56 protein-coding genes and 1 tRNA gene (1 of these 57 running past the window's edge) are annotated in these 57671 nt (G+C 55.9%); 7 read left to right on the forward strand and 50 right to left on the reverse strand.

Annotation, left to right across the window (positions count from 1 at the left end; genetic code table 11):
* The 8 genes from VMN77_08750 to VMN77_08785 form a co-directional block, all read right to left on the reverse strand.
* Positions 1-609: 3-hydroxyacyl-CoA dehydrogenase family protein (locus tag VMN77_08750; protein ID HTN43867.1), on the reverse strand; the 609-nt coding region annotated here is incomplete at its 3' end.
* Positions 610-651: 42 nt separating this feature from the next.
* Complete coding sequence (locus VMN77_08755; GenBank protein ID HTN43868.1) at positions 652-1857, reverse strand: thiolase family protein; 1206 nt, start codon at positions 1855-1857, stop codon at positions 652-654.
* A 124-nt stretch (positions 1858-1981) separates the two neighbouring features.
* On the reverse strand, positions 1982-3652 hold the full coding sequence (locus tag VMN77_08760) for a long-chain fatty acid--CoA ligase (protein ID HTN43869.1): 1671 nt from the start codon (positions 3650-3652) through the stop codon (positions 1982-1984).
* Between the two features lie 218 nt (positions 3653-3870).
* Positions 3871-4464 (reverse strand): hypothetical protein, encoded by a 594-nt coding sequence (locus VMN77_08765; protein HTN43870.1) that lies wholly within the window; start codon positions 4462-4464, stop codon positions 3871-3873.
* 881 nt (positions 4465-5345) lie between these two features.
* The gene (locus VMN77_08770; GenBank protein ID HTN43871.1) at positions 5346-6056 is read right to left on the reverse strand and encodes an N-glycosylase/DNA lyase; all 711 of its coding nucleotides are present in this window, start codon (positions 6054-6056) and stop codon (positions 5346-5348) included.
* Positions 6026-6769, reverse strand: coding sequence for an SUMF1/EgtB/PvdO family nonheme iron enzyme (locus tag VMN77_08775; GenBank protein ID HTN43872.1), 744 nt, complete (start codon positions 6767-6769; stop codon positions 6026-6028). The genes VMN77_08770 and VMN77_08775 overlap by 31 nt, the downstream gene beginning before the upstream one ends.
* A 189-nt stretch (positions 6770-6958) precedes the next feature.
* Positions 6959-7405: a cytochrome c gene (locus tag VMN77_08780; GenBank protein ID HTN43873.1), complete on the reverse strand. Its 447-nt coding sequence runs from the start codon at positions 7403-7405 to the stop codon at positions 6959-6961.
* A 290-nt stretch (positions 7406-7695) separates the two neighbouring features.
* Positions 7696-9045 (reverse strand): delta-60 repeat domain-containing protein, encoded by a 1350-nt coding sequence (locus VMN77_08785; protein ID HTN43874.1) that lies wholly within the window; start codon positions 9043-9045, stop codon positions 7696-7698.
* A gap of 288 nt (positions 9046-9333) precedes the next feature.
* On the opposite strand from VMN77_08785, the gene VMN77_08790 reads away from it, so the two are divergent.
* The 4 genes from VMN77_08790 to VMN77_08805 are packed head-to-tail and all read left to right on the forward strand — an operon-like array spanning position 9334 to position 12795.
* Entirely contained in the window at positions 9334-9951 is a 618-nt protein-coding gene (locus VMN77_08790) for a chorismate pyruvate-lyase family protein (GenBank protein HTN43875.1), read from the forward strand.
* 17 nt (positions 9952-9968) lie between these two features.
* Positions 9969-10826, forward strand: a complete 858-nt coding sequence (ubiA, locus tag VMN77_08795) for a 4-hydroxybenzoate octaprenyltransferase (protein ID HTN43876.1) — start codon at positions 9969-9971, stop codon at positions 10824-10826.
* Positions 10827-10846: 20 nt separating this feature from the next.
* Positions 10847-11953 (forward strand): formylglycine-generating enzyme family protein, encoded by a 1107-nt coding sequence (locus tag VMN77_08800; GenBank protein HTN43877.1) that lies wholly within the window; start codon positions 10847-10849, stop codon positions 11951-11953.
* On the forward strand, positions 11950-12795 hold the full coding sequence (locus VMN77_08805; protein HTN43878.1) for a formylglycine-generating enzyme family protein: 846 nt from the start codon (positions 11950-11952) through the stop codon (positions 12793-12795). Before VMN77_08800 ends, VMN77_08805 begins: the two co-directional genes overlap by 4 nt.
* Positions 12796-12837: 42 nt before the next feature.
* Here VMN77_08805 and VMN77_08810 read toward each other — a convergent pair whose 3' ends face one another.
* From VMN77_08810 to VMN77_08890, 17 genes are all read right to left on the reverse strand, one after another.
* Positions 12838-14541 carry a DUF255 domain-containing protein gene (locus tag VMN77_08810; GenBank protein ID HTN43879.1) on the reverse strand — a complete coding sequence of 568 codons (1704 nt, stop codon included), beginning with the start codon at positions 14539-14541 and terminating at the stop codon, positions 12838-12840.
* A 166-nt stretch (positions 14542-14707) separates the two neighbouring features.
* A complete protein-coding gene (locus VMN77_08815) occupies positions 14708-16201 on the reverse strand; it encodes an MBL fold metallo-hydrolase (GenBank protein ID HTN43880.1) in 1494 nt (497 codons plus the stop codon).
* Positions 16202-16481: 280 nt separating this feature from the next.
* Positions 16482-16745 (reverse strand): YajD family HNH nuclease, encoded by a 264-nt coding sequence (locus tag VMN77_08820; GenBank protein HTN43881.1) that lies wholly within the window; start codon positions 16743-16745, stop codon positions 16482-16484.
* Positions 16746-16830: 85 nt separating this feature from the next.
* Positions 16831-17106 carry a GIY-YIG nuclease family protein gene (locus VMN77_08825; GenBank protein HTN43882.1) on the reverse strand — a complete coding sequence of 92 codons (276 nt, stop codon included), beginning with the start codon at positions 17104-17106 and terminating at the stop codon, positions 16831-16833.
* Positions 17107-17278: 172 nt separating this feature from the next.
* On the reverse strand, positions 17279-18121 hold the full coding sequence (locus VMN77_08830; protein ID HTN43883.1) for a cytochrome c: 843 nt from the start codon (positions 18119-18121) through the stop codon (positions 17279-17281).
* Positions 18118-18939 carry an ethylbenzene dehydrogenase-related protein gene (locus VMN77_08835; protein HTN43884.1) on the reverse strand — a complete coding sequence of 274 codons (822 nt, stop codon included), beginning with the start codon at positions 18937-18939 and terminating at the stop codon, positions 18118-18120. The genes VMN77_08830 and VMN77_08835 overlap by 4 nt, the downstream gene beginning before the upstream one ends.
* A gap of 112 nt (positions 18940-19051) precedes the next feature.
* Complete coding sequence (locus VMN77_08840) at positions 19052-19777, reverse strand: cytochrome c (protein ID HTN43885.1); 726 nt, start codon at positions 19775-19777, stop codon at positions 19052-19054.
* A 36-nt stretch (positions 19778-19813) separates the two neighbouring features.
* The gene (locus VMN77_08845) at positions 19814-20569 is read right to left on the reverse strand and encodes a c-type cytochrome (GenBank protein HTN43886.1); all 756 of its coding nucleotides are present in this window, start codon (positions 20567-20569) and stop codon (positions 19814-19816) included.
* Positions 20570-20598: 29 nt separating this feature from the next.
* Positions 20599-22353, reverse strand: coding sequence for a cytochrome ubiquinol oxidase subunit I (locus VMN77_08850; protein ID HTN43887.1), 1755 nt, complete (start codon positions 22351-22353; stop codon positions 20599-20601).
* 7 nt (positions 22354-22360) lie between these two features.
* Complete coding sequence (locus tag VMN77_08855) at positions 22361-22729, reverse strand: hypothetical protein (GenBank protein ID HTN43888.1); 369 nt, start codon at positions 22727-22729, stop codon at positions 22361-22363.
* A gap of 16 nt (positions 22730-22745) precedes the next feature.
* Positions 22746-23822 carry a cytochrome b N-terminal domain-containing protein gene (locus tag VMN77_08860; GenBank protein HTN43889.1) on the reverse strand — a complete coding sequence of 359 codons (1077 nt, stop codon included), beginning with the start codon at positions 23820-23822 and terminating at the stop codon, positions 22746-22748.
* Positions 23823-23839: 17 nt separating this feature from the next.
* Positions 23840-24769, reverse strand: coding sequence for a ubiquinol-cytochrome c reductase iron-sulfur subunit (locus VMN77_08865; GenBank protein HTN43890.1), 930 nt, complete (start codon positions 24767-24769; stop codon positions 23840-23842).
* Between the two features lie 16 nt (positions 24770-24785).
* Positions 24786-25670, reverse strand: coding sequence for a cytochrome c (locus VMN77_08870; GenBank protein HTN43891.1), 885 nt, complete (start codon positions 25668-25670; stop codon positions 24786-24788).
* A 12-nt stretch (positions 25671-25682) separates the two neighbouring features.
* Positions 25683-27191, reverse strand: a complete 1509-nt coding sequence (locus VMN77_08875; protein ID HTN43892.1) for a cytochrome ubiquinol oxidase subunit I — start codon at positions 27189-27191, stop codon at positions 25683-25685.
* Positions 27188-27658: a cytochrome c gene (locus VMN77_08880; GenBank protein HTN43893.1), complete on the reverse strand. Its 471-nt coding sequence runs from the start codon at positions 27656-27658 to the stop codon at positions 27188-27190. Before VMN77_08880 ends, VMN77_08875 begins: the two co-directional genes overlap by 4 nt.
* 343 nt (positions 27659-28001) lie before the next feature.
* Positions 28002-28505, reverse strand: a complete 504-nt coding sequence (locus VMN77_08885) for a hypothetical protein (GenBank protein HTN43894.1) — start codon at positions 28503-28505, stop codon at positions 28002-28004.
* 3 nt (positions 28506-28508) lie between these two features.
* On the reverse strand, positions 28509-28886 hold the full coding sequence (locus tag VMN77_08890; GenBank protein HTN43895.1) for a CBS domain-containing protein: 378 nt from the start codon (positions 28884-28886) through the stop codon (positions 28509-28511).
* A 251-nt stretch (positions 28887-29137) separates the two neighbouring features.
* Here VMN77_08890 and VMN77_08895 point away from each other — a divergent pair, with 251 nt between their 5' ends.
* On the forward strand, positions 29138-29995 hold the full coding sequence (locus tag VMN77_08895) for an NAD(+)/NADH kinase (protein HTN43896.1): 858 nt from the start codon (positions 29138-29140) through the stop codon (positions 29993-29995).
* A 17-nt stretch (positions 29996-30012) separates the two neighbouring features.
* Here VMN77_08895 and VMN77_08900 read toward each other — a convergent pair whose 3' ends face one another.
* The 22 genes from VMN77_08900 to VMN77_09005 all read right to left on the reverse strand — a co-directional run bounded on the left by VMN77_08900 (position 30013) and on the right by VMN77_09005 (position 51011).
* The gene (locus VMN77_08900; protein ID HTN43897.1) at positions 30013-31380 is read right to left on the reverse strand and encodes an FAD-dependent oxidoreductase; all 1368 of its coding nucleotides are present in this window, start codon (positions 31378-31380) and stop codon (positions 30013-30015) included.
* 262 nt (positions 31381-31642) lie between these two features.
* Positions 31643-31718 (reverse strand) — tRNA-Ala (locus VMN77_08905).
* 24 nt (positions 31719-31742) lie between these two features.
* Positions 31743-31994, reverse strand: coding sequence for a hypothetical protein (locus VMN77_08910; GenBank protein ID HTN43898.1), 252 nt, complete (start codon positions 31992-31994; stop codon positions 31743-31745).
* Positions 31991-32479 (reverse strand): hypothetical protein, encoded by a 489-nt coding sequence (locus VMN77_08915; GenBank protein ID HTN43899.1) that lies wholly within the window; start codon positions 32477-32479, stop codon positions 31991-31993. The genes VMN77_08910 and VMN77_08915 overlap by 4 nt, the downstream gene beginning before the upstream one ends.
* A 45-nt stretch (positions 32480-32524) precedes the next feature.
* Complete coding sequence (gene purN / locus VMN77_08920) at positions 32525-33196, reverse strand: phosphoribosylglycinamide formyltransferase (protein HTN43900.1); 672 nt, start codon at positions 33194-33196, stop codon at positions 32525-32527.
* On the reverse strand, positions 33189-34220 hold the full coding sequence (gene purM, locus VMN77_08925; protein ID HTN43901.1) for a phosphoribosylformylglycinamidine cyclo-ligase: 1032 nt from the start codon (positions 34218-34220) through the stop codon (positions 33189-33191). The genes purN and purM overlap by 8 nt, the downstream gene beginning before the upstream one ends.
* Positions 34221-34508: 288 nt before the next feature.
* Complete coding sequence (locus VMN77_08930; GenBank protein ID HTN43902.1) at positions 34509-34805, reverse strand: hypothetical protein; 297 nt, start codon at positions 34803-34805, stop codon at positions 34509-34511.
* A gap of 129 nt (positions 34806-34934) precedes the next feature.
* A complete protein-coding gene (locus VMN77_08935; protein ID HTN43903.1) occupies positions 34935-35237 on the reverse strand; it encodes a hypothetical protein in 303 nt (100 codons plus the stop codon).
* 215 nt (positions 35238-35452) lie between these two features.
* A complete protein-coding gene (locus VMN77_08940; protein HTN43904.1) occupies positions 35453-36865 on the reverse strand; it encodes a sigma-54 dependent transcriptional regulator in 1413 nt (470 codons plus the stop codon).
* A complete protein-coding gene (locus tag VMN77_08945; protein HTN43905.1) occupies positions 36862-38334 on the reverse strand; it encodes an ATP-binding protein in 1473 nt (490 codons plus the stop codon). The genes VMN77_08940 and VMN77_08945 overlap by 4 nt, the downstream gene beginning before the upstream one ends.
* Positions 38328-39023 (reverse strand): L-threonylcarbamoyladenylate synthase, encoded by a 696-nt coding sequence (locus VMN77_08950; GenBank protein ID HTN43906.1) that lies wholly within the window; start codon positions 39021-39023, stop codon positions 38328-38330. The genes VMN77_08945 and VMN77_08950 overlap by 7 nt, the downstream gene beginning before the upstream one ends.
* On the reverse strand, positions 38977-39486 hold the full coding sequence (purE, locus tag VMN77_08955) for a 5-(carboxyamino)imidazole ribonucleotide mutase (protein HTN43907.1): 510 nt from the start codon (positions 39484-39486) through the stop codon (positions 38977-38979). Before purE ends, VMN77_08950 begins: the two co-directional genes overlap by 47 nt.
* Before the next feature lie 81 nt (positions 39487-39567).
* The gene (locus VMN77_08960) at positions 39568-40521 is read right to left on the reverse strand and encodes a lysylphosphatidylglycerol synthase transmembrane domain-containing protein (protein ID HTN43908.1); all 954 of its coding nucleotides are present in this window, start codon (positions 40519-40521) and stop codon (positions 39568-39570) included.
* Entirely contained in the window at positions 40499-42160 is a 1662-nt protein-coding gene (locus VMN77_08965; protein ID HTN43909.1) for a glycosyltransferase family 39 protein, read from the reverse strand. The genes VMN77_08960 and VMN77_08965 overlap by 23 nt, the downstream gene beginning before the upstream one ends.
* Positions 42157-42786 carry a phosphatase PAP2 family protein gene (locus VMN77_08970; GenBank protein ID HTN43910.1) on the reverse strand — a complete coding sequence of 210 codons (630 nt, stop codon included), beginning with the start codon at positions 42784-42786 and terminating at the stop codon, positions 42157-42159. Before VMN77_08970 ends, VMN77_08965 begins: the two co-directional genes overlap by 4 nt.
* Positions 42779-43750, reverse strand: a complete 972-nt coding sequence (locus VMN77_08975) for a glycosyltransferase family 2 protein (GenBank protein HTN43911.1) — start codon at positions 43748-43750, stop codon at positions 42779-42781. The genes VMN77_08970 and VMN77_08975 overlap by 8 nt, the downstream gene beginning before the upstream one ends.
* The gene (purD, locus tag VMN77_08980) at positions 43734-45113 is read right to left on the reverse strand and encodes a phosphoribosylamine--glycine ligase (GenBank protein ID HTN43912.1); all 1380 of its coding nucleotides are present in this window, start codon (positions 45111-45113) and stop codon (positions 43734-43736) included. Before purD ends, VMN77_08975 begins: the two co-directional genes overlap by 17 nt.
* A gap of 55 nt (positions 45114-45168) precedes the next feature.
* Positions 45169-46737, reverse strand: a complete 1569-nt coding sequence (gene purH / locus VMN77_08985) for a bifunctional phosphoribosylaminoimidazolecarboxamide formyltransferase/IMP cyclohydrolase (GenBank protein HTN43913.1) — start codon at positions 46735-46737, stop codon at positions 45169-45171.
* Between the two features lie 22 nt (positions 46738-46759).
* Positions 46760-47323 (reverse strand): isoprenylcysteine carboxylmethyltransferase family protein, encoded by a 564-nt coding sequence (locus VMN77_08990; protein HTN43914.1) that lies wholly within the window; start codon positions 47321-47323, stop codon positions 46760-46762.
* A gap of 296 nt (positions 47324-47619) precedes the next feature.
* Positions 47620-48456, reverse strand: coding sequence for an ABC transporter permease (locus tag VMN77_08995; GenBank protein HTN43915.1), 837 nt, complete (start codon positions 48454-48456; stop codon positions 47620-47622).
* Positions 48457-48507: 51 nt separating this feature from the next.
* Complete coding sequence (locus VMN77_09000) at positions 48508-49431, reverse strand: ABC transporter permease (GenBank protein ID HTN43916.1); 924 nt, start codon at positions 49429-49431, stop codon at positions 48508-48510.
* Positions 49428-51011 (reverse strand): peptide ABC transporter substrate-binding protein, encoded by a 1584-nt coding sequence (locus VMN77_09005; GenBank protein HTN43917.1) that lies wholly within the window; start codon positions 51009-51011, stop codon positions 49428-49430. Before VMN77_09005 ends, VMN77_09000 begins: the two co-directional genes overlap by 4 nt.
* A 250-nt stretch (positions 51012-51261) precedes the next feature.
* Here VMN77_09005 and VMN77_09010 point away from each other — a divergent pair, with 250 nt between their 5' ends.
* Entirely contained in the window at positions 51262-52224 is a 963-nt protein-coding gene (locus VMN77_09010; protein ID HTN43918.1) for a D-glycerate dehydrogenase, read from the forward strand.
* Between the two features lie 21 nt (positions 52225-52245).
* On the opposite strand, the gene VMN77_09015 is transcribed toward VMN77_09010, so the two are convergent.
* The 3 genes from VMN77_09015 to VMN77_09025 all read right to left on the reverse strand — a co-directional run bounded on the left by VMN77_09015 (position 52246) and on the right by VMN77_09025 (position 56570).
* The gene (locus tag VMN77_09015) at positions 52246-53064 is read right to left on the reverse strand and encodes an AAA family ATPase (GenBank protein HTN43919.1); all 819 of its coding nucleotides are present in this window, start codon (positions 53062-53064) and stop codon (positions 52246-52248) included.
* A 98-nt stretch (positions 53065-53162) separates the two neighbouring features.
* Positions 53163-56135: a tetratricopeptide repeat protein gene (locus tag VMN77_09020; protein ID HTN43920.1), complete on the reverse strand. Its 2973-nt coding sequence runs from the start codon at positions 56133-56135 to the stop codon at positions 53163-53165.
* A 225-nt stretch (positions 56136-56360) separates the two neighbouring features.
* Positions 56361-56570 carry a cold-shock protein gene (locus tag VMN77_09025; GenBank protein ID HTN43921.1) on the reverse strand — a complete coding sequence of 70 codons (210 nt, stop codon included), beginning with the start codon at positions 56568-56570 and terminating at the stop codon, positions 56361-56363.
* Between the two features lie 281 nt (positions 56571-56851).
* Between VMN77_09025 and VMN77_09030 the strand changes: the two genes are divergently transcribed.
* Positions 56852-57671: the 5' portion of an LptF/LptG family permease gene (locus VMN77_09030; GenBank protein HTN43922.1), read on the forward strand. Its footprint extends 308 nt past the window's final position; only the first 820 of its 1128 coding nucleotides appear in the window; its start codon is at positions 56852-56854; its stop codon lies off the right edge, out of view.

Genomic DNA, 57671 nt, shown 5'->3' on the forward strand with positions numbered 1-57671 from the left:
GGCGAGCGCGGCCTCGTTCAAGTAGGGCATGAGCAGCCGGTTCACGACAAAGCCGGGGCATTCCCGGACGCGGATCGGCGTCTTCCCAAGCCGCTCGGAAAGCCCGACAACGGCCTGGACGATCTCCGGGGAGGTATCCAGCCCCGGAATCACCTCGACCAGCTTCATGGCGTACACCGGATTAAAAAAATGCATGCCGACGACCTGGTTGGGCCTCCGGGTCACCGTCGCGATCGCCGAGATCGACAAAGAGGATGTGTTCGAGGCCAGGACCGTTCGCGGCGGGCAGGCGGCGTCCAGCGCCGTGAACACTTTTCGCTTCACGTCCGCTTCTTCAAAAACCGCCTCGATGACGATGTCCGCATCGCGGAGTCCGTCGTAATTGGAGGCCCCGACGACCAGGGCTTTTTTCTGCTCCGCCTCGGCGGCCTTCATCCGGCCCTTGTCCACGCGGGCCTGATAAATCTTCCGGATCGTCTCCAGGCCCCGGTTGACGCTGTCCTCCTGAACATCGACGAGGGTCACCGGAATCCCGGCGTGACTGATCACCTGAGCGATCTGCGCGCCCATGGTTCCCGCACCGATCACCGCCGCTTTTTTAATGTTCATGAGAGGCTCCCAACCTGTCGTGGGCACGGCCAGCCGCGCCCATCATTTTCGCTCCAACACCATCGCCGCTCCCATTCCGCCGCCCACGCACATGCTGGCGACGCCCAGCGAGAGTTCGCGCCGTTTCATTTCGCGCAACACCGTCAGGATCAGGCGCGCCCCGGTCATTCCGACCGGATGGCCCAGGGCGATCGCCCCCCCGTTGACGTTGACGATCTCGCGGTTGAGCTTCAAGACCCTTTCGACCGCAAGGTATTGCGCCGCAAACGCCTCGTTGATCTCAAAGAGCTGAATATCCCGAAGGTGCAATCTGGATCTTTTTGCGCCGGCCCTTTCAACCGCCTTGGGGATCGCCATGGCCGGCCCGATGCCCATCCGCTGGGGTTCCACGCCGACGAAGGCGTAGGATCGCACATACCCCAACGGTTCATAGCCCAGTTCACGGGCCTTTTCGGCCGACATGACGAGCAAGGCCGCCGCGCCGTCGTTCAAGGGACAGGCATTGCCGGCCGTGACCGTCCCCCCCTCTTTGAAAATCGGAGGATGCTGAGCCAACTGCGTCTTGTCCAATTCCGGGTCGGGGGCCTCATCGTGGGCGAACACCGGCGGCGCCGTCCGGTTCCGTGAACCGGCACGGGCCGCGGTCACGGGCAGGATCTCGTCCTTGAATCTATCGTCTTGAACGGCCTGAACCGCCCGGCGGTGGCTTTCGAGCGCGTAGGCGTCCTGTTCTTCACGCGTGATCTTAAATTCCTCGGCCAGATTTTCGGCCGTCTGACCCATCACCTGTCCGCAGAAGCCGTCCGTCAGGCCCTCCCAGACGCTGTCGATGAACTCGCCGTGACGGAGCCGCTTTCCCCAGCGCATATTCCGGCTGATATAGGGCGCAAGGCTCATGTTCTCGATTCCGCCCGCGATCTGGACATCGGCATCCCCGCATTGAATATTCTGGAAGGCGTTGACGACGGATTGGAGACCGGAGGAGCAGTTTCGCTGAACGGTATAGGCCGGAATGGGGATGGGAAGGCCCGCCATCAGGCTTACGACCCGGGCCAGATTGGTCGCGTCGCTGTTTTGAAGGACGCAGCCGAAGATCACTTCCTCGATCAAATCGGGGGCGAGCCGTGTCCGATGGAGAAGCCCCTGGACGACCTGGCGTCCGAGCTCCTGGTTCGTCACATCCTTTATTTTTCCGCCGAAATTCCCGATGGGAGTTCGGACTCCGTCCACGATCACGACGTCTTTCACGGGGGGACCTTTTATCCTTTCTTGCAGGGGCTCGCGTCGCCCCCTCCACCGGTCAAGCCGGATGGAGCCTTCCCCTCCCGCTCGCCATGCTCGCTGAGAGGATTCCCGAGGGCAGCGCCCATTTCTATCCGGCCTTTTTCAGCTCTTCTTCAAGGAGAATTCGTCTCAGGACTTTACCCACCATCGTCTTGGGGAGTTCCTTGCGGAATTCGATCCATCTGGGAACCTTGAACTTGGCCAGTTCCTTCCGGCAGTAGTCCAGGATCTCCGGTTCCGTCGCGTGTTCGTGTTCCTTCAGCACGATGTAGGCCTTGATGGCCTCGACGCTGAAGGTGTCCGGGATCCCGACGACCACGGCCTCCTTGACCTTCGGATGGCGGAACAGAACCTCTTCCACCTCCCGGGGATAGACATTCTCGCCCCGGGTCTTGATCATGTCTTTTTTCCGGTCCACGATGTAGAAGTAGCCGTCCTCATCCATTCGGACCATGTCGCCGGTAAAAAGCCATTCGTCGCGCAAGACCTGTTTCGTCTCATCGTCCTTGTTCCAGTACCCTTGCATCACCTGGGGCCCTCGGACGACGAGCTCCCCGATCTCCCCCATCGCCATTTCCCGAAGGCCGGTTTCCTTATCCAGGATCTTGCAATCCGTGTCCGGAAAAGGCAGGCCGATGGAGCCTTTCTTACGGCGGCCGTTGATCGGGGTGCAGTGGGTCACGGGCGAGGCCTCGCTTAATCCGTATCCCTCCACCAGCTTCCCGCCGGTCAATTCCTCGAAGCGTTCCTGGACCTCTACATGAAGGGGTCCCGCGCCGCTGATGCAGATCCGGATCGAGGAAAGGTCGAACTTGTTGATACGAGAGTAATTGTTGATGGCCACGTACATCGCCTGAACGCCCATGAAAATGGTCACCTGGTGCCGGACAATCGTATTGAGGACGTCTTCCGTCTTGAAGCGGGGCAGAAGGACGATGCAGGAGCCGGTCAACAGCCCGAGGTTCATGCAGGTGCTCAGACCGTAAACATGAAAGAAGGGAACCACTCCGAGAAACACTTCCTCCCCGTCCCGGAGCGTGGGCATCCAGTGTCGGCACTGGACCGTGTTGGCGACCAGATTATTGTGGCTGAGCATGACGCCCTTCGGAACGCCCGTGGTTCCTCCGGTGTATTGAAGAAGCGCGGTGTCTTCGGGTTTGACCGGAACGATCGGTTGCACCGCTTCCGACCGTTTAAGAATTTTCCGGAAGTTGTATACCGGGGGTTTCGAGGGGACCCGGACCCGCTGCCCCTCTTTCATCGCCTTGATGGGATAGAACAGCCTGAGCAGCGGCGGAAGAAAATCTCCTGGGCCGGTGAGAATGATCCGTTTAAGAGGGACCCGGTGCTGGATCCGGGATATCCTTTCATAAAACAGATCCAGCGCAATGATCGTCTCGGCCCCGGAATCGTTGAGCTGATGTTCCAGTTCCCGTTCCACATAGAGCGGATTTGTCTGGACCACGACCGCTCCGGCCTTCAAGGCTCCGAAATATGCGATCACGCACTGGGGAACGTTGGGGAGCATGATCGACACCCGGTCCCCCTTCTGCACCCCCAGTTCGATCAGGCCATTCGCGAGCTGGTTGCTTAAGAGGTCGAGTTGTTCGTAGGTGATGGTCCTGCCGTAATAAGACAGCGCGGGACGTTTTGGAAATCGTCGGACGGTTTCGAAGAGAAGCTGCTGAAGCGGAATATTCGGATAATTGATGCTGGCCGGAACACCTTGCTCGTATGACTTGAGCCAGAGTTTCTGCATCCGCTTTCTCCTGGGAAGAACGACGCTTCTGAAATAATCGGATCGATCGTGCCCGATATCAAACATTATACCAAAGTGAGTGATTTGTCAAGAAAACCGGACGGTTTGAGTATTGGTGAAATGAGCACGACGGAAAAGGATTATTGGCGATTGTGATCTTTACCGAAATCGGTTGCAGCTATTTTATTTGATGATGTTAGGCGGGCCAGGCAATGATTTTATCGGTACTTGTCCAGCACTTTTTTATACTCTTCTTCATTAAATGGCATAAATTGAAGGGTAATCAATTGTAGGTTGTTGTTGGGCTTATCAAGTGTCCGTGCCTCTTTAATATCAGAGGGTTTAGATATATATCGAATGAGAATCATCGCAAGTCTGCTTCTGGATTGATCAATATAAGTTCTCCCAAATCGATGGATCACTACCGTCTCATTTTCTGTACGTCCTTCTAAATATCGCGACCAATCAACATCATCTAATACAAATTCTAAAGCATAATAGTGCTTCCAGCCACACCCGGCTAATTGATCATATAGTTGAGAGAAAGCTTTCTTAGAGGGAAATTTATCTTTATATTTGTAATTTATTGTATAACCTATTCTCTCATTATTGATTGTCTCTTCAGGCTTTATTCCAAATAAGTTAATTGCTTTTTCACATGGGCCAACTAATAAGGGTGGCGTTTTAACATTACCTGCCCATACCATACTGGAAATGGGAATTATCATGACGATGCAAAAGACAGGGCCCAAAAGATAGGGTCGAAAGACAGGTTCAGGTATTGAATTATCAATTCCCATGCGGCCAGGCAACACGCGATATAATTAAGAATACAAATAAAGCAATGAAGCACCAAATCGACAACAAATAAAAGAGGCTAATTCTTGTGAACTTCGGATCATTAAGTTTCTTATAATCTCCTTTATGGAGGAACTTCAAGACAGCAATTTGATTTGCAAGGGAATTATTTAGAATAAAACTTGGGCGCCCCAGGGATATCCAGACTTTCTCATGATTATGCTTCAAGTACCAGAGAAATCTCAGAGCGGCATATAACACGACAAATGCGGCAACAAGTACTATTCTGGTAGCGTAAGCGGGACTTAAGAACACGCGGATTTACTCACATTCATAACGGCTAATAAACTACCAATTTGTTTAGCTGATATTTTTATTCAGAACACAAACCACGACAGGTAGATTGTTTCTTGTTTTTACTGTAAGAACTCAAGACATATCCCCAGGTGGCCATATGATTATAGTGATAACATAAAATGCAAAAATCGAAATCATACTCCAAAGGGCGAACAAGAGAGAAAAGCTTATTCTTCTGAACTTTGGATCATCGATATTCTTATACTCTCTTTTATGCAAATAAATTAATATCGCAAATTGGTTTCTCAAGGAAAAATTAAATGGATAACTGGGGCATCCAAGAGATGTCCAGATGTTTTCATGATTTTGTTTGACATACCAAAGAAATCTGAGCAGGAAATAATATACGACTATCGCAGAAGTTCCTAATAGAATTGCGGCGGGAATCGGAAAGAATAACCTATTGAACTCGCGCACGGATAAAGCCTCATTGACATCGATAAAGAATTTTTATCTAAGTATTTAATCCTAATTGTATCATCCACATCTCATACTGCCCAGATTTTCGTGTTTCATTATTGGGTCGTGACATTAAATTCTATTTCAATATCTTCCCCGTTTTCCGGCTCCAGAGGAGCAGATCCAGCTCGTCCATGTCGATGCCGATCCGGTCGGCGAAGGCCCGCATCTTTCGTTCGATCCGGCGATACCGCCTCGGGTTGAGCGGCTTGCGGTTTCGTCGTATTACGCCGAGCTCCGCCAGGCAGTTGAGGATGTGCTTGTCCAGTATGGCATAGCCGCGGTATCCGATGTTTCGCAGGAAATGGCTGGCCTCCTTGAACCCGATTCCTTTGATATCCCGGTTGAAGACGAGAAAATCGCGACGGGCGTCAGGATCCGAAAACGATTGAAGTAGCCGGCCGAGCTTGAAGTCGTGTTCCTTTTTTAAATAGTCGCGGGTATGGACGATGTAAGACGGCCGCTTCCGCTTGTATCGAAAACCATGGCGGAGACGATCCTGAAGCGTCGCCAGATCGGCCTCCAGGACAATGTCCTGGATCGCATCGACCGTCTTCATCCCCATCTCGGCGCTGGAGTTGGCCGCCGCGATGCAGAAGCAGAGCTCTTTGAAGATCGCCGCGTCCCCTTTTTTAAAAATCTGTTGGAATTCGTTTAAACGAGATTGGACCTCCCCCCGTTTCCATCGGTAATCGTCCTTCAATGCTTCAAGAGTCGCGGCCGGAGAAGGTCGCGCAACGGTTTTTTTACGGGTGGGATTCAGTTTGCCTTTGCGGCGTCTTTTGCGCATCGGAAACCAAGATCTTCCAGGGCGATCTTTGGGGGGAAATACAAACGGTAGGTTGCGCGGGCTTCAACGGCCTCGACCTGTTCCAGAACTTTTCCCGAAAAATGTCCAAGACCCGCCCAGGAATTTCCCCGGGCCACGCGATATTTTTCGCCGAAATCATCCGAGACGTAGGTATTGTCCGGATAGGGTTTGTACCAGTCCGCAGTCCATTCCCAGACATTCCCGATCATGTCGTATGCCCCGAAAGGACTTTGCCCCCGCGGATAACTCCCGACGGGGGTCGGCCCGGACTGAAGACCGCCCACGTTTGCCCGTCGGGGGTCAAAAAAATAACCCCAGGGATAAATCCAGCCCTCCGGTCCACGAGCGGCCGCCTCCCATTCCGCCTCGGTCGGAAGGCGCTTGCCGAGCCACCGGCAGTATGCTCCGGCCTCATCCCAATCGACATAGGTCACCGGAAGGCGCTCCTGATCCGGACGGGGCCGTCCGCCCGGCCATTGCGGGAGAACGGGGAAACTCTCGGCCGTCACGAAACGGAAATACTCGCCGTTCGTGACCTCGTAGCGATCGATCAGGAAGGACGAAAGGTGAACGCGATGGGCCGGCGTCGCATCCAGGACCCAGGGCTTGGTAATGCCGGCTTCTTCGGCCTCGGTCTCCAGTTGGACCTCGTCGGTTCCGATCAAATAGAGGCCGTCCGGAACGCGTACCATTTCTTCGGAAGACCGGGACCCGCAAGCGGAAACGAGCATCAAAAAAAAACCGGCAAAGACAAAAGAAACGGTCCCCCGGCGAGATAAACGCATGGGGTGGATGATGCACGAAGCCGAACGAACAAGTCAACAGAAATAAAAAGGCCCCGCGAGCGGGGCCTTTTTGATTACCGGGAATCCATCGACCGGTTATTTTCCGTTAAACGTCCTCTCGTAGGCCTGGACTTTCTTGGCTTCGTCATCGGTCAGAATTCCTGTCTGTACGGCGGGAATCATGGCCGTGCCGGGACTGCCGTTCCGGATGATATAGAGCATTTCTCCATCCGTTACACAGGCATTAAATTTGGGATTGGTGAAATTCCGGGGGGACGGTTCAAGGGCCTTCCCGGCATCGCCGTCGCCCTTTCCGCTAACTCCGTGGCAGGTAAAGCAGGTTCCTTTTCCTTCGAAGATCGTTTTACCCTCGGCAACGGCATCCGCCTTGCCGATATAAGGGTTCTTTTCGGCCTTGACCGCGGCCTCTTGATCCGCAGGCACCCGGTTCTTGCAGGGATCCGCTTCGGTTCCCGCATAGACGACATAAGAACCCGTAATCAAAAGACCCAACAACACCAAACTTGCCAACCCGTACTTCATATTTCCTCCTTGCGTGTAGAGTTTCGTTTGCGAGGTCGCCACCTAACCATTTAGGGGGATGCGCCGCCACCGTGACCGATGGGACGTCTACAGAAACGGCCCGTACTATATAATTTGAGGCGCAATTTGTCAAGATTTTTTTTATCGGTTGGCGCGTCAGAGAGGAAACGTCCTGGATTACGGTTTTCCCGGAACAGGGCGGATAGATCGGGCGAATCCGACGCTTGAAGATGATAGGAGACACAGGTTCCGATAGGCCTTTTTGTTGGAAGCCAAAACGACTTGAGACATTATGGCCGGTACCGGACCAGGGCCATGTCATAATCACTGCCGTTAAAGATATCTCCGGCCGCAACGATCCTTCCGTCCGACTGGATCGCGACGGCAACGGCGTAATCGTCGTCTCCGGAGGCCACATCGGTTGTCACGATCCCGCCGGCCCCGAAGCTCGTGTCCTGGCTTCCGTCGGGATTGTAACGCACCAGTGCAAAGTTCGCCATATTCGTGTTTAAATTATTGGAATACCCTCCCGCAACGATCTTTCCGTCCGACTGGATCGCCAGGGCGTACGCATCATCGTTCTGGCCGGCGGTTACGTCGGTTTTTACGATTCCACCGCTGCCGAAGCTCGTGTCAAGGCTGCCGTTTGCATTATAACGTACCAATGCAAAGTCATCGTTCGCGCCGTTGAAGGTCGGCCCTCCAACCACGATCTTGCCATCCGGCTGAATCGAGAGGGCCAAGGCGAAATCTCCCTCACCGATCGTCACATCGGTGGTAACGACTCCTCCGGCCCCAAAGCTCGTATCCAGGGTGCCGTCGGAATTGTATCGAACCAGCGCAAAGTCAAATAGCGAGACATTAGCGGTGGGACCCGCTACAACGATTTTTCCGTCCGCCTGGATTCCTACTGCAAAGGCCGAATCGTCCTGGCCGGTCGGCACATCCGTGGTAACGATGCCGTTTGTCCCGAAACCCGCATCCGGGCTGCCGTCGGTATTATACCGCACCAGTGCAAAATCATTATCCGCGCCGTTAAATGCAGATCCGGCCGCAAGGATCTTTCCATCCGACTGGATCGCGACGGCGTAGGCGAAATCATCCTTCCCCGTCATTGTTACATCCGTGGTAACGATGCCGTTGGTCCCGAAACCCGCATCCGGGCTGCCGTCGGTATTATACCGCACCAGTGCAAAATCATTATCCGCGCCGTTCGATGCAGGTCCGGCCGCAATGATCTTTCCATCCGACTGGATCGCGACGGCGTAGGCGAAATCATCCTTCCCCGTTGTCGTTACATCCGTGGTAACGATTCCGCCGTTTCCGAAGCCCGTATCCAGGCTGCCGTCGGGTTTATACCGCGTCAGTGCAAAGTCGTAATCACCATTGCCGTTCAATGTATCCCCGGCCGCAAGGATCTTTCCGTCGGACTGGACCGCAACGGCATTGGCGTCGTCGTCCTGGTTGGCGGTAATACCGGTTTTAACGATTCCGCCCGTGCCGAAACTCGTGTCGAGGCTGCCGCTCCGCGGAGGGCCCGAAGAGCTTCCACCGCCACCGCCTCCACCCCCGCACCCGGATTGGGAAGTCGTCAATAAAATCAACAAGGCAATAAAACTGAAGAACCTGAGACGTAGCATCACGGTCTCTCCATCGGTCGAATTGATTGAACCGGATTTCCTTGCCTGAATATTACCGTTTGAACTTCTCAGGATATGAATGAAGCGGAATTGAATAACTATTCCCTGTTTAACAAACCTCGGCGGTATTGTCAAGGGAAAAGATCGCATGGGTCGGCAACAAGCGATACATCCTGTTTGTATCAAAAATATTGGGATGATTTCCCGGGGAACCCCCGGCGGGCCGTGGACCCTTCCGGCCGTCGCCTTTCTTGACAGAGGATGACCATTTCAGTAGAATGAGTTACCGTGTCTGCTAATTTTTCAACCGGTTTGGTCCGCCCGGGCCGTTCGACGCCCGACTCCCCGTCCCAGCCGATTTCATGGATCACGGCCGACGAGTTTTTCAAAAGCGATGCCCTGCTCCGGATGGATCCCGTACTGCGAATGCTGTTGATGTCGGACGGGAGCACCACGGCGCTGCTTCAGGCCCTGTGGCTGAGCCCGATCCGGGTCGAGGTCATCCTCCAGAAGGAGCTCCCCCTGAATCCGCCTACCGCCGCTTTCCTCGGGGCCGTTCCAGGGGCGGATGCGCTGACCCGCGAAGCGTGGCTGACGGCGGACGGCCGGCGGCTGGTTTATGCTTCCTCGGTGATACTGATTGAAGCCCTTCCCCGTCCGCTGCTCCGGGCCGTGTCCGGTCGTCAAAAACCGCTCGGCCTGCTCTTCCAGGAAACGGGACAAGCGGTGCTTCGGGATAGACTTCAGATCGCCCCCGTACCGGACGCCGCCGCGATAGGGACGCGGGGCCGGACGGGCGGGCCGTTTTGGATGCGCCGGTATCGAATGAGCCTGGGAACCCGACCGGGCCCGAGGCCCGTCGCCTCAATTCAAGAACAGTTCATCGGCGCTCCGTTTCTCCCGTGAAAACAATGCCCGCCGTCTTGAAAAATAAATTTTGGGCCATGCTGGACCTGATCCGTTTCAAGAAACCCTACGGGACCCTTCTCCTCCTTGCGCCGACCCTCTGGTCCCTCGTCGTCGCGGCCGGAGGTGCTCCCCCGTGGAAGCTCCTGGCGATTTTTGTGATCGGCACTTTCCTGATGCGAAGCGCCGGCTGCGTCATCAACGACATCGCCGACCGGGAATTCGATGCCCATGTGGAGAGGACCCGCAACCGTCCCCTTCCCTCCGGACGATTGACGGTCCCCGAGGCGGCCCTGATCTTCGGCCTGCTGCTGGCGGGTTCCCTCGTCTTGGTTTTCCAACTCAACCGGTCGGCACGGATCTTAAGTCTGGTCGGGGCCGGGCTGGCGGTTCTTTACCCCTTTTCGAAACGATTTACCTCGGTGCCCCAGCTGGTCATGGCCGTCGCATTCGGCTGGGGATCGGTCATGGCCTGGGCCGCCGTCCGGAATTCCCTTGAAACCCCGCTGATCATGATTTTCCTGGCCAACCTCTGCTGGGCCACGGCGTACGATACGATCTACGCCCTCATGGACCGGGAGGATGACCTGCGAATCGGCGTGAAGTCTTCCGCCATCTTTTTTGACCGGTATACCTGGGTCGCCGTGGGGTTTTTGTTCGGGCTCTCCTCCTTCTTTTTCGTCCTCCTGGGGTTGACCGCGCACCTCGGAATCGTCTATTACCTGTCGATCGCCGCGGCCACGGGATGGTTTTTCGTCCAGGTCTGGACGATCCGGCACCCGTTGAACCGGCAGATCGCCTTTTCCATGTTCAAGTCCAACGTCGGCGTCGGGCTTCTCGTCCTTCTCGGCCTCGTGCTCGATTACCGTTTTTAAATGGACCCCGGATGCGACCCATGAACAAGCGTTTGATGAAATGGACGATCGGAATGACGATCGTCGCGACCGGCGTCGTCCTCCTCCAATTGAACGGCCACGGCCGGACCCTGCCCGCCCGACAGGAATCCGTGGGGATCTACCCAGCGAGCACGGCGAGCGAGAGGGGGAGGCTCCATCCGGCTATGCCGGTGGAGGGGGCGACGCAAGCCCCTACAATAAACCCCTCCCTCTTTCCAAACGATACCTGCAGGAAGTGTCACAGCTCGGCCGGGCCGCCCAAGGCCGACTACTCCAAACCCGAATGCGCCGAATGCCATTCCGTTCCGGATGAAGGCCGGCCGCTGCCCGTGGCCGACCGGACCGCGCCGGCCGTTAAACCGATCCTGAACAGGATGGTCGCCGTTCCGGCCGGAGAGTTCATCATCGGAAACAACGGGCGGCCGACCTCCGAGGGCGCCGGCGATCCGGATGAAATGCCGGAGCACAAGGCCTATCTCCCCACGTTTCTCATCGACCAGTTCGAGGTGACCAACGCCCAGTACAAAACCTTTGTGGATGCGACGAGCCACCGGCCGCCCAATCATTGGAAAATCCCCGGGGCCGCGGGGGCGGTCTCGGGCGTGACCTACCCTCCCGAAAAGGCCAATCATCCCGTCGTCTATGTGGACTGGTATGACGCCAATGAATACTGCCACTGGGCCGGAAAGCGTCTGCCGACGGAAGAGGAATGGGAAAAGGCCGCGCGCGGCCCGGACGGACGGAACTTTCCTTGGGGAAGCGCCTTCGATGCCAAAAGGGCCAACACGCCCCAGTACTGGCTGTCCTTGAACAAAGACGGCGACACGATGCCCGTCGGAAGCTTTGAGAACGGGAAGAGTCCTTATGGATTATACGACATGGCCGGCAACGTCTATGAATGGACGGCCAACTGGTACAAAGCCTACCCCCACAATCCGGAACCGAACCCTCACTACGGGGAAAAGAACAAAATCGTTCGCGGCGGGTCCTGGTATGACTGCCTTTCCTACGGCTGCGGGCTGAGCGCGCCCAGCTATAACCGGTCCCGCTTCGCCCCCGAAATCCGGAACAAGGGGTTCGGATTCCGATGTGCAAAAAATCCATGAAATACCCCAAGACGGTTTTTTACGGCGGCCTTTTACGATACGCCCCGCCTTTTTGGATAAGCCTGTGTCTGTTCATGTCCGCATGCAGCCGCGTACCGCAGGGAATGGTGGCGGTGCCCGCGGGGGAGTTCACGATGGGCACGGACGAGCGGGACACGCAGGGTAAAGCGGCCGAATACGGGATCATGAAACCCTTCTTTAACGACGAACACCCCGCCCGCCGGATCAATCTGCCGTTTTTTTTCATCGACAAATACGAGGTGACGAATGCGGACTTTCTCGACTTCGTCCAGAAAACGGGCCACAGACCTCCGCCGGACTGGAACGGCGGACGGTATCCCGCGGCCAAGGCGCGCCATCCCGTCGTATACGTCACATGGGAGGACGCCAACGCCTATTGCATCTGGGTCGGGAAACGGCTTCCGACGGAGGCGGAATGGGAAAAGGCCGCGCGCGGTCCGGACGGTTTCAGGTATCCCTGGGGGAATGATTTTGATGAGTCGCGGGCCAACATCAACGGCGCGGTCGGCGGCACGACCGAAGTCGGTCATTACGAGAACGGCCGGAGCCCTTACGGAGCGTACGATATGACCGGAAACGTCTGGGAATGGACGGCCGACTGGTACCAACCCTATCCCGGCAATACCGATCCCTCGGACAAATACGGAGTGAAGGTCAAGGTCCTTCGCGGAAACTCCTGGGCCGGGCTGGGCCATTTCCCGCCGAACATCTACAACGAGATCAAGGCCCACTATTCACGGGCCGGATACCGCCTGTTCATGTCCCCGACCGGTGCGGTCAACGACGTGGGCTTCCGCTGTGTGAAATCCACCCGTCAATAAACCGGGCCGGACTTCAATCCCGCTCCCTCCGTCTGCCCCGCATCAAACCTTTTGCAGATCCTCCGGCCGAAATACGGGGGGCAGGCATTTTGTCCCGATGCAGACATAGGCCGCGGGCCCGGATGCGATCGCATAACCGAGCGAGGCGATGCGGTCCTTATCCCCTTCCGAATCCAAGGGGAGTATGATTTTCCAGGGCGACTTGATCCGGTGCGCCGATGAAAGCATCGCATTCCATTGGGGATCGGTCCGTCGCCCGACGACGGTAATCTGATGGGGCGGATTCAGGAAGCGCTCGAGCGCCAGGCCGAAGGGCGCGGCGTGGTGCTTGTAGGGTCGATACACGGTCGACAGGTAATCCAGAACCGCCCCGGCCCGACGCCGGTACTCCCCGTTTCCGCCCAGGTGGAACAGGCGGACCAGACCGATCGCGGCGACGGCGTTGTCCAACAAGGGCTTGATCCGGATTTTCAGAATCCCCTCGTGATCGGGATGCTCCGGCAGATCCCAATAGGCGCCCGCTTTTTCATCCCACAAATAGCGGTGGATGATCCCCGCGAGCTCCTCGGCATGATCCAGGTACCGTCGATCGCCGGTGGCCTCGAAGGCGTCCGCCAGGGCCACGATCATATGGACCTGGTCCGACAGATATCCGGGCAGCGAGGGCCGTTCGTCGATATAATGAACCATTCCGTGCTCGAAATGCCGGCACCGGGTCAACAGGACGTTGAGGAGTCGCAGGGCCGACGCGGGATAGGCCGGATCCTCGAGAAGATGACCGGCCAGAAGCAGCGCCGAAACGGCTGCGGCGTTTTGATCGGTGTACAGGGTCCGATCCCGCCGGGGCGATTCGATCCCGGCCCGGTCTTCCTCCGGCAACGCGTAATACTCCTCGTCGGCCGATTGACTGCCGCAGAACCAGGCCTCGCCCTCGACCGACAACGAGGTGTACAAATAATCCAGTACCCCGTAGGCCGTGTAACGGTAGGAGGCGTCCCCGGTCAAGCGGTAGGACCGGAGGTAAAGCGCCAGCATCCGGGCGTTCACATCGAGGAGCTTTTCATAATGCGGCCGGTCCCAGTCGCCGCGCGTGGCGTAGCGGAAGAACCCTCCATCGACGGGATCGTGGAGTGCGCCGTCGCGCATCTGATCCAGCGTCAGCTTCGCCATCTCGAGGGGGTTCGGATGCCCCGTGCGGTAATGGAGATGCATCAGCAGCTCGATCGCCCAGGTCTGCGGAAATTTAGGCGGCCCGCCGAAGCCCCCGTGTTCGGGATCAAAGGCGCGGGAAAGAAAACCGGTCACGGTGTCGAGCGCGAGCGCCGGGGGTTCGGCCGCTTTGGGTTCCCGGGGGCCGGCCGATTCGGTCGGCTGAGACGGCGCCGGCCCCGCCCCGTCTTCCCTCCGGGCCTGGGACAGCATCTCCAGCAGCCTCCCGGTCGGAAGATAGGTCTCTCCGATCATCACCCGTCCCTCCGCGTCCAGCACCGCCACCGTAGGCCATCCGCCCATGTTGTAGCGACCGTTGATGTCGGGCCGTTTGTCGCTGTCGACGCGGACCGGAATGAAGTCGTGATTGAGGCGGCGGATCACTTCGGGATGGTCGAAGCTTTCGTCGTCCATGACATGGCACCAGTGACACCATGCTGCCGATATCGAAAGAAAGATCGGCCTGGAGGATGCCCGGGCTTCCTGAAAGGCCTCCGCGCCCCAGGCGCGCCAATGGATTTGATCGTTCTCTTTCATTTTTCACTGTCCGATCCGTTAATTGCAAAGATAACGAGCGCAAGCTGCTCATAAAGCTCCAGATGCAAGGCCGCAGGGACCGAGGAGACCGGAGCGTACATAGGACGGTACGTGAGGATCTCTGAGGGACCGAGAACGATGCAGATGGACTTTTTCAGCAGCCTGCTTAAAACGGACGGGGGCCGCCGGCCTTAAAGCGCTCGGGAACCCGAAGCATCTCCTCATCGCTCATCATGGCCATTCGCGGCGGGGCATAGGAGGGATCCAGCTCGAGCGCCCTGTTGAAACAGGCCACTGCCATATCTTCGCGTTCCATGGCGCGGTAGCAGATCCCGAGGAAGAAGCGGGCCTTGGCCTCCTCGGCCGGCTCCATCGGAAGCGCCAGCGCCCGTTCAAGGAGCATCATGGCCTCGGTCGGATCGTCGCCGTTCCGGAAGGCTCCCATGGCATGGTAGGAACCGAAGAGGACCAACGCGGGGGCATGGCGCGGATCGATCGAAAGCGCCCTCTCGGCCGACCGGCAGACCTCCTGGAAAAAGTCGGCCCGTTCCAGCACCGAGCCCGCGGCACGGGAGCATTTCAACAGCAGGCGCCCCCGCGCCACCCAGATTCCGGGATCCATCGAATGACGCTCGCATCCTTCCTCCATGATCCCGATCGCCAGATCCAGTTTGTTTTCCTTCTCGAAGAACTCGGCCGCGCGAATGTAGGATTGAGGAAAGTCCTCCAGCTCTTTCAACGGGATTTTTAAAATTTCCGGATCGACCTTCGGAATGGCGGAGGGTTTCATTTGCTGCCAGCCCGTAAGGCTGCATAGAATTCTCAAGATCGCGTAACGGGGCGTCCCCCAGACCTGGGGGAGGTTCGCATACCGTTCGGGGAGACCGTTCTCGACGGTTTGGATGATTTCCTCCGTGGTCTTCCCCTGTTCGTACATAGGGATCACCTCGTCGAGAAAATAGGTTTGAAGCCCGATGAAGAAATCGATATCCTCGACACCGCCCAGGGGTCCGTGACCCGGAATGATCTTCTCCGGCGAGAGGGCCTTCATCTTTTGAAGAGTCCTGATCCAGGCCCGATCATCGGACAGGCCCTCGGACATCACGGGCTGTCCCAGGATCGGGAAACTGCCGGTCATCAGCGTATCGCCGCTCATGATGCAACGCTCGGTCGGAAGATGAACTGCCATCGCATCGTCGGTCTCGGCCAGGCCGAGAAACAGGATATGGATCGGAACGGAGCCCAGGGTCAGCGTCGATTGCTCCTCAACGGTCCGGTCCGGGAGCGCGGGGTCTTTTTCCGGGATCGCAAATCCCCTCGAGCGGAGAAAGGCCCGCTGTCGAAAACTCCGCCGGTGCATGAATTCCCTGGTCAGCTCGCCCGAGATCAGCGTCGCCCCGGCCTCCCGAAAGACGTCGTTTCCGGCCCAGTGGTCCCAATGGTAATGGGTATTGATGACGTACTTGATCGGCGCGTCCGTCACCTTACGGATCGCGGCCAGCATCCGGCGGGCCATGGGGGCGTTGATCTGCGTGTCCACAACCACCACGCCTTCCGGAGTGACGACGATCCCGGAATTGACGACGTTCCGGAACAGGTAGCAGCGGTCGGTGACCTTTTTCAGGCTGCCGTACTGAAGTTTTCCAAACGGATTTTGCATGGTCTTATAGAATAAGCGATTTGACCAATGGGGTCAAGAGACGATTTGGCAAAACCTCTGCCGTGCGGGTCCCGTCCTGCGGCAGCCCCATCCGTCCTCACTCAGCATCCTCTTAAGGGTTACAGTGGATCAACACGAAAAAACTCCTTGGCCTTTTCGTTGCGGGCGGATGGGGCGCCCCGCCTCCGGCCACCCGCACCAATTGAAAACTCGGCGTGGAAGAGGCTTGAAGGCAAGGGCCTCTGCCACGCGGGGGTTCGGGTGCCAGCCGACTCAAGGCTTATCCGTCGGAATCGCTAAGATAATCCCCCAACTGTCCCCGGCTGTGCTCATCTTCGTGGCAGTAGGCGCAGAGGTTTTCCCAGTTGGAACCGTCGGGCGGGTTGTTTTGATGATTTCCATCCTTGTGATGGACCGTCAAGAGGTGTTTGTTCGTCTCGTCGAACTCCCGCGCGCATTTGGCGCAGATCAGCCCGTGAATCTCGAGCGAGCGCTTGCGGTAATCGCCCTCCGGGCGGCCGAGCTTCTTGAGTTCCGCCACCATCTCATCCACCGTCTGCCGCCGCCCCGATTTTCCGGGCTTGTTTTTCTTTCCGGCGCCCAACCGTTTCTTTCTCATCCTCAGCTCCTTAGGACCGACCTCTTTTAATCAGCTTTTGTTTTTCCTTTCGTGGTAAAGCCTTCACCGCGCATTCTCGCTTCAATGCATCGGAGCGGCTTGAACACGATTCGCGATATACGATTCTCAACGGCCTCCGGCTTCGTGTATAACGGGACGCGCGACCGTCCCGGTGTTGAATCAGGCGCCGCTTGAGATCACTCGTAATGCCGGCATAAAAAGACCCGTCCCGGCATCGTAAAATATAAAGAACCCAAGATCCTTTTTTTTCAACATCCCGTCTCATAATACTAGATGAAAAACCCAACAAATATTATCCGTTCCTAAACTGGACGACGGGTGCGATCGATCCCCTATTTGACGATACATTATAATGAAACAGAACGACTACGATGTTCTATTGGGGATTTATTGCCGTAGGGACACCCTTGATCGGGTGCCCGTGTTCGATAGGAAAATCAGGTTGGTCCCTTGCCGAACGGCGGGCCGAGGGATTCGGCGCTGGTCGCATGAAGCGTCTTGAGGTACATCGTGATTGCCTTGGCCTCGGCTTCGGGCATATTGAAGGCCGGCATCTTGGTGTTGCTTCGGAAGGATTGAGGATACTGGATCCATTGATAGATCCAATTCGCATTCAAGCGGAACCCGGCCCGTGAGAGATCCGGTCCGACCTGCCCTCCCTTACCGTTGACCCGATGACAGCCCGAGCAGGAATATTTGGTCTCGTACAGATGTTTCCCATCTTCCGCGAGCTTGGCGCCCTCCGGCGAGTTCGGGTCCGGAAACGCGGGGGCCTGGGCCTTGATCAACGCGGGTTTCTTCGACGCATCGCCCCCTTCTTCCTTGAAGGTGATCTTCTCGGCCGTGTTCTTGTGAAGGGTACGGACATAAGCGACAAGATCCCAGATCTCTTCCTGGGAGAAGGTGTATCCCCAGTACGGCATCAACGGCGATCCGCCCTCTTCATCCTCCGCATTCTTTTTGGCCTCGCCAGCCGGAGCTTTCTTGGCTTCCGGAAAAGCCCCGGCGACCCCCTCACGGATCGACTTGAAAATATCTTCGTTCGACATTTCCGCCATGTACGATTCGCGGCTGTCCGTCAGGTCCCTCGGCCGCGGATCCAGATTGGCGGCATTGTACCCGTTTCCCTTCCCGCTGGGGCCATGACAGTGCGAACAATAATAGGTAAACAGCTCATGGCCGCGGGCCACGTGTTTATCCTCGAACAACGAGCACGCCGCCACGACGATCATCATCATGACCCCGGCCGCGACGGGCAGAATGATCTTGGGGTAATTCATGCCGCTCGATCCTTTCTCCGCAACTTCCGGACGACCACCAGCTCGATGACGCCGACCAGGAGCACAACCGCTCCGGTATACAGATACACGGTGGGGTCGGCCTTGGGCTCGGGGCGAAAGTACCACCAGGATGTGACCGCTTTCTGCGCGCCTTTCTCGTTATTGGCGCCGTCCCAGACGGCAAAGGCGATGTTCTGGAACTTCCCGGCCGGAAATTGGGCGTCCTCCGGGTCTCCATCGGTCAACGGCCGGGAGAAAACGACCCTCCACTCACCGTTCTTATAGGCGCCTTTCCCCTTTACGTCCTGATGCTCCTGGGGCTTCAAGGTCCCGAAGCCTTTGGCCCACATGTCATTGACGCTCTGGTCCGCGTTCTTCCAGTACCAAATATTGACCGGCCCGCCCTCGACCTGGGCCATCGGCTGCCCATGGGCAAAATGGGCCTTCTTGTCGCCGACCATGAATTCCAGCGCGGCGGCGTCTCCGGGATCGTTCGTCGGATCCTTGTAGGTCAGGAGGATCGCCATCTGCGTGCCGTTGTGGACCGACTTGACCTGGACCGAATGAACCGTCACGGAAAAAATGCGCGGATCCCAATGGACCTGCGCGCTCATCGGAAACTCCACCGACGGGACCGTGTCCCAGATCGCGGCTGTCGGGTCTTCGCCCGGAACCTCTCCCTTGATCAGCTTGGAGAAGACCACCACCCCACCGGTCTCCTGGGCGGACGCCGCCGACGGAAGCCCCGCGATCACCAACGACAGCCCCGACCCGAACAGAAGGCCGGCGATCCATTTTTTCCGCATGAACCCAGTCATCGCATCCTCAATTCTGATTAGAGGGGCTCTCGTCGCCCCCTCCACCGGCATGGCTGGTTGGAGCCTCCCCCTCTCGCTCGCGTTGCTCGCTGTTAAAAACTCGATACCAGCCCTATTCCCAGGTCCGGGGCTTGCTTCCGGAGCCTTCGTATTCAAACATGATGATCTTCCAGATATTGTCCGGGGAGATCCGTGTCTCCCAGCGCGGCATGGCCGATTTCCACGGCTGCCCCTCGATGGGAAGTCCCACGCCTCCCTTCGAGATACGCCAGAACAGGTAGGACTCCTGAAGCTGGGAAATCGTGCCGGGATCGTCGAAATTCGCCGGCGGCGGATTGAACCCCTTGTACTGGGGTCCCTTCCCGTCGAGCTTGATGCCGTGGCACGGCGAACAGTACGCGACGAAAAGGCCCTTTCCCGCCGTGACATTTTCAGGCGTGTGCGGAATCGGGTTCGAAAGACCGACAAATTCCGTCGGCGGGGCCGGGTGAATCACGCGTTGCTCGATCGGGGGCTGGTCGCTCGGAATCAGCCTCGCGTAGACCGAGGCCCCGACGTAAAGGGGAACGGCCACCAAGATGACGATCCGTGCGGCCGTGACGCCGACGTTTTCATTTCTCCACCCGCGGAGAAAGGCCTTGATCGGCGCCATGAATTCTTCCATTTTGTCATCATAGAGCGACAAATACATCCAGACCGTGACGACCGTGAGGCCCATGTAGAGCGAAACGAGACTCGAAGGCAAGGGGGGGCGTATCACATGCCTGACGACGATGTAAACCGCCAGAAGAATGATCACCGTCTTCACGATTATCGGCAATCGTTTCAAGGCATTCATGGATTCGTCATACCTCCTGTGAGCGGGCCGACCGCGCTAGTGGGCCCCCGCCTCCGGCTTGGTGCCGGCGACGTAGGCCATCACATCGTTGAAGTTCTTGATTGTGAATTCCTGATCGAATCCCTGATGGACCGGCTTCGGGTTCGCGGTAACGCCGGCGTAGGGATCGAGGATCAGTTGGCGGATGCTGGCCTCGTCCTTTTTTCCGGCCTTCGCCTGTAATTCCTCCGCCTTGTGGCATTTCGTGCAGCCCATCTTGACGAACACTTTTTGGCCGAGGGCCGGGTCCCCCGTCTTGCCCAGGGTCGCGCCCGATTCGGGCTGGGCGATTTCCGACGGATCGACCGTCACCTCGCCCCCCTGGCTCTGAATAAAGGAGATCACGGAGAGCAGTTCGTTGTTGTTCAAATCAATGGGCGGTTTGTTGATCACCGGCATCTTGGCCGGGAAGAATTTCGGCGGGCTGAATGTGTAGTCCATATAGAGATAGGCCTGGGGCTGCGTCACACTTTCGTAGATGAAGTCGCGCGTCAGCTTTCCCCCGACCCCCTGGAGATTGGGGCACCGGGCGGTGGAGCTGGGGCTCAGGGAGTGGCACAGCGCGCATTGTCCCTTTCCGAAGAAAATCTTCTGCCCGATCCGGGCCAGGTCTTCCTTTGTCTTGATCTGCGAGGGGTCGAACTTTTCCACTTCGGGCGGCAACGAGGCCTGTTGCGGAATCTGAAGTCCAACGTATGCAAAGAGGCCCAGATAGACGGCAACGAAGAGCATCACTTTAAAGAAATGACCCATGGGATCCCTCTCCCTTGATCAAGATAAGACTACTTGGATCGCGCACCCGCATGTTCCTTCGGCCCCATGGAGGCCACGCCGAAGATAAAAGCCACCAGAAGGAAGAAAAGGAACGTGTTGAGCGACATGAAGGCCGCCGCGTATCCCAGCGCCGGGGAATAGGCGTACGGCGATGTGTCCCGCATCACACCGAAGATATGCCAGTACTGGCGTGAAGACGATCGCGCGTACCCCATCAGCGTCATCAGCAATACGACCGTCGTCGCATTGAGTACCAGCGCGTATTGGGCCTTGGCCGGCATGACGCCCCACTTCATCTCTTTCGTCGTTTTTGCGCTTTTCAAGACCGCCCCGGTCAGCGGCGTGGCCGTCAGAAGAACCGCGAGCACGATCAAGACCTGCGATGTCGAGAAATAATTGATCCGGATGATGGCCGGGACAAAATAGCCCCAGACTCCCAAAATGATTACGGCGATGGCGGCCAGGAAAAACATCACGCTCACCCCGATCACCGCGCCCTTGGCCCAGGTCACCGTCGCTTGTTTTCCGGCCCGCCAATAAATGAGAAAGCTCATGAAGGTGACGAGGATGATGATGTTGACCACGGTCATCTTGGCCGACATCACCCCGAAAACGCCCAGGAGCGGGTGATGCGTCCCGCCCATCAACCGGGCCTCCTGAAGGCTCGCCACGAGGCTGTGCGGCGTCATCCAAACTCCGAGGGCAAGGACCAGGACGGTTAGCATGGTGACGATCTGCTTCCGGTACTGGACGCCTCCCTCCAAACGATGGATGATTCCCAGCCAGAAATAATAGTTCGCTCCGAGGAACAGCACGCCGATCAGCATCGCCTGAAGGATGAACAACCATGAAAGGAAGCCGCCCATCAACGTGATGCCCATCTGCTGGTTGTACTGATAGATCTCGCGCATCAGCCAGTAGCCGGCGAACGGCAGCGGCAGCATCCCGAAGATCCCGATGAAATTTCCGACGTAACCCATCCAGTCGTAATGCTCGCGCTCCTCCCGGGTTTTGGACCCAAGGTAGCGGATGCCGGCATAGGCCCCGCAGATAAACCCCCCCAGCACGACGTTGGCGATCAATCGATGGATGTTCACCGGCCACCAGGTGGGATTGTTCACGGCCGCCCAGACCTTTCCCCAGTAACCCAACGACTCGGTCAACACGACGGGTGAGGCCTGGAAAGTCGCCCAGGAGTTGGAGACGATCATGATGAAAAAGCCGAAGATGTTCAGAAGAATGCCCAGGAACAAATGAAGCCACTTGCGGTTTTGCATCGATTCCCAGCCGTACCAGTATAGATAGAGCGTGGGCGTCTCCAAAAGAAAGAGCAGCCCGTAGATCAGGAAGGTCGGGAAAAAGATGTTCGTCATGTAGTTCCAGAGTTTCGGATAGAAGCCGATGAGGCAGAACAACAAGATCCCGCCGAACAGGGCCGTGGTGGCGTAGGCGGAGGTGAGAAGTTTCGTGAACTCCTTGGCCAGGCGGTCATAGCGCGCATCCTTGGTCCGCACCCCGACGAACTCGCAGACCAGCGCAAAGATCGGGACCCCCAAAACGAAACCCGCGAACAGCAGATGAATCTGCGCCACGATCCAGACCATGTTCCGGCTGCCGATCCAGGCGATGTCCCGGTACTCGACCGGACTCCCGGACGTCTGCTGCGCCCACGCCGAGCTTCCCACCCCCAACAACAGCATGAAGAGGGCGCTTGAAAAACCGGCCGCGGAACGCGGCCCCGATCCCGTTCCCCGAGAGATCATAACGGCCTCACTTTTTTGTGGTACTCGTTTTCGCATCGGACTTCTTTGGGGTCTTGTCCTCTTTTAGGACTTTTGGGTTCTTATCTTTATCCGGCCCTTTTTCTTGGCCCTTTTTCTCCTTCTCCTGTTTATCCGCCTGTTCCTTTTCCAGGCGGCTCAGGATCTCATCGGCCTTCGTCAGTTCGGCGTCGGCTTCCAGGATCGCTTTTTCCCCTCGGAAAACCGGCTTGGGCTTGGCCTCCTCCGTACCGGCCCCTTCGTCCTCCTCCCCGATTTTGACATGGGCCGGAAGAAGGAGCCAGGCGATCAGAATAAACGAGAGCGCGATCGTAAAAAAAAGCGTAAAAAAAAGCCCTTGATCCTTCGGGGTCTTCATCGTCCCGTTCACTCCGTCATTGCGACCGGCTGGCGATCGCCATCCAGGTCAGGACCACGATCGCGACCATCAACAAAGCCACCGCGCTCATCGCAAAGGGCCGCTTGAGCGGATGACGCTCCGGATTCCGGTTGATGAAGGGCAGCGACAACAGCAACAGAATAAAGAGCCCCGGAAGGGCGATCGCCCCCAGAAACTCCCCGAACTGTCCCGAAAATATCTTCAGCCGGAGCAGCTGGAACAGAAACAGGAAGTACCATTCCGGCTCCGGATTGTAATCGGTCGGCTCCGGCGACGCCTGATCCAATAACTCCACCGGGGACCAAATGGCCAGCCCGGCGATCACCAGGAAGACCCCCGCCATGACGACGATGTCCTTGTAAACCTGTCTCGGGAAGAAATACTCCATCTTGGCCTCGAGCACCGGCTTGACGGCCTTGAAGGGGCCGGCCGGTCCGGCCTTCCGGAAAAAGAAAAGATGCAGGGAAAACATGATCACCAGCGCCGCCGGAAGGATCATCACATGGATGACGAAAAAGCGGCTCAGGGTCTGCGCGCCGGCCGAGGGGCCGCCCCGCAGGAAGCGGGCCATGAAATCGCCCACGATGGGGGCCTTGTCCATGATCTCAACGCCGACGGTCGTCGCCCAGAAGGCGCGTTGATCCCAGGGCAACAGGTATCCCGTGAAACCGAAGCCCATGACAATCAGAAACAGGAAAATTCCGGCGATCCAGACCATCTCGCGGGGTTTCTTGAACGCGCCCCAGATAAAAACCTGGAGCATGTGGCAGACCACCATCACCACCATGGCGGAGGAGCCCCAGAAATGAATGCTGAGTATGAGCCAGCCGAAATCGAGCTCTTTCAATATATACTGAGTGCTTTGCCAGGCGTGATCGGCCGTCGGGGCATAATAGAACATTAGAAAGATCCCCGTCGTCGCCTGCATGATAAAGATAAAAAGGAGGGCGGAGCCGAAGGCGTAGGCATAGCTTGAACCGCCCGGCATCGGCTCGTTGAGCATCTTGGCCTGGAGCAGCTTCAGATCGATCCGCTCATCGATCCAGTTGTAGATGGTTTGAAATAACGACATCGGGATTCAAAATCCATTCAGATGATGCGAATCTGGTGATCCTTGCCGGCCTTGAACTCGGCGTCGATGACCTCGATATCCCCCGTTCCGGTGAGACGCATCGGGAGCACATCCAGCCGCCGGGGGGCCGGTCCGTCCAGCACCTTTCCGCCCACGTCATAGATGCTCAGATGGCAGGGGCACCAAAACACTTTTCCGAAGCGCTTGTGGTTCTCCTTCCATTTGTAGGCGCAGCCCAGATGGGGACACTTGCCGGAGTAGACGACGACCGGTTGGTCCGGGTTATCCACCCAGTAAACCTTTCCGCTCTCGTCTTTGTACTCCATCGGCTTTCCGTGAAAAATCTCTTTCCTCACGTCGTCCGACATTCGAACCACCCAGTTCGCCTTCTCGAATGTCCGTTCAAGATACCCTTCCTTGACCGTCTTCTTGAACCTGACCTGCTTGGGCTTGTCGATTTCCGTAACCTGACTAATATTGCCGATCTTGAGCCAGGCGTTATTGTAGCCCGGAAACATCGGAAAGGTGAGATACCGGAGAACGGGATAAACCAGCGGCAGGGCCAGAACGACGCCGATGGCGTTCGTAAATTTCGTGAAAAAAGCCCGGCGGGTCAAATCCCGTTCAAGCGTCGGTACCGGCACGAGCGCCTCTCCCGGAAACACCTCCAGGTGCCGCTCAAGCCCGGCGATCTCGACCTCCTTCACTTGTTGGTAGAGTCCCCGCTCCAGCGCCGGGTACTGACCCATATTGGAGGATGGGAATTCTAACTGGACCAATCCGTCCGTGATCACCGCGTGGCCATCGACCGGGACGACGCGTTCCATGCCGTCCGACTGCACGACGACGTGGCTGATCACCTTGGCGATGGGATCGATGATGACCCGCGACACCTCGCCGACTTCGCGATCGCTGCACCGGACCTTGGATTTGATCTTAATCGTCATAGGAGATCGAACGGCCTCACGGTTGTTTGACAATCGGCTTCGGGGTGTTGACGCTCGTATTTTTCAGCGTGGACAGGTAGGTCGCCAGCGCGGTCAGTTCTTCTTCCGAAATAAGTTCCGTGTAATTTTTCGGCATGAGGCCCTTTTCGTACTCCTTCTCGAATCCGTCCGCCATCATGTATTTCGGATTGTAAACCTTCTTTTTGATCTGGTCGATCGTGGCCAGGTTCCCGATGTTGTCGAGCATCGGCCCGCGCTTTTTGACGCTGCCCCTACCGCCGATCTTGTGACAGTTATAACATTCATAGAGTTCGTAAACCTCTTTTCCATAGGCGACCGGATCCGACGGAGGAGCGCCCGAACTCGCCGCCCTCTTTTTGGCCAACTCTTCAGCCGTGGGCCCTTCGCCCGCAGTGCTCTGGCCGGTCATGGACTCCTCCAGCTTGGCCAAACGCTCCATGAGATCATTGGTTTTGGCCGACAGGGCTTCGGTCTGCTTGAGAACTTCCTGGGGTCTGATATCCGGATGGGACCGCTTTTTGGCCTCGATGATCATGGCGATCTTGCCCTTCTCCCACTCGGGATCGAACTGGGGCAGTTGTGTCCCGGCCCCGACATAGATCGCCGAACATATGACATAGAAGGCGAGGATCGCGATGAGGGCCTTGCCGCCCGAGAGGTCCGGCATCGGCGGGAGATCCAGAAGAAGGAAGACGACAAAACCCAGGACCGCATACATAACAAACATGATGCGGAAGACGGTGGGAAAGGCCAGCGCACCGCTCACAAACCAAAGTGCCAAGCCGATCACCGTGCAGACGATCAGCTTCCATTTAACGATGTCAAAGAAGCTCTTCTGGCCCTTCATAACCTCTCCTTCATGCATCCGTTTCATTTCCATCGCCGGATCCGCTCACGATTCCTTGGTTTTTCCCATCCGAAGACTGAGCCAGATCGCGAGACTGACGATCGCGAAGAAAGCGATGGTCATCGCCGTGATCATCACGCTGGCGTGAGCGAGCGTGGGCGTGTAGGACTCGGGGGAGTAATCCGGAAACAGAATGTAGACATGGAAATATTTTCGCACCAGGGAACGCACGGCGCCCATCAGGCCCATCGTCCAGATCGCCGAAAAGGCCAGGAAGATCAAAACGAACTGGGAGGCGAAGTCGATCTTGCCCCACTGAATCGTGCCGCGCTTGATGGCCCGGTTGTAGATGATGTAGTTGATGATCGTTATCGCCACGATCAGGGCCGCGGCCGTGCTCTTCGCGGGCATCAGCGCCAGGAATCCCCAATCCGAGGGCAGCTCCAGCGCGTCAGTCGCGGTCGCCTGGGTCGCGGAGAAGCCGTGCGGGGTCATCCAGATGGCGTTCCCGAGCAGGATGATCGCAAAGCCGGATTTCACCATGACGGAGTTGGGGATTCCGAGGAACTTCATCGTTTCGATGCCCGAGATGCGCTTCATCGATTGCCAAATGTACAGATTGCTGGCCGTGAAGATCAGTCCGACCATGGCCCCCTGCATCTCGAAATACATCGAGAGCTGGTCGGCCATCATGTACGGCCCGATCGAGGCGTCGAACTCGAAGAATTCGGCCGCGAGAATATAACCTGCCAGCGGGAGAAGAAGAAGGGCCCCCACGCCGATCAAATTCCCCACAAAGCCCATCCAGTCATAATAAGCCTTCTCCTCCGGCGTCTTGGCAAACATGTACATGTAGGCCGCGATCAATCCGGTGATGAATCCGCCGAAGGTCACGTTCCCGATCGTCCGGTGAAGATTTAACGGCATCCAGCTGTAGTTGTAGACCGAATCCCAGAGGGTGGCGGTCTCGATGGGATGGGGCGGTGTGTTCATGAACGAAGTCGGGGCGTTGATCACGACGAGGGTGGTCAGTCCGATGATGTTCAGCAGCACCCCGATCGCAACGTGACGGCCTTTTTTCGGCCCCATGAGTTTGTCCCAGGTATACCAGTAAAGGTAGAGCACCAAGGTCTCGGCGATGAACAGGAGCGGATAGATGATCGCAAAGATGGGGAAGAAATGGCTCACCAGAAAACTGGTCAGGTTGGGATAAAGACCGATCAGAAACAGAATGAACAGCCCCCCCGTCAACGCCGTCATGCTGTACAGGATCGTGGTGACCTTGGTCACTTCCTTGGCCAGCCGGTCGTATCGGGGATCGTTTTTACGCATCCCGATCCATTCCGAGATCACGACGAAGATCGGAGCCCCGAGAATAAAGGCCGCGAAAAGGATGTGCATCTGCGCCGCAATCCAGACCAGCCCCCGGTTCTCGATCCCCGGGATCGAATAGCCCTCCGGTTCCGGCACCTGAGCATGGCCCGCTCCGGCCATCAGACCCAGGCCGATCAGACCGAGGAGAATCGCAAGGAGGGTCAAGCGCCGGCGTTTCATTTAGGTGCTCCGGCTGGCGGCGTGTATTCGTGAACGGCGGGTTGGCCTCCGTGTGAAAAGGTGTTTTCGAAGGCCATGACCTTCCAGCGGTCCTCTTCCGAAAGCTTTTCCTTCCAGGCCTTCATCTTGGTGTTCGGCACTCCTTCCGAAATTCTCCAGAACCAGAAACTATCCGAAAAATATTTCATATTCTCGGCCTGACGGAAGTCGCGGGCGCCTCGTTTAACCGGCTTCCCGTCTTTTCCGTGACAGCTGGAGCAGTTGACGTCGATATTCGCCTCGCCCATGAATATTTTTTTCCCTTCATCGACGATTTTCGGATCCACCCACCATCCCTCCGGCATATGCTTATTGGCGTATTCCGCCGGAACCGGAGGGAATTCGAGAGGATTCTCCCCGCCCCCGCTGCACGCCGTCATGAACGCTATGATACCGATTCCGCCCAATATCGATGACCATCTTTTCATATTCAACTTTCGCTCCTTTCTTTTCGATTGCAAGGGCTCGCAGCGCCCCTCTCCGTAGCCCACCCTTCCGAGCGACTCGACTGAACCCGCCGGGAAGATCTTCGTACAGCCTTGTTGTCACGACTCATAAAAAAACGCCTCCACCCGCATCACTCATGGGAGAAAGCGTCATGGTACGTATCAAAATCAAATATCGCTCGTTCCTCCGCGCCCTCAACTTGAGACCCAACCGTCCTTTCAAATCGGAGGGCTTCGCCGTGAGGAAAAAATCTTCACGCGCCCACCCCCTCCGAGCGTGCGCAGGCAAAGCCCGATGCGCTTCTACTCCTTACTTTCGAAACTCCTACGGTGCGGGAGTCTTTCGCCGTCGGGACCGCCTCCAAAAAACAAAGACGATGGTCACGCCCGCGGCCAGGACCGCTCCGGCCAGCACCGACATCCCGTTTCCCGAAAATCCGGGAAGGCCGCCTCCCGGCGCCCCAAAATCGATACGGCCCTTCCGAACGGTGACTTTATCGTTCGGGTCGAACGCGGCCCGGATTGTTTTCCGCTGTTCCAGGGCGGTCACGATAATCTCATCGCCCAGGTCGGCATTGTGGAGATGCAACAGCGCTTCAAACCCGCCGTTCCGATCGGTGAAGACCGTCATTCCTTCATCCAAGCGGGGGTCGACCACGATGACCTTGGTATCCGCTACGGGACGGCCCCGATCATCGTAAACCGCACCGTAAACCGTAAAACGGTGGTCGACCTCATGCGTGGCAAAGGCCGAGGAGGACGAGACGATGAACAAGATCGGCCATGCCCTCCATCCCCCATTCCATCGACGGAACAAACCTCCGAACATCCCTCAAGATCCCGGCGCTTCCTCGCGGCTGTAAAACGGCCTCAGCAGATCGCGCATCGAGATCATCCCGACCACCTTTCCGTCCTGAGTCACGGCCAGATGACGAATCCCGTTCTCGACCATCTGCCGCCCGGCTACCTCGAGTTCGGCGTCCGCCTCGATGCTCATGAGGGGAAAACTCATCACCGCGTCCACGGTGGTGATCTGCGGACTTAACCCCTGAGCCACAACCTTGTGAACGATGTCCGTTTCGGTAATGATCCCCAAGATCTCATCCGACTCCTTGACCAGAAGGCTGCCCACGCCGTTCTTTTTCATTAAATCCGCTGTCTCTTTGATCTTGGTTTTTTTTGAGATGGTGAACACACTCTTGGCCATCATGTCCTTAACCCTGACCATAAATGCGATACGCCTCTTTTCGGAAGCGGTCCTTCTCGGAAGAAATACCGTGGAAGGCGTAATCTACAAACTTGAGGGTCGTATTGTTAACATAAAATATGGGACTTGTCAAATATTTTTTACGGTCATTTTTCGTGGTCCCGGGGCTTACATTGACAAAGCGGGGGAAGGTGTTTAAAATAATTTAAAATGCTTGTTGCACCGATGGTTACAGGACCTTGCGGGGAATCGATTTGAAAAAAATCGGGATCATTGCCAAACCCCAGAATACGCATGCCGTAAAGAAAATCCTGGATGACCTTCTCCCCTGGCTGACCCAGCAGGGAAAAGAGGTGATTTTGGACACCGACACCGGCTCGATCGCCGGCGTGGCCTCTCCTCACCAGAAATCGAAGGTTCCCTCCCTGGTCGAAATGGTGATCGTTCTGGGCGGCGATGGAACACTCTTAAGCGTCGCCCGTCTGGTCGAGGGGACCGATGTTCCAATCCTGGGGGTGAACCTCGGAGGATTGGGCTTTCTGACGGAGGTCACGGTTGAAGAATTGTTCAGCACGCTGGGCAAGATCTTCAAGAACGAATACGTCACGGACGATCGCCTGATGCTGAAGGCCGATGTTCACCGTCAAGGCGAACGGGTGGCCCAGTCCCTGGTTTTAAACGACGTCGTCATCAGCAAGGGGACCTTGGCCCGGATGATCAAACTGGAGATCTTCATCAACAGTCAGTTCGTCACCGCCTTGCGGGGAGACGGGCTGATCCTGGCCACGCCCACCGGATCAACGGCCTACTCGCTCTCGGCCGGAGGACCGATTATCTATCCCTCGGTCGAGGCCATGGTGATCACCCCCATCAGCCCGCATACCCTGACCAACCGCCCGATCGTGATACCGAACGATATCCATGTGGAAGTGGTTCTGAAAACTCGGGAGGAAGGAACGGCGGTTACGTTTGACGGTCAGGTCGGATTCTCGCTGAGGCACGAAGATGTGGTCGAGATCGGAACGGCCGAGAGTAAAATCAAATTAATTCGATCGCCCCAACGGAACTATTACGAGGTCCTTCGTCGAAAGCTGAAATGGGGTGAAGGGTAAAAGACAAGGGGGACGCCTTACGACATCCTCTTGCGATGGATGGCCGACAGCATCTGCTGGTTGGTCGGAAATTTAAACCCTTCGATGATTCCTCTCCGCTTTCCTTCCTCTTCCTCCATTTCCATGAGCAAGCAAAGATCTTCTTTACGAACCGCGTCCGGCTGTCGTTTTTCGATTAAGCGTGTCAACTTTTTGGTTCGTTCCTCGATCACCGCGGGCTCCAACGGGTCTCGGGAGGCGAGATAACGGTCCAGAACCCCGCTGCACCAATCCCCGTCCCGTTTGGCCACCCCGACCAGACCTTCGCTGGCCTTCCGGGCCCATCCGGTCAGAAAAACGCCTTCGAGGACCCGGCCGGTCTGGTCGTCGTAAGCCTGAAACAGGGACTCGTCCGGCTCGTTCCGGGTTGGATTGGGGTTGGTCAGAAAGGTGCCGTTCTTAAACGGAAGGCCGAGCGTTTCGTCCACACGGTCTCCCACCGCGAAGACGACGCTGTCGCAGGCAAATTCACGGGTGGTCTTCAACCCGACCGCGGAAAAATCCTCACCCTTCGGCTCCAGCTTCGTGTCTTCCAGTTCCAGTCCCCGAACCCGATTTTTGGAATCCGTCAAAACCCGGCGGGGAGAGGAGAGAAATCGGAAACGAAGCTCCGTGTCGCTCCCGGCCGGCTCGCATTTCGTCATTTCTTCCAACATACCGGACAGCAATTGGTCGGGGTTCTGACCCACCGCCTCCAGTCGTTGACGGATGCGGGAGAACTCCCGGCTTAGATCCTCTTGATCGATATTATCGCAGACCGCGCGAATCTCTTTCGGATTGTATTTGCGTTCCGCGGGGCCCCGCCGCGCAATGGCCGTGACCTCTTTGACCTTTTTATAACGAATCAGCCAATGGGCGATGTCGACCATCACATCGCCGATCCCGATCACGGCCACCCGCTGGCCCATATCGAACGGCTTCTGGCTGAAACCCGGCAACAAATTATAATGGTAGACGACGTCCTTGGCGTGGTAGACACCGATCGCGTCATCCCCTTCCACGCCGATCGTTTTTGTCCCCTGTGCGCCGGTGGCAAAGACCAGGGCGCTGGCCCCGATTTCATGGAGATCCGAAACCATGATGTCCTTGTTCTTACCGACCGCCACCTGGCCGAAATAATCCACATTTTCCCGATTCAGAATTTCCCAATATCCCTTTTTGAGCCCGCCGCGGAGCCGGTGTTTGGTCGGGAAAATGCCGTATTCGGCCAATCCGCCGAATTTGATGTCGCGGTTTAAAACCACAACCCGGTGGCCCGCCCTGGACATGTTATTGACGACCGCCAGCCCGGCCGGACCGGCCCCGATGACGATGATGAGGTGCGAGGAGTGATTTTTGGATGCCATTTTATCGCCGTATTATTGTTCGCTTGATCGCTTTGTATTCGCTTTTACGGAGCTTATCCCGAACCCGCTTCCGGAACTGTATGGTTTATGGCACGACAAAATCGAAGCCATTTTAGCATACCAATTCAGGGTTTGTCAAAAACTATGTTTTGCCTTTTGGGCGATCATAACTCTGGAATAAATCAGGGGGAGTTGATGAGGAGGGATAATTTTATGGTCGTCAAATACGGCGGGTGAAATGACACGGGCATTAGGTAATTCATGGTGGAGCTGGCCGGGATTGAACCGGCGACCTTCTGATTGCGAACCAGACGCTCTCCCAACTGAGCTACAGCCCCACGCAGGTTTCAAGCCATGTGCGATTACGGACCAACGACCGGTACGGTCCGATCTTTAAAAATTCGTTCAAAGCGGGGCCGATAAATCCGATCGAACAGCTCTCCGCCCTCTGGAAACAATAATAACACATCGCGCCGGGCTTCGACAATACGATGGTGGGCCTCCGCGCGCGTCGTTGTTCTCCATCGCAGGTCCGCGGCCGTCCGATCGACGATGCGTCGCAGCCGCTTGAGCTTGAACTCTTCCTCGAGCAGGTCGTCCAAATATTCGGTCACGACAGTACGGGATTCCGGATCTCTTTATCCTTGGGGCGGAGGCGCGAGGTGATCATACCCAGGTACTTATTGAGCACATGGCTTCGCGTCAGGAAACCCAGAACCGGCTTTCGGCGGATGCCCAGCCTTCGAAGCTCCGCCAGAATTCCGGGATCCTGGTTGTCGATCTTCAGGCCCTTGTACAACACATCGACCGCGCTGGAGCGGCGATTCGCCGACAAATAAACCCGTGAAAGGTTGATATAAAACTCCGAACGGTAGAATTCTTTTTTGATCGCCGTGGTGCAGTAGGTTACGGCTTCCTTGATCCGGTTTTCTCCCAGGGCCAAGGCAAGACCAAAATAGGAGAGCAATTCCGGCGGCACCGCGGAAGACGAATCCTCTTCATAGGCCGCCAACAATCGGCGAAAGTAGGACAGCGCTTCCGGATAATTCGCTTCTTTGAGATAAGCGCAACCCAGTAAAAAAGTGTCATTAAGCAACATGGCCGATAATCCTCCCGTATCAGCGAATACGCTTTATACCGACTTTTAGAGACCGATCTCGATCATGGGCGATAGGATCTTCGCCCCGGTCATTTTCGGGGCCGACTTTACGATCACCCGCCGACCCGAGACCTCCAACCTCTGTTCCGCAATATACTGTATGGCCTGCGGAAGAATCCGATGCTCTTCCTCCAGGATTCGTGCCGCCAGGGTTTCTTCGGTGTCTCCATCGTAGACCGGCACCGCCGCTTGAATGATGATCGGACCCTGATCCATCGATTCATCCACGAAATGAACGGTGCATCCCGAAACCCGGGCACCCCATTCCAACGCTTGTCGGTGGGCGTGAAGCCCGGAAAAAGCCGGCAAAAGGCTGGGATGAATGTTGATAATCCGATTCTTAAAGGGTTCGATCAATTGAGATGTAATCAAACGCATGTAACCGGCCAGGATTACCAAATCAACCTGGTGCTTGCGCAGTAGATCAACGAGGGCTTCATCATACTTTTCACGGCTCGAATAATCTTTGGGATTCAGAAAAAAGGCCGGAACCCGGCTCCGGCGGGCGTGGTCGAGGGCCGGTGCCTGCGATTTATCGCTGATGACCACCTCCACGCCAGCATCGATCTTGACGGACGAGGCGGCGTCAATGATCGCCTGAAGGTTTGAGCCGCGGCCAGAAACGAGAATCCCCAACCGAAGCTTGGATTTATTCATAGGAGACTTTTTTCTCCCCGTGGATGACCTTTCCGATTAAAAATGCCGGCTCACCCAAACTCTTGAGCCTCTCCATGGCCTGATCGGCCTGCTCGGGTCCGATGACGGCCACCATTCCGATCCCCATGTTGAAGACCCGATACATTTCATCGGTGACGATCCCGCCCTGCTTTTCGAGCCATCCAAATACGGCCGGGACGGGCCAGCTCCCCCGTTTGATCCGGGCCTGACACCCTTCTGGAAGAATGCGCGGAATATTTCCGGTGAGTCCCCCTCCGGTGATGTGGGCCAATCCCTTGACATCCACATCGCGAACCAATTGCAGGACAGATTTGACATAAATTTTGGTTGGGGTGAGAAGCTCGTCGCCCAGACGCTGGGTCCATCCGGGGATCCGATCCGTGAGCTTATGACCCGCCACCTCAAACGAAATCTTACGCGCCAGAGAAAACCCGTTGCTATGCAGACCGCTCGAGGCGAGGCCGATCAAGACATCCCCCGCTTTAATGCGGCTGCCATCAATCACCTGGCCTTTTTCGATCACGCCCACCGCAAACCCGGCAAGGTCATAGACTCCCTCCGGATAAAATGAAGGCATCTCGGCCGTCTCTCCGCCCAGCAAGGCGCATCCGGCCTGTCGACAGCCATTGACGATTCCGCGGATGATCTCCACTCCGGTCTGGGGCTGCAGTTTGCCGGTCGCGAGGTAGTCCAGAAAGAAAAGCGGCTCGGCGCCCGTTACGACCACATCGTTGACGGACATGGCCACCAGATCGATTCCGACCGTATTGTGCCGGTTCATTTCAATGGCGATCCTGAGTTTCGTTCCGACCCCGTCGGTCCCGGAAACCAGCACGGGGTCTTTATACTTTTTAGCCTCCAGTCCGAACAATCCGCCGAATCCGCCAATATCGGTCAGAACTTCCGGACGGAACGTGGAACGAACCAACGGCTTAATCGACCGGACAAACTCGTCACCGGCCTCGATGTCAACCCCGGCCCTCTTATAGGTAAGACGCGGCATGGATATGGCTGGGCCCCTAAAAATAGATTCTAATAATAATACAAGAAAAGCCGAAAAAGATCAACCTCCCCGGGGCACTAAAAACGAGCCAATCTAAAAAATTACCCCCCTCCTGTCCATGTCCGGAAATGTCGCCTCCCGGCGGGGGCATGACCCTCCGGTTGTCATTTTTAGGGAATAAACTAAAGCACGGCGAGACTTTTTTTGTTCAAAAATCCACAAACAGGTCCTTATAAAGAAAGAGGCACGGTCCCTTTCGGTACCGTGCCTCATTTTAGAAAGTATAGACTACTTCTTCTCCATCTTCATGTCCATCTTCATGTCCATCTTCATTTCCATGGCCTTGATGGATTTTGCATGTCCATTGGCATCGTCCACTTCGACATTAGCCCCGGCCTTGATATCTCCGGTCTTCTGAGTCGAATTATCAAAATGGATTCGGTGCTCCTTCCCCTCCTTGTCCTTGACGACATAAAAAGAGCCGTCGATTTTCGTCAGCTCGCCCGTAACCATTCCGGCCCAACTCATGCTGACAAAAGACAGGACCACAACCCCTACAACCAAACCCAGTAACATTCGCTTCATAATGTTTCACCCCCTCTCCGCACTACAATTAAGTCCGAACTCTGAACAACCCATATCATCATTCAACCATGCGGCAACTTTCGTCAAGTAGATTTAGCCGAAAGTCTCGCTTGCGTCACCGAGCCTGACCTATTTCTTTTTCTTAGGAGCCGTTTTGGCGGAGGATTTCGGCGACTTCTTCTGAAGTTCCGCTACCTTGGCCTTAAGGTCTCCATTCTCCTTCTCAAGGTCGGCATTCTTTTTCTTCATCTCGTCCATTTGAGCCATCGTTTGACCCATCTGGGCCTGCATCCCCGCCTTGTCTTTCGTCATCGTGTCCACCTGCTGCTTCAGCTTGGCATTTTCATCTTTCAACTGCTTTGATTCACAGCCGGACAAAACAGGCAGAAACAAGAAAGAAAAAATTACCGCTGACAGGATCATTTTCCGCATGTCATTCACCTCCTCTCTGTTTACTAATTTTCTCGTTCGTATGGTTCTCCGGGCATGCGCCGTCGCTTGATTCAGAGAGCAAAACGGTCATGAGCCATCGGACATAATAAAGCATTTTTTATGCCATTTATTAAAAATTCCCATATTGAATATTTCTTTTAATTTTAGGATATTGTGTCAAAGCTGCGAAACATTAATTAAAATACTCCATACCGCTACACCTTTTCTGAGGTCTTGTCTGCCTCATTTGCGGCAAGGATTCCGGGTTTTTTAATTCCGTGCTTTTCCAAACGGTATTGCAAGGTTTTATAGGTCAGCCCCAGTAGTTTAGCCGCTTTCATGATAATCCAGTCGGATTGCTCCATGGCCTTAAAAATCAATTCACGCTCAAGCTCATCCAGGGAGATACCTTCAGCGGGCAACTGCAGTCCGAGTCCCGTCATCGGGGACGGCAGCCGGCAGATTTCCGGAGGAAGATCGGCGACGTCGATCACCTCCTGGCCGCAAAAAAGAACCGCCCGTTCAATGGAGGACTCCAATTGACGAACATTTCCAGGCCACGAATACTCGAGCAGCTTTCGCATGGCCTCACGACTTACGCCTTGGACCGGCCTTTCCGTTTTTTGGCTGTAGATCCGGATGAAATGCTGTACCAACTCCGGGATATCCGTGCTGCGCTCACGCAACGGAGGAATTTGAATCGAAATGACATTCAACCGGTAATAGAGGTCTTCACGGAACAGATCCTTCTTGATCTCCTGATCCAGGCGCTTGTTGGTGGCCGCAATGACACGGACGTCGATGGCCGTCTCTTCGGATCCTCCGATCCGCCGGATCTGTCGTTCCTGAAGCGTGCGAAGCAACTTGCCCTGAAGATGAAGACTGAGATCGCCTACCTCGTCCAGAAAAAGGGTTCCGCCATCGGCCGCCTCGAATAGCCCGATTCGTCGGCCCGCCGCCCCCGTAAATGCACCCTTTTCGTAACCGAACAATTCGCTTTCGATCAGCGTATCGGGAATGGCGGCGCAATTAATCGCCTGAAAGGGTTTATTCTTCCTCGCGCTATTGAAATGAATGGCACGGGCCAAGAGTTCCTTTCCCGTACCGGACTCCCCGTTGATCAGGACGGTCGCGGTGCTGTTCGATATTTTCTTAACCACATCAAAAACTTCCTGCATCCGGGGATGATTTCCTATTATGTTATTTATATGAAATTTTTCTTGAAGTTGTTGTCGGAGCCGGCTGTTTTCTTTTATGAGAGAGATCTTTTCAAAGGCCCGTTTTACCGCGATCAGCAGTTCTTCCCGCTCCAGCGGTTTGGTGATGTAATCCAATGCCCCCAGCTTCATCGCCTCGACCGCCGAATCAATCGAACCGTGGGCCGTCATGATGATTACGGACGCGGACGGGTTCAACTGAAAAATCTTTTGAACGATCCCTAAGCCCTCCGTATCCGGCAGCTTCAGATCCGTCAGGACCACATCATATTCCCCGTTTTGGAATTTACCCACCGCCTCCTTTGCGGTCGAGGCAAGATCCACTTCATATTTTTCAGACCGGAGAATGAGCCCCATAATTTCACGCTGGGACCGCTCATCATCAATCACAAGGATATTGCCCGGCTTCACGCATGTACTCCTTCCATGGGAAGGGATATGGTGACGGTCGTTCCCATCCCCTTCACGCTGGCGACCCAAATGGTTCCGCCATGCTCTTCCAAAACCCGTTTTGTCAACGCCAGTCCCAGTCCGATGCCGAGTTTCTTGGTCGTAAAATAGGGTTCGAAGATCTTTTGAAGGTGGTCCGCTTCGATGCCGCAGCCGGTATCTTCAAAATGCACCAGGACTCGGCTGTTCTCGTCGTCCATTTGTGCATGAATCCGCAACACCCCCCCCTGGCTCATGGCCTGAAGCGCATTGACCGTGATGTTCACAAAACAGTTTTTGATCTGTTCCACATCGACCAACACCCGCGGAAGATCGCGAATGCCCCGAGTCTCAAATTGAACCCCTTGATCCGCTCCCTTGGGGAGGGCCAATTGGAGGACATCGGACAAAATGGCGGCCAAATCGGCCGATTGCATCTGCAGGCGAATCGGTTTCCCAAAATCAAGAAAATTTTCGATCATTCGGTTCAGCCGATGAATTTCGGTCTTGATGTTGACGACCAGTTTGTCGATTTCTTCCTTATCAATAAAACGAGCCCGATCCAACTGGACGCGCAAATGATCGATGGAGAGGTTGATCAGATTCAAGGGATTGCGGATTTCATGGGCGATCCCGGAAGCCAATTGGCCGACGGCCGAGAGATGTTCCGCATGGCGCAGGCGGCCTTCGAGGGATTTCTGCAGCCGGAGCTTTTCCACCATTTCATTGAAGCTTCGGGTCAGCTCGCCGATCTCCTCTCCGCCCCCCTGTACGACCAACGGAGTGCTCAAATCGCCGGCCGCAACGTTTTTGGCCGCTTCCACAACCTGTTTGATGGGACGGGTGTATCGCCACGCCAGATAGAACGAGAGGAAGATCCCCATCGAGAATATCGCGATATGCACGGCCAGACGTGTATAGAAGCTTCGCCGGATCAGGCGGTTAAAATCATCCATGATCATGATGATATGGACATAACCCAACTGCTCCCCACCGACAACGATCGGGACCAAAATGTTATAGGGCTTCTGGTCTTTTTTCGTTCCGGCGTCCTCTCCGATCCGTTCTGTAATGATCAGATCGCGATGCTTGGGATCCGGAGATCGCTCTTTCCGATGAGGATTTGAACTGGCGATGACTTGATTTTCGTTGCTCAGAATGGAAATTTCCTTTACCCCTTTCTTATTGAGCCGCTTGACGTAATCTCTCAAACGGGCCTCGTCCGTGGCCCCGTGCGTCGTCAGCTGTTCGACGCTGATCTGGATCGCCGTCGTCAGGTCCTCCGTGTCGGCCATGATTTCTCTGACGACCGCTTGCTCGGTCAGCCAGTAGAAGGCCAAGGAGGCCATCAAGGATAACAACAAAAGCGAGAGCATCATGAGGAGAAGCTTGGTATTGAGCCGGAGATGCTCCAAGCGATTGGAGATAGTTCTCAATGCGGATCTTACCATTCATGATCCTCCGTGAGACTTAATCCGAGACACCCGAGGACCTCCCGGAAGGGAATCCTCCCTTCGCGGATTAGGCGGGGGGGGTGAAACGTGGCATCGACAATCGTGGAACTGTTTCCGCCACTTGTCTCCCCCCCATCGACAATGAGATCGAGATGCGTGCCCAGCGTTTCATGGACCTTCGAAGCCGTAGTGGCCTCGGGGTGGCCCGAAGGGTTGGCGCTTGTGGCCGTGATGGGTTGAGCGGCGGCCCGCAGAAGCTGCAAGGCCACCGGATGGGACGGAATCCGGATGCCGATTTTTCCGGTCCCCCCCGTCAGCGCGGAGGGCAGTCGCGGGGAAGCGGCCAATAAGAGCGTCAAAGGCCCCGGCCAGAACTTTCGGATGAGATTCCAGGCCTCCGGGGAAACGGCCACGATGATCCCTTCAGCCTTTTTGATGTCGTCGACGACGATTAGGATCGGCTTTCCTGCCTCCCGCCCTTTGACGACAAAAAGCCGCTCAACCGCGGCTGAATTGAACGGGTCCACCCCCAAACCGTAGTAGGTCTCGGTCGGAAAAGCGATCATTCCACCCGAACGGATCCAATGGACGGCCTGTCCGACCGCGTCCAGAGAGGGGTCGGAATCAGGGTGCACTGGATCAATTTTGACGACCCGCCCTTTGAATCCGTCTTGCTTTGGCTTCAACTTCTTCCTCAAGTTTATCTTTATAGTTTTTAATTTTTCGTGCTAATTCCTTATCGCCCACCCCCAATATTTGAACGGCCAGGATGCCCGCATTCTTCGCCCCGGCCTTCCCGATAGCCATTGTTGCGACCGGAACCCCTCCCGGCATTTGCGCTGTCGAGAGAAGAGCGTCCAGACCGTTCAAGGAGGACGAATCGATCGGAACACCGATAACGGGCCGTGTCGTATGGGCCGCCACGGTACCGGCTAAATGGGCCGCCCCGCCTGCGCCCGCGATAAAGATCTCCACGCCCTTTTTCTCCGCCTCGGAAATATATCTCCGGGTCCAATCCGGAGAGCGGTGGGCCGAAGTAATGGCCAGTTCATGGGCCACACCGAAATTACCCAGCACCTCCGCCGCCTGTTCCATCACGGTCAAATCCGATTCACTGCCCATGACGATGCTGACCAATGGTTTTCGCAATCGATTGCCTCCTTGAACTCCCGTTTGAACAGGGGACCCCCTGCCTTGATTTACGTAATATAACCTTCCATGGTCTGTGGGTCAAGTCTTGACCGCATGGACAGGATGGGAGATAAACACCCACCCGAGGCCGCCAAGGACATTAAGCGAGGTATTCAGGATCAACCAGAGAACGGCAAAAGCCAAGGCCTGAGGGTTCGCAACCCCCGCCTGGGTCAAAAAATATACGTATGCGCCCTCTCGAACACCCAAGCCGTTCAAGCTGATCGGAACCATACCGGCCACGGTTACCAGGGGGATGAAAACAAAATAATATTCCCATGGGACGGAGACGTTCACCGCCAGACCGATGATCATGCTGATGATAACGACGGACAGTTGGATAAAAAATGAGGCCGCAAGCGATGCCGCCATGAACCGAGGATTTTCCCAGTAGCGATAGGGCAATTCATACCTCCTCAAAAAACCTGGAAATGCAAATGGGATAAAAAGACCCAGTATCAGCAAGGCCGTCGCACCCAGTATGAAGGCGGTCATCCAGACCGGGACCGTCACCGAGCCGGCCAGCGATAGGGCAAAGGAGGTGATGCACAGAAGGGCGGTCATCCCGCTGATCCGATCGGCCAGGATAGTCGTCATCGCGCGCAGGATGTCGCTGCGACCCCCGGCTAAATAGTAGCATTTTCCGAGGTCACCCCCGATCGAAGTTGGAAGAAAGAGGTTGAAAAATAAGCCGACAAAGTAAAAAGCGGCCAGGCGACCGAAGGATTGCCGATAACCCTGAACCCGCGCCATAACCTGCCAACGAAGGATTCCGACAAACTGCAGCCCGAAAAAGCTGACCCAGGCCAGCACAAAATAGCCGACATGAAGATTCTGCAGCACGTGCCCCACCGAAGGGAGATCGATTTTTGAAAACAGAAAGCCGAGTAAGCCCAGACTGACGATCGCTTTCAGAGAGGTCGTCAGCCATCGGCGAGGCCCGGGCGATGGCGGAATGGAAATCGCGATTTTAGAAATTGGTGGCCAGGACATAGCCTCCCTGCTCCGAGCGGATGATCAGCTGAGGCATGGTATCCAAGACCGGGACCAAATGGATTTGGCTCAACACCACCGCACGGCCATGAGCCGATAAAAATCGGCGCAGGTCTTCCTCCTGCTTTGACTTAAAGATGACCGCCCCTCTGCGGGCATAAAACAATATGCTGGGTTTTTTCAGCCCGAAGACCACCAGAGGTTCCTCGGGACGAATCCACCCGCGCGTTTCTTGAGTCAGGTTTCGCAACGGCACTTGAATATAGGAACTGACGGATGGAATGAAGTCGAACAGCAAGACAAATACAAAGACTCCCATCATGAGAACCAACACCATAAAACCCGCCCACTGCCTCCCGAGGCGCAGCAGCGCATAGTAGGTCATCACCCCGATCAAGGGAACCCCGGCCATGACCATCAACACCCCGTTCAACTCAATCGGCTGGGCCAGGAAGGGCGCCAAGGCTCCGAATTTTACCCGTGCCCATTCGATCCCTTGGGGAATAGACAAAATCAGGACGGCCGTAATCAGAGTCAGGCCGACCGTAAAGCCCATCGTAAGTCGGTCTTCCACCCGGACCGTTGACGGTGCCGCATCCATTCTCCGGTCCATATAACGGGCCACCCAAATGGCCAAAGCCGGAACGGCGGGTGCGATATAGCTGGGAAGTTTGGTGCCGGCCAAGGTAAAGAAAAGGAAGACGACCGCGACCCATAGCAGAAGAAACCACTCCAACGGATGGTTCGCCGGAAAGAGCCGGAGATTTTTCCATCGCTCCGATAAGTCCTTGCCGGGGAACATGGAAACAACGGAAGCGGGAAGGAACGCCACCCATGGGAAAAAACCAATCGCCAGGATTCCCAGATAATAGAACGGGGCCCCGGCATGGCCTCCGAGAACGGACGTGAACCGCTCGATATTATGGTGCAGGAAAAAAGATTTCCAAAAAGCCTCGCCGTGAAGGCGAAACATCGCCGCATACCACGGCAGGGCGATGGCGCCGAAGATCAAAATACCCCATCCCGGTCGAAGATCAAGAATCAGTTTCCATCGGGGGCCAACGGTGAGGATGAAAAGAAAAATCGTCATTCCCGGCAGAACAAGGCCGACCGGACCTTTGGTCAAAACCGCCAGGGCGGCGCCCAGATAAATCCCGACGGCCCAGAGGGCGCGCTCTGTTTTGTAGAGCAGGTAGTAACTGGCCAGCGAGACCGTGATAAAAAAAACCAAAAGCATATCGGTCAAGGCGGCATGGGATAGCGCTACCATCTCAAGATTACTGGCCAGGATGAGCATCGCCAACAATCCGGCTCTGGGGCTCGCGACCCGCCGGGTCAAACCATAGGTCACGACCAGCAGCGCGAGACCGAAGACCGCGGATGTCAATCGAGCCGCAAATTCGGACGGCCCGAAAATCTTGAAGGCCGCTCCCATGAACCAGTACAGCAGAATGGGCTTTTCGTAAAAGGGCGAGTAATTAACCTGCGGAGTGATCCAATTACCGGTCTCAACCATTTCCCGGGTGGTTTCGGCGTAAATCGCCTCGTCCAAATCAAACAGCGGCACGGCCCCGAGCTGATAGAAGAAAAGAAACCCTCCCAGCATCAGCGCCGGCCAGAAACCGGTGTTTCGGGTCATGATTTAAAGTACTCCAACTTAAGCCGCGAAGCCCACATCCCGATCAACACGCCCAAAACGGCCCCGACGAAGACGTCCGAGGCGAAATGGGCGCCGATATAAATCCGTGTAAAGGCCACGAGGACAGCGAGAGAATACCAGGCCCATTGGCCGGCCGGGTAGAAGGCGGACAGAACCGCCGCCATGGCAAAGGATGACAGGGCGTGTCCGGATGGAAGAGAGTCATGGCCGCTTTGAAAAGAAGGACCCCAATCGACGATCCCCTGATCCGCCAGTCTGGGCCGTGGCCGTCCGATCAGGTGCTTGATCGTCTGAACCGCAAGACCGGAAACCGCCAGGGCAATCAGGCTCGACACGGCGGCCTTCTTCAATTTAAGGTTTTCTCGCAGGGAGCCGATTCCGAGGAGAACGGCCGCAATAAGCGCCTGGACCCACCCGACTCCCAGCCCGGTCAGGAAATGCATGAACCTGAGCAAGACGGGATCCCGCAGACCTTTAAAGACACGGTAGATCAGGCCGTCTTCAAGAATGATTAACGGAAAAAGCCCTATAAGGATGAGCGTCCAGGTCAAACCCTTTCGGGTCATCTGCAAACGATCGGCACAATCCGAGATCGGATTAATCATCAAACCCCATCTTCTCTCGCAGAATATAAAGCGGACGGCGTTTGACTTCTTCGTAAGTTCGTCCCAGATACTCCCCCATCATTCCCAGAACAATCAGCTGGACACCGGCCAAGAAAAGGACCGCCACCATGAGTGAGCCCCACCCGTGAATGGGAAATCCCAGGAGCTCGGTCTGATTGAAGAAAAGACGCCCGAAAATCACAAACAGCCCGAAAAGAAAACTCACGACCGACACGATCAGCCCGAGATAGATCGCCACGCGCAATGGAGCAAACGAAAAAGAGGTCACCCCATCCCAGGCCAGCTTGAGCATCTTGCCGAAGGGGTATTTTGTGCTTCCGGCAAACCGTTTACTTCGTGGAAAAAGAACCCCCGTCTGGCGAAAGCCTACCCAGAGCGTCAGCCCGCGGACAAAGCGGTGACGTTCCCCAAGCGACCGAAACACGTCCACGACTTTTCGGTCCAGCAGACGGAAGTCGCCGGCATCGACCGGAAGATCAAGATTCCCGATCTTTTGCATGAGGGCGTAAAACAGACGGGCCGTGGTCCGCTTAAACCAGGTGTCCGTTTCTCGACTTTCGCGAACGCCATAAACCACCTCATATCCGTCGCGCCATTTGTCCAGCAACCGAGGGATCGTCTCGGGCGGATCCTGAAGATCCGCGTCGATCACCACAACCGCATCCCCCTTCGCGTGATCCAATCCCGCCGTCAAGGCGATCTCGTGACCGAAATTTCTGGAGAACTGCAGCACCTTGACGGATTTATCCCCCTGCATCAGTTCCGACAGAATCTTTGCGGTGCCGTCTTGGCTTCCATCATCCACAAAAATGATCTCCGTGCCCGATAAACCGCGCAGTTCTGTAAGGACCGCGTGAAGCCGCTTGTAGAATTCCTGAAGAACCGCCTCTTCATTGTAAACCGGAACCACCACGCTCAGGAGGGGTCTATCCGGAATGGTCATGTCGGCCTCCTGTCGCCTTGAGCCCTTCGAGATCCCGGGTAGCCTTGAGACCGATGTCCATCCGGCAATGCATGCCTTCAAACCGGATCCGGCTGATCGCCTCGTAGGCGAGCTCCCGGGCTTGATGAAAATCGCGCCCGCTGGCCGTTACACCCAAGACGCGTCCTCCGGCCGTCACCAAGTTTCCATCACGAAGTACCGTGCCGGCATGGAATACCACCACACCGTTCTTGGCCTCGGCCTGTTCGATCCCCCGGATCGGTCGACCGGATTCATAGGTCGCCGGATATCCTTTTGCAGTGAGAACGACGCAGACCGAAACCTTCGGACTCCAACGGGCGCGGATGCGATCCAAGGCTCCGACCGTCAAGGCCTCAAAAATTTCCACCAGATCGCTTTCAAGTCGGGTTAAGATCACTTGGGTCTCGGGATCTCCGAAACGAGCGTTGTACTCCAAAACCTTCGGGCCGTTTTGGGTCAGCATCAGACCCGCATACAGTATCCCTTGAAACGGCCGTCCCTCTTTGGCCAACCCGTCGATAGTGGGTCGGACGATTTCCCGAAGGACTTGTTCCTGCAGAGCTTCCGAAAGAACGGGCGCGGGTGAATAGGCGCCCATGCCGCCCGTGTTGGGACCCTGATCGTGATCAAAAATGCGTTTATGATCCTGCGACGTTACCATCGGGACGATCGACTTTCCATCGGTGAAGACCAGGAAAGAGGCCTCTTCGCCTTCCAAGCGCTCCTCCAACAAAATCTGATTTCCGGCTTCACCGAATGTTTTCCGCCGCATGATCAGGTCGATCGCCTGAATCGCCTCGGTCTCATCCTGCGCCATGATGACCCCTTTGCCGGACGCCAGCCCGTCCACCTTAACCACGATAGGACCCCTGTGATCTTTGGCATACTGCATCGCCGGTTCCGGTTCGCGAAAAACCCGGGCATGAGCGGTGGGAATCCGATGGCGTTCCATGAACGATTTAGAGAAGGCCTTGCTGGATTCGATCTCCGCCGCGGACTTGGACGGCCCGACGATCCGGAGTCCGGCTTGGCGAAAACAGTCCGCGATCCCCATCGTCAAGGGTCCCTCCGGACCCACGACGGTTAAATCAATCGCCTGGCTTATTGCAAAATCCAGGAGGCCGTTCAAGTCTTCTGCGGGGAGGGGGACACAACGGGCGTGACGGCCAATCCCGGGATTGCCGGGTGCGCAATAGAGCATTTCCACCCTGGGGCTCTGGGCCAACTTCCAGACCAGGGCATGCTCCCGACCGCCGCTTCCAATGACGAGGATTTTCATGGATGAAATTTTGGGCGTACCGTTGTAGGGGCAGGCCCCCGTGCTGGCCCTCTGGACGGGCAACCCCAGGGGGTCGTCCCCACGAAATCACGCGAGGGTCTCTCAGAAAACCAAAAAATTAATGTCTAAAATGACGCATGCCGGTCATCACCATGGCCATGTCGTGTTCATCGGCGGCCCGGATGACCTCTTCATCCTTGATCGACCCCCCGGGCTGGATGACCGCCCTGACGCCCGCTTTCGCGGCCTCGTCCAAACCATCGCGAAAAGGGAAGAAGGCGTCCGAGGCCATCACGGTTCCGGCCAGCGGGGATTGCGCTTTCATCATGGCAATTTTCACCGAATCGACCCGGCTCATCTGTCCGGCACCGATTCCGATCGTCTGGCCCGGTCGCGCATAAACGATGGCGTTTGACTTGACATGCTTGCAGACAATCCAGGCAAAGGCCATGGCTTCGTACTCTTCATCCGTGGGTTTGCGCTTCGTGACGACCTTCAGTTTTCTCAGATCCTCGATCCGGCCCAGGTCGCGGTCCTGTAAAATCAACCCCCCGACGACCCGCTTGATGTCCATCTCGCCTCGTCGTTCCCAAGTCACTTTCAAATCAGGGCCGACATCCAGCAGACGAAGATCCTTCTTCTTTTTAAACACGTCCAGGGCGCCGCGTTCAAAGCCGGGGGCGATCACGATCTCGACAAACATCCTGGCGATCTCTTCCGCCGTCTCGACATCCACAGGGCGGTTGAAAGCGATGACCCCGCCGAAGGCCGACACCGGATCCGTGGCCCGGGCCTTCGTGTAGGCTTCGAGGATTGTTTCTCCGGTGGCCACCCCGCACGGGTTGTTGTGCTTGATGATCACGGCCGCCGTCTCGTTAAATTCCTTCACGAGCTCCAGGCCGGCGTTGGCGTCCAGAAAATTATTGAAGGACATCGCCTTGCCGTGCAGTTGTTTGGCCGTCGACACCGAAGGCTCGGAGAGCTGGAACTCGCGATAGAAAGCGGCCTGCTGGTGCGGATTCTCCCCGTAACGGAGATCCTCGACCTTCTCAAACTGCAGCGTGAAGATGCCGGGAAATCGTACGCGATCCGGTTCTTTCCCTTGGTTCTCAAGATAGGAGGAGATCACGCTGTCATAACGGGCGGTGTGGTTGAAGACTTTTTTCGCAAGTCCCAGACGCGTTTCCCGGGAAATCGTCCCGTTGTGGCTTCGAAGCTCTTCCAACACTTTCGGATAATCACGGGGGTCGACGATGACCGTCACGTGCTCGAAGTTTTTGGCCGAGGACCGCAGCATGGCCGGTCCGCCGATGTCGATGTTCTCGATCGCCTCTTCGAAACGGACGTTCGGCTTGGCCACGGTCGCTTCGAAGGGATAGAGATTCACCGCGACGAGATCGATCGGCTCCAGGCCCTGCTGCTTCATTTGGGCCACATGCGTCGGATCGTCCCGTTTCGCCAAGAGTCCGCCGTGAATCTTGGGATGAAGCGTCTTGACGCGGCCGTCCAGCATCTCCGGAAAGCCGGTGAATTCAGCCACATCCTTGACCGGAATGCCCGCCTCTTTTAATGTCTTGGCCGTTCCCCCGGTGGAGAGGATCTCGACCCCCAGCGCGGCCAGCCCCTTGGCCAACTCGACCACGCCTTCTTTATTCGACACGCTGATTAATGCCCGTTGAATCTTCATTTTTTTCCTCGATGATATTGATCTACCCCGCGCTGAACCAATACCGCAAACCGATTGCGAAGATGCCCAGGGCGACCGCCAGGGCCGTTCCGTCTTCGCTGTTTTCATAAAACCATTTCCGTTCCCACCGACCGGTTCCCCGTCCCGGATAGGGGTGAAGGCTTGGCAGATAATCCGGAACGGCCCGATCATAATCGTCCCAGGCCTGACCGAAATGCTCGCGCAACCTTTTCCCTTCGCGTTTCTTTTTGAACGGAGCATAGTAAACAAAAAAAATCGCCAGACCCATGACGAGAAGATAAAGGTTCCGGGCCATGAGGCAGAATCCGATCAGGATCAAAAGCGTCCCAAGATAGAGCGGATTCTTCACATAAGCGTAGGGCCCGGTAGTCGTGACCTCTTTGGTTTTTTTTAAATGGCCCGCGGCCCAGACCCGTAACGCTTCTCCAGCGAGAACGATCAGGAGACCCGGAATAAACCCGCCGAGGGTCGGACGGGCGAAGATGATCAGAAGGATCAGGGCGAGATAGACCGGGACTGTTTTTATCGTTACGCGCTTGTATCGCTCGGCCAAGGGTGTCGCCACGTTCTCTCCGTATACTAGGGGCTCGCGACGTCCCCTCCACCCGCGAAGAGGGGGGAGCCCCCCCTCGCCCGCTTGGCTCGCTGGATTCGGACAAGGGAAACCTGAACCTCACTTGAATCCGCATAGCGAGCGCGATTTCCGCCTGTGAAGGCGGATCGGCGAGCGAATAAAAAAATATAGACTTTTTCCCCACGGATCGAAGAACCCTCGGCTGGGTAGCCGGGGTTCTTCAAAAGTGTCGGTAGAATACCAGATACCCGGCGGAAATTCAAGGAGGAATTGATTCCCCCGTCCATTTATGCGGCTCTCGGACGCCGCTCGGGATCAAGGGCATCACGCAGGGCGTCGCCCAGGACGTTGAAGGCGACCATCGTCAGAAACAAAACAAGGCTCGGGAACAAAATCAGATGGGGATAGTACTTCATCGCGCTCCAGCCCTCGTTCGCCATGCTGCCCCAGCTGGCAAACGGGGGCGCGATTCCGAGGCCGATAAAACTCAAGGTGGATTCGGCCAGGATCGCGGCCGGTATGCGGAATGTCAGGGTCACGATCAGCACGCCCAGCGTATTGGGAAGAATATGGACGAGCAGGATCCGGTGATGCGGCGCGCCGACGGCGCGGGCGGCCTCCACATAGCTGAACTCCCGCAGCCTCAAGACCTCTCCTCGAATGATCCGCGCCACCGTCACCCAGCTCACGAGGCTTAAGGCCAGAAATATCCCCAGTACCCCCCGTCCGATCGTCACCGTGATCAGAATAATCAACAGGAGGTCCGGCAGCGCATAGACCAGATCCACGAACCGCATGAGGAGGTTGTCCGTTCTTCCTCCCACGTATCCGGACGCGGCGCCGTAAACCGTGCCGAACATCACAGCAAACAGCGCCGTAAAGACCCCGACCGCCATGGACATCCGCGCGCCGAAAAGCAATCGGGAAAAAAGGTCCCGTCCGAGACGGTCCGTACCCATCCAGTGTTGCGGACTCGGGCCCTGAAGGATGGAATGGGTATCCTGCTGATCGTATGGATAGGGCGCCAGCCATGGAGCGGCCAGCGCCGCCACCCCGATCAACAGGATAAATCCCCCGCTGATGAGGATTCTGGAATGGGATCGAATGAATCGCTGAACCGTCATGAGATTCCGCACGCGGGACCCGGAATTCCGCCGGCCCGTCTCCGCCACCCTCTAATGATCCCTAATCCGCATCCTCGGATCCAACCATATATAAACCAGGTCCACCACGATGTTCGCCGCCACAATCAGCACGGCGTAGATCAGCGTCACCCCCATGATCAGCGGGTAATCACGATTGGTTACGGCCGTGATAAAATATCGACCCATTCCCGGAACCGAAAAGATAAATTCAACCACAAAGGACCCGGTGACCAGCGTCGCCGTCAACGGACCGAGGAAGGATACCACCGGAGTGATCGAATTTTTCAGGGCATGCTTGAAGAGTACCCGCCGCTCGCCGAAACCCTTGGCCCGGACGGTCCGTATGAAATCCTTATTTAGAACTTCCAGCATGCTCGACCGGGTCAACCTCGCGATATAGGCCGCGGGCAACAGGGCCAGGGTGACGGCGGGAAGGACACTGTAACGCCATCCCTCCCAAAGCGCCGCCGGAAACAGGTGAAGACGGTAACTGAAAATCAAGATGAGGAACGTGCCGATGACAAAACTCGGCACCGAAATCCCGGCCGTGGCCAGAAACATGGCGGCGTGGTCCATCCAGGAAAGCGGCCGTGCGGCCGCAAGGATCCCGGCGCCGACACCCAGGAGGATCGAAATCAAAACGGCCCAAAGGCCGAGTTGCATCGAAACCGGAAAGGTCTCCCGGATCATGTCGTTCACATTCCGTCCGAGATATTTATACGAGGGCCCGAAGTCCCCCCGCAGGAGGTCTCCAAGATAAAAAACATACTGGGTTAAAACGGGCCGATCCAAATGGTATTTGGAATCGACATTCGCCCGGATTTCGGGCGGCAGTGATTTTTCCTGGTCAAAGGGTCCTCCGGGGATCACATGCATCAGAACGAAGGTCGCCGTGGCCACCAGCCATAGCACGGGGATTCCCCAGGCCAATCTCTTCAGAGTATATCCTATCAAGGTTTCTCCAGGCGGACGTCCTTCAACTCGAGCAGCTCGAGGGGATTGATTCGAAGTCCGCGGACGTAAGGTTTGATCACCCAGTTCTGGGTCGCCACGAAGAGCGGCATGATCGCCGCATCCGTTTCAAGAAGTATTCGCTGGGCTTCATCGTAGGCCTTCTGCCTGTGGACAGGGTCGGAATCGGCCGAGGCGGATCGGATCAGCTCATCGTACCGATCGTTTCTCCACCGGGTCCGATTGTTCCCGCTGGTCGAGGTGAACAAATTCATGAAATTATCCGGATCGGGATAATCGGCTCCCCACCCCAGGCGGAACAAGGGCGGCGGGTCCGTCTGAAGCTGCTTGAGATAGACCTTCCATTCCTGGTTGTCCAGCCGGACTTCCACGCCCAGGTTCCGTTTCCATTGCGCCTGGAGATTCTCGGCGATCAGGCTGTTTTCCGGGCTGGTATTGAAAACCGCCGTGACGGTCGGGAAACCCCGCCCGTCCGGAAAACCCGCCCCGGCCAGCAGCCTTCGCGCGGCTTCGGGATCGAAGGGCAGACCGATCGCGGGGTTATGGTAGGGCATTCCCGGAGGAACCCAGAAGGTCGCCGGGATCTCGCCCCGTTTCAGGATGGCGGGAAATTCCGTACGGTCGATCGCCATTGAAAAGGCGCGACGGATTCGGGGATCCGTGAATGGCGCCTTCTGCACATTAAAGCCGTAATAATATCCGCGGAGGATAGGGGCCGTTACATATTCGGACCTCCCGCGGTAGGTGGCCATCGCCTCGGGCGGAACCGTGGCCATTTCCAGATCACCGGTCTCGTAAAGGGTCAACGCGGTCGTGGTTTCATTGACGACGAACAGGGTCACCTTCCTCAGTGCGGGTTCGGGTCCGTAGTAATAGGGGTTTGGAGACAAGGTGAGCTTATATTCGTGCCGCCATTCGCCCAGCATGAAAGGGCCGTCGGTCACGATCCGGCCCGGCTCGGTCCATCTCTCACCGAATTTCTCGACGATATCGCGGCGCATGGGGAAGGTGACCATGAACGTGGTGATGCTCGGGAAAAAAACGATCGGTTTTCTCAGACGGACCTCAAGCGTCCGCTTGTCCAGCGCGCGGACCCCGACCGAGTCCGGTCGATCCGCCTTTCCGGTGTTATAATCCTCGGCGCCCTCGATGTCGTACAGAAAGTAGGCGTACTCCGCAGCGGTTTTCGGATTCAAGAGGCGCTTCCAGGAATACTCGAAATCTCCGGCCGTGACCGGTTCTCCGTCGCTCCAGCGGGCGTCTTCACGAAGGTGAAAAAGATAGGTGCGGCCATCGGGTGAGACGTCCCAGGAACGGGCCACGGCCGGGCGCGGACGGAGATGTTCGTCATATTCCGTGAGACCTTCCATCAGGTTGATCAAAACGTCGAACGAAACGCTGTCGGTGGCCAGATTCCAATCGAGCGTGGGCGGTTCGTTCGAAAGCGTCATCCGAAAGGTCGATCCATCCAAGGCCCGGGGGGCGCGCGCCCCGGCGCGGACAAACACGACAGCCAACACCAGTCCAACGATCACGGTCCCTGTGATGATTCTTCGCTCCATCGGCAACCGATTATTTGGAAGGATTGAAATCCTCCGCCTGATTATATATGATGCCGTTTCAAAATACTATTTATTAGGGGCTCAAGTCGCGGCCAATCGTGTCTGGGGCCCGTGCGGCGCTGTCTATCCTCCGTCGCCCCCGGACCCCGCGCTCAGACCGGCGAAGCCGGAGAAAGCCTCCCCTCCCCGCTCGCCTGGACTGCCGGGAAGGTCCAAGGACAGGGCGGGGAGGAATTGACCCAAGAGGAAAATGATGAAACCCGGAGTCTTTCTCACACGCGTTTTGCCGCCGCCCGTGATGCAGCGGCTGAAAACCCAGTTCGATCTGAAATATAACCTCCATGACCGTCCGCTGACCAAACCGGAACTGATAAGAGGGATGCAGGGAAGACCGGCGTTGATTTCAATGCTATCGGACCCGATCGACGCCGAGGTGATCGCGAGCCATTCCGGATTGAGGGTCATCGCTAATTATGCCGTAGGTTACAACAACATCGACATGAAAGCGGCCGCGGCCCGGCGAATCACCGTCACGAACACGCCGGGCGTGCTCACGGAGGCCACCGCCGATCTGACCTGGTCTTTGATCTTGAGTCTCGCAAGGCGCGTCGTGGAAGGCGACCGTCTCGTCCGCACCGGCCGATGGACGGGATGGAATCCCACTCAGCTTCTGGGAACGCAGGTCTCCGGAAAGATCTTGGGGCTTATCGGAATGGGACGGATCGGCCGGGCCGTCGCCGAGAGAGCCGCCGGCTTCGGCATGCGCCTGCTCTATCACAACCGCCGGCGCTTACCCAAGCCCATCGAGAAAAATCTTCACGTTACCTACCGGTCGCTCCCGCGACTGCTCGCAGCCGCCGATTTCGTCAGCTTGCACGTCCCGCTCACGTCCGGAACCCGTCACCTGATCAATCGCCGGGCATTCGACCGCATGAAGAAAACGGCCCTTCTCATTAACACGGCCAGGGGTCCCGTGGTGGACGAAAAGGCCCTTGTAACGGCATTAAAGAACGGGAAAATAGCCGGGGCCGGACTGGATGTTTTCGAAGAAGAACCCGCGGTTCAAAGAGCCCTTCTGTCTCTGCAGAATGTCGTATTGCTGCCCCATCTCGGCAGCGCCACGGTCGAGACCCGAGTTCGAATGGGTTGGGTGGTGATCGAAAATATTCATGCGGTTTTGAAAGGAAAACCGGCGCCCAACGCGGTCCGCTAGCGAGCAGGAAACGGACCTTTTTTATGTGTCCGCCAGTTTCAGATCGACAGAAATCTCACGGATCATGTCATGATCGATCCGATCTTTTTTCCGAAGGTAGCCTTCCAACAGGGCATTGTCGCATACGGTGTTGATGAGTCGGGGAATCCCCTTGGCATACTGATGAACCGCCGAGTACGCCGTTTTGGTAAAGATTTCCTTTTTGCAGCCGGCGATTTGGAGGCGGTACCTCACATAATCCTCGGATGACTCTTCGGTGAAGGCCTGAAGGTGATAACGGATCGCCACCCGCTGTCTCAACGGTTCATCCAGGGCGAGATGTTGATCCACTTCCGGGAGGCCGAAAAGGATGAAGGTGATCAATTTGTGGCCGTCCAATTCGATATTCAGTATGCCGCGAAACTCTTCCATGACCTCCCGAGTTTGAAGCATCTGGGCTTCGTCGATCAGGACAACGGCCTTTTTCTTTTTATCATGAATCTCGGCCAGGCGGTTATATAACTGCCCGAGGAGATCGGTCTTCGCCTCGGCCGGCTTCTGAACGCCCAACTGAACCGAAATTTTACGGAGAAGCCATTCGGAGGTTACCGAGCTGTGGATGACAATCAAGAGGGCCGATTCGTAATTGTTTTCATCCAGTTCATCCAGAAGCCTACGGGCCAGCGTGGTCTTCCCGGCGCCGACATCCCCGACCAGCAAGGCCAGGCCTTTCCGCTGCTCGGCCGCGTATTTGAGTCGGATCAACGCTTCGGCATGCGGCTTGCTGTTGTAATAGAACCGATTGTCTACCGAATTCGAGAAGGGTTCTTCCTTCAGGTTATAATGTTCAAGGTAGCTCACGGACCGTGGTTTCCTTTAAAATAATTCCCCAGTGAACATAGCCACCGAGAGTGGGGGGCCCGGTCAGCCTCAACCGGCGGGGAGGGTGACACGAGCCCCTATAAATAGGATATCCGATCTTTCTTCCTGGCATCCTCTTTTGAACTGTCCTGGTCAACCGCCTTGCCGCGTTGGGTCTTGGCGGCTGGGGTGGACTCGCCGAAGATCCGATCCATCATCACATCCAGATCTTCATCTTCCTCCGCGCGGGTCACCGATGCCGCCGGTGTCTTTCGGCGGTTTTTTCCGAGCTGGCCTTCGAGATTTTCAATCCGCTTAATCACGTCTTTAAAGTTTCGGTCGGCCCCTGCGATCTTGCCGAACATGTTCAGGGCCTCTTCCGGCCGCCCTTCCTTTTCATATAGAGAGGCCAGGTCATAACGAAGCCAATGGCCTTGAGTTTCTTCGCACCGGGGGTCAGAAAGGGCACGTTCCAAAAGCTTGATCGCTTCCAGACGGTCTCCGCCTTCCTGATGGCATGCCGCCAGCATGTTGCATGAATCAATAAAGCGGTCCGGCCCATCCATGGCCTGCTTAAATTCGATCATCGCTTCATTTATAAGCCCCATTTCCTTGTAAGCGATTCCAAGGTTATAATGGGTTTCGTAATCGATATCATCCACCTGCACCGCGTCTTTTTGAAACTCTTCAAAGATGCTGTCCAGCTGTTCGCTAACCGTCTTCTCATCGTGAAGTTCGGACTTGGAATGGATCTTTGGATCCCCTTTAATTTTTTCATTTAATATCCCGGATAAATCAACAAATTCTTCTTTATTCTCTTTGGGCCCATTGGACCGTCCGCTTTTTTTGTCGGTTTTTCTTTCCGGTTCCTTCTTTTCTTTTAGGACCGATTGATGGGTTACCGATTCCTCCGCTTCTGTGGGGTAATGGCCCGCGGTTTCCGGGGGCTCCCCGACCGCTTTCTTGGTATCAGTGCCCATGAACGGAGCAAAGGATTTTTCAAGTTCATCATCTAAGCGACGTTCATCGGCCGATTTCGCATTGTCCTGTTTTTGAACCTGGGCCTCTTGAATCGGCCGGGTGGTCTTGGTCTCAGGTTTCGGCGGTGATTCGGCCACTGGCTGTGTCCCCTCAAACGTCTTAGCCTTTTGAGACTTCATCTCCAACTCGATGGTCTCTTCCGCCGCGATGGCTTCGAGCTTCTCCTTGGCGGGGGGAAGATCAGGCTGAAGGGCCAGAATGGACTCATACATTTTTTTTGCTTCATCCCGAAGACCCTGCTGCTGGTAGAAATCCGCTTCGGCCATCTGTTCGGCGACTTTTTCCTGCTCATGACCTGTGGCGGCCGAGACTTCGGAAGAAATCCGTTCCTTGGACCCAACTTCCGGTGCCGGGGTGTCTAATTCCGTACTGGGCCCAGCGGCCTCGACCTCTGCCGGCTTATCGGCCAATATCGCCTTCATACGTCCGCTGTCCATAATCGGAGAGAGGTCCGTTGCTTCACGAATTTTCGGATTCTCCGGATCAATGGTCTTCGCCTCTTCCAGGATGGCTGTCCCCCGCTCTGAATCCCCCGCTTTTTTATAGATCTCCATTAAATGGAAGCATTCTTCAATCGCCTTCTCGTTCTGTCCTTCATTCTTATAGATTTCCTTGAGCTGCTGGTGGGCCGCCTCATTTTCCGGGTCCACCGCGAGAATTTGCTGGAGCTGTTCAATCGCCTTCGTCGACAAACCGTACTTCAAATAAACCTCAGCCTCCGTGAAAAGGCTTTGAAGAGCGGCCTGATCAACAATGGGCACCGGTTCCGCTGAAGGAACATCGCTCTCGGAGGGCAAAAGCACCTGAGCGAGGTCCGCCGGTTCTTCCGGGAGCGGTGCCACAGAAGTCTCGGGTTGGTTGAATGATTCGGAAGGAACGGTCTGGGGTTGAGAATCCTCCGTGGTCTCAAAGGATTGACGTAAGCGTCGGACATCGTGGTGCTGGGGGTCAAGCCCTTTGATCTTGGCGTACAATTCTTTGGCGCGGGCCGTCTCCCCTGAAGCCAGTGCGCCATCAATGACGTGAGCATATGTTGAAACGGCGAGTTGTGCACTCCCTCCGCGATCATAGGCCTCCGCAAGCAAAATATGGGCATCCCCTCGGTCCGGATCGGCTTCAATGTATTCCTTCATCAATTTTCCGGCCTGACCGTATTCGCTGCGGTCCATGTATTGGTGAACGGCCTTCTTAAACCAGGTGAAGGCCTCATCCTTGTTGCCTGTTTTCATGACGACCGTCCCAAGTTTATGAAACCCGATGGGGTCGTCAGGATTCTGCTCAATATATTGATCCATGAGCTTCCGAGCCTCATCAAGCTGCATGCCCTCTAAACCGCCGATCTTTGTAAGCAGTTGCTCTTTAGATTCCGAACTCGATTGTGAAGGAGTCTCTTTAGTTGCTGCGCCCCCCCCCATCTGTTTTCGTGCCGCTTCGTTCTTGGGATCCAACTTTAATATGCGATGACAAAGATCGTCCGCTTCTCTCAACTGCTTGTTATTGCGGTACGACTCGGCAACTTTCAGGTACTCGTCGATGGCATCCTGTTGCATTCCTTCCTTCAGACAGAGGTCCGCTAACTTCAAGCGAATTCCCGTATTGCTCGGGTCCAAGTTGGCTATTTTTCTATATATTTCAAGACACTCCTTGACGTCCCCTTCCTGAATAAAATGTTTGGCGGCCAACAAATAATCTTCTACGGCGTTTCCGACAAGGCCTCGCTCCGCATTGAGATCTCCCAACTTGACAATAATATCCAGGCGTTGAGGAACGAGTTTGATCAGTTTTTTGTAGATTGCAATGGTTTTTAGCGCAAAACCGGCGGAACGGAATACTTCCGCCCCTCTGAGGTAGGCTTCAACCGCTTTGGAAACGTCGTTTTTTTTAAGTAACAGATCCCCAATCGTGTTGAAAATATTGCCATCATTAGGCGACTCGGAGATGAGTTTCTGCCATTCATCGATGGCTTTATCAATCTGGCCCTTCGCCATGTAGCGTTGGGCATTCTGCACGATCGTCGCTTTATCGGCCAATGGACACCCCTAAAGTCACTTTATTTAAAAAATACCAGAAGTTAGTGGGGATGTCAAACGACGCAGAGGCCTATCCGACTAATGAAAATGGGGCTTTTTAAAGGATGGGTAATTTATTTTTATACGAGGGTGGATTTGTAAGGGTCCAGAAGACTTGGATCTCCTGGGTCGTCATAATCATCAATTAAATTAAATCTTCGGTACTTATGAAAAAGGGGAAACCCGTTAAACGGAAAGACGGACGACGTTGGCGGCCTGGGGTCCTTTCGCGCCGTCCACAACGTCAAACTCAACCGGCTCCCCTTCCTTCAAAGTTTTAAATCCGTCGCCCTGCAAGGCGGAATAATGTACAAAAACATCTTTGCCGTCTTCCAATTTGATGAACCCAAATCCTTTGCGATCGTTAAACCATTTCACTGTGCCCTTGCTTCTCACAACACCCCCCTTTCTTTACACAGTCCCCCGAAATTTTACACGCGTGACCGCAAAACAAAAAACCGCGGGCCATGTTTCCCCGCGGTCTTGATGAAGCTTCGCGTCATTTTCCTTCCACAAAAGAGACCAGTGTTCACTTTATGGACACTCAATAATCGGGTCATAAGTAACACAGTCATTCAGGCTTGTCAAGAATTTTTTTAAAGAAGTCAGGCCCCCTCCCTATTTTGTCGATTTTATATCACCTTTACAATTCCATAGAATTCCATTATAAAAGACCTATGTGGAAAATCATCGATCGATACATTTTTATCGAGCTCCTGGTACCTTTCGTGCTGACTCTGTCCGCCTTAATGATGATCCTCCTGATCGAACAAACGGTGCAATTGACCGAACTGTTGATCAACAAGGGGGTCTCATTCTTAACCGTCGGCCGAATTTTTATTTTTCTCTTGCCGACCTTTCTGATTATCGCCATTCCGATGGGGGTCCTGATTGCAACGATTATTAGTTTTTCGCGATTGATGGCCGATCATGAGATAACAGGTTTGATGGCCAGCGGTATCAGCCTGTCGCGATTAGCGGTTCCGGTTCTCGTTTTCGCGGTCCTGTCGTTCGGAATGACGTTCAGTCTATCGGCCTGGGGTCAGCCCTGGGTCGGTCTCAACATGAAGAAAGCGGCCATGGACCTGCTCAAACAGGAGTTTTCCTTGGGGCTGGAGCCCGGCATATTCAATGAGCCTTTGGAAAATATGATGATCTATGTCGACGAAATGCCCACCCCCACTCAGCTTAACGGCATCCTAATTTACGATCTCAGGGACCCCAACCAGCCGGTGTTGATTTTGGCGCAGGAGGGAATGATATTAGGCGACCCGACATCGGATCTGGTCGGCCTTCGCTTACTGAACGGCAGCCAGCACCGAGAAAGCGGAGATCCGCCCCGCTATCAATGGATAACGTTTAGGAAGTATGAGTTCAAACTAGATTTGGCCGCGGCCGTCAACCATGCGTCCGGGGATACCGACCCCGCGCTCAGGATCCAGCAGATCAAAATGAGAATGGCCGCTTCTCAGCCGTTGGCACGCAACGAGCGGAGGA

It is taken from the genome of Nitrospiria bacterium (assembly GCA_035498035.1).
Classification (GTDB): domain Bacteria; phylum Nitrospirota; class Nitrospiria; order JACQBZ01; family JACQBZ01; genus JACQBZ01.

Bases quoted from the DNA above. Each gene is read 5' to 3' on its own strand.
- VMN77_08865 (HTN43890.1), bottom strand. From the start codon at position 24,769: ATGACGATTAAGATCAAATCCAAGGTCCGGTGCAGCGATCGCGAAGTC.
- VMN77_08995 (HTN43915.1), bottom strand. From the start codon at position 48,456: ATGACGGTTCAGCGATTCATTCGATCCCATTCCAGAATCCTCATCAGC.
- VMN77_08845 (HTN43886.1), bottom strand. From the start codon at position 20,569: ATGGGTCATTTCTTTAAAGTGATGCTCTTCGTTGCCGTCTATCTGGGC.
- VMN77_08965 (HTN43909.1), bottom strand. From the start codon at position 42,160: ATGACCCGAAACACCGGTTTCTGGCCGGCGCTGATGCTGGGAGGGTTT.
- VMN77_08810 (HTN43879.1), bottom strand. From the start codon at position 14,541: ATGAAAGAGAACGATCAAATCCATTGGCGCGCCTGGGGCGCGGAGGCC.
- VMN77_08860 (HTN43889.1), bottom strand. From the start codon at position 23,822: ATGTCGTTATTTCAAACCATCTACAACTGGATCGATGAGCGGATCGAT.
- VMN77_08775 (HTN43872.1), bottom strand. From the start codon at position 6,769: ATGGTACGCGTTCCGGACGGCCTCTATTTGATCGGAACCGACGAGGTC.
- VMN77_08760 (HTN43869.1), bottom strand. From the start codon at position 3,652: ATGCAGAAACTCTGGCTCAAGTCATACGAGCAAGGTGTTCCGGCCAGC.
- VMN77_08800 (HTN43877.1), top strand. From the start codon at position 10,847: ATGAACAAGCGTTTGATGAAATGGACGATCGGAATGACGATCGTCGCG.
- VMN77_08880 (HTN43893.1), bottom strand. From the start codon at position 27,658: ATGAAAAGATGGTCATCGATATTGGGCGGAATCGGTATCATAGCGTTC.
- VMN77_08770 (HTN43871.1), bottom strand. From the start codon at position 6,056: ATGCGCAAAAGACGCCGCAAAGGCAAACTGAATCCCACCCGTAAAAAA.
- VMN77_08855 (HTN43888.1), bottom strand. From the start codon at position 22,729: ATGAAGACCCCGAAGGATCAAGGGCTTTTTTTTACGCTTTTTTTTACG.
- VMN77_08900 (HTN43897.1), bottom strand. From the start codon at position 31,380: ATGGCATCCAAAAATCACTCCTCGCACCTCATCATCGTCATCGGGGCC.
- VMN77_08960 (HTN43908.1), bottom strand. From the start codon at position 40,521: ATGTCCTGGCCACCAATTTCTAAAATCGCGATTTCCATTCCGCCATCG.
- VMN77_09005 (HTN43917.1), bottom strand. From the start codon at position 51,011: ATGGAGCGAAGAATCATCACAGGGACCGTGATCGTTGGACTGGTGTTG.
- VMN77_08825 (HTN43882.1), bottom strand. From the start codon at position 17,106: ATGAGACGGGATGTTGAAAAAAAAGGATCTTGGGTTCTTTATATTTTA.
- VMN77_08945 (HTN43905.1), bottom strand. From the start codon at position 38,334: ATGGTAAGATCCGCATTGAGAACTATCTCCAATCGCTTGGAGCATCTC.
- VMN77_09010 (HTN43918.1), top strand. From the start codon at position 51,262: ATGATGAAACCCGGAGTCTTTCTCACACGCGTTTTGCCGCCGCCCGTG.
- VMN77_08785 (HTN43874.1), bottom strand. From the start codon at position 9,045: ATGCTACGTCTCAGGTTCTTCAGTTTTATTGCCTTGTTGATTTTATTG.
- VMN77_08875 (HTN43892.1), bottom strand. From the start codon at position 27,191: ATGAAACGCCGGCGCTTGACCCTCCTTGCGATTCTCCTCGGTCTGATC.
- VMN77_08930 (HTN43902.1), bottom strand. From the start codon at position 34,805: ATGAAGCGAATGTTACTGGGTTTGGTTGTAGGGGTTGTGGTCCTGTCT.
- purH (HTN43913.1), bottom strand. From the start codon at position 46,737: ATGAAGATTCAACGGGCATTAATCAGCGTGTCGAATAAAGAAGGCGTG.
- VMN77_08805 (HTN43878.1), top strand. From the start codon at position 11,950: ATGAAATACCCCAAGACGGTTTTTTACGGCGGCCTTTTACGATACGCC.
- VMN77_08780 (HTN43873.1), bottom strand. From the start codon at position 7,405: ATGAAGTACGGGTTGGCAAGTTTGGTGTTGTTGGGTCTTTTGATTACG.
- purM (HTN43901.1), bottom strand. From the start codon at position 34,220: ATGCCGCGTCTTACCTATAAGAGGGCCGGGGTTGACATCGAGGCCGGT.
- VMN77_08815 (HTN43880.1), bottom strand. From the start codon at position 16,201: ATGCAAAATCCGTTTGGAAAACTTCAGTACGGCAGCCTGAAAAAGGTC.
- VMN77_08835 (HTN43884.1), bottom strand. From the start codon at position 18,939: ATGACTGGGTTCATGCGGAAAAAATGGATCGCCGGCCTTCTGTTCGGG.
- VMN77_08975 (HTN43911.1), bottom strand. From the start codon at position 43,750: ATGACCATTCCGGATAGACCCCTCCTGAGCGTGGTGGTTCCGGTTTAC.
- VMN77_08840 (HTN43885.1), bottom strand. From the start codon at position 19,777: ATGAATGCCTTGAAACGATTGCCGATAATCGTGAAGACGGTGATCATT.
- VMN77_08870 (HTN43891.1), bottom strand. From the start codon at position 25,670: ATGGAAATGAAACGGATGCATGAAGGAGAGGTTATGAAGGGCCAGAAG.
- purN (HTN43900.1), bottom strand. From the start codon at position 33,196: ATGAATAAATCCAAGCTTCGGTTGGGGATTCTCGTTTCTGGCCGCGGC.
- VMN77_08830 (HTN43883.1), bottom strand. From the start codon at position 18,121: ATGAATTACCCCAAGATCATTCTGCCCGTCGCGGCCGGGGTCATGATG.
- VMN77_08970 (HTN43910.1), bottom strand. From the start codon at position 42,786: ATGATTAATCCGATCTCGGATTGTGCCGATCGTTTGCAGATGACCCGA.
- VMN77_08935 (HTN43903.1), bottom strand. From the start codon at position 35,237: ATGCGGAAAATGATCCTGTCAGCGGTAATTTTTTCTTTCTTGTTTCTG.
- VMN77_08890 (HTN43895.1), bottom strand. From the start codon at position 28,886: ATGATGGCCAAGAGTGTGTTCACCATCTCAAAAAAAACCAAGATCAAA.
- VMN77_08850 (HTN43887.1), bottom strand. From the start codon at position 22,353: ATGATCTCTCGGGGAACGGGATCGGGGCCGCGTTCCGCGGCCGGTTTT.
- VMN77_08885 (HTN43894.1), bottom strand. From the start codon at position 28,505: ATGTTCGGAGGTTTGTTCCGTCGATGGAATGGGGGATGGAGGGCATGG.
- VMN77_08820 (HTN43881.1), bottom strand. From the start codon at position 16,745: ATGGTGGCGGAACTCAAGAAGCTCGGCCGCCCGGAGGGCGATTACCGC.
- VMN77_08915 (HTN43899.1), bottom strand. From the start codon at position 32,479: ATGTTGCTTAATGACACTTTTTTACTGGGTTGCGCTTATCTCAAAGAA.